The sequence below is a fragment of the Methylocapsa sp. S129 genome (genome assembly GCF_009765995.1).
GTDB lineage: Bacteria > Pseudomonadota > Alphaproteobacteria > Rhizobiales > Beijerinckiaceae > Roseiarcus.
In genome coordinates this window covers 87,053-144,723 of the sequence record NZ_LMUI01000042.1, presented here as the reverse complement: position 1 = coordinate 144,723, position 57,671 = coordinate 87,053, and the positions used below count along the sequence as shown (strand labels likewise).

General features: G+C 61.0%; 47 protein-coding genes, 1 tRNA gene and 3 pseudogenes (1 of these 51 cut by a window edge). 25 read left to right on the top strand and 26 right to left on the bottom strand.

Features of this window, described 5'->3' with window-relative positions; all coding sequences use genetic code 11:
* From GSQ90_RS21265 to GSQ90_RS21230, 9 genes and pseudogenes are all read right to left on the bottom strand, one after another.
* On the bottom strand, positions 1–1,146 hold the 5' portion of the coding sequence (locus tag GSQ90_RS21265; RefSeq protein ID WP_210254939.1) for an MFS transporter. 225 nt of this gene lie to the left of the window's left edge; only the first 1,146 of its 1,371 coding nucleotides appear in the window; it begins with the start codon at positions 1,144–1,146; the stop codon falls past the left edge of the window.
* A gap of 27 nt (positions 1,147–1,173) precedes the next feature.
* Positions 1,174–2,250 carry a mandelate racemase/muconate lactonizing enzyme family protein gene (locus GSQ90_RS21260; protein ID WP_158816896.1) on the bottom strand — a complete coding sequence of 359 codons (1,077 nt, stop codon included), beginning with the start codon at positions 2,248–2,250 and terminating at the stop codon, positions 1,174–1,176.
* A gap of 650 nt (positions 2,251–2,900) precedes the next feature.
* A complete protein-coding gene (locus GSQ90_RS21255) occupies positions 2,901–3,371 on the bottom strand; it encodes a GntR family transcriptional regulator (RefSeq protein WP_246731701.1) in 471 nt (156 codons plus the stop codon).
* A gap of 36 nt (positions 3,372–3,407) precedes the next feature.
* Positions 3,408–3,623: pseudogene (locus GSQ90_RS32905) on the bottom strand (GntR family transcriptional regulator); the annotation flags it as partial.
* Positions 3,624–3,632: 9 nt separating this feature from the next.
* Positions 3,633–4,676, bottom strand: a complete 1,044-nt coding sequence (locus GSQ90_RS21250; protein WP_158816894.1) for a CaiB/BaiF CoA-transferase family protein — start codon at positions 4,674–4,676, stop codon at positions 3,633–3,635.
* On the bottom strand, positions 4,666–5,565 hold the full coding sequence (locus tag GSQ90_RS21245) for a CoA transferase (protein WP_158816893.1): 900 nt from the start codon (positions 5,563–5,565) through the stop codon (positions 4,666–4,668). Before GSQ90_RS21245 ends, GSQ90_RS21250 begins: the two co-directional genes overlap by 11 nt.
* Positions 5,566–5,649: 84 nt before the next feature.
* Entirely contained in the window at positions 5,650–6,429 is a 780-nt protein-coding gene (locus GSQ90_RS21240) for an enoyl-CoA hydratase/isomerase family protein (protein ID WP_158816892.1), read from the bottom strand.
* 2 nt (positions 6,430–6,431) lie between these two features.
* Positions 6,432–6,845: a Zn-ribbon domain-containing OB-fold protein gene (locus GSQ90_RS21235; protein ID WP_158816891.1), complete on the bottom strand. Its 414-nt coding sequence runs from the start codon at positions 6,843–6,845 to the stop codon at positions 6,432–6,434.
* The gene (locus GSQ90_RS21230; RefSeq protein WP_210254938.1) at positions 6,842–7,948 is read right to left on the bottom strand and encodes a thiolase family protein; all 1,107 of its coding nucleotides are present in this window, start codon (positions 7,946–7,948) and stop codon (positions 6,842–6,844) included. The genes GSQ90_RS21235 and GSQ90_RS21230 overlap by 4 nt, the downstream gene beginning before the upstream one ends.
* Before the next feature lie 762 nt (positions 7,949–8,710).
* Here GSQ90_RS21230 and GSQ90_RS21225 point away from each other — a divergent pair.
* From GSQ90_RS21225 to GSQ90_RS21190, 8 genes are all read left to right on the top strand, one after another.
* The gene (locus GSQ90_RS21225; protein ID WP_371418424.1) at positions 8,711–11,308 is read left to right on the top strand and encodes a CoA transferase; all 2,598 of its coding nucleotides are present in this window, start codon (positions 8,711–8,713) and stop codon (positions 11,306–11,308) included.
* A gap of 22 nt (positions 11,309–11,330) precedes the next feature.
* A complete protein-coding gene (locus GSQ90_RS21220) occupies positions 11,331–12,245 on the top strand; it encodes an SMP-30/gluconolactonase/LRE family protein (RefSeq protein WP_158816888.1) in 915 nt (304 codons plus the stop codon).
* Between the two features lie 142 nt (positions 12,246–12,387).
* Entirely contained in the window at positions 12,388–13,710 is a 1,323-nt protein-coding gene (locus tag GSQ90_RS21215; protein ID WP_158816887.1) for an MFS transporter, read from the top strand.
* Positions 13,711–13,768: 58 nt separating this feature from the next.
* The gene (locus tag GSQ90_RS21210) at positions 13,769–14,662 is read left to right on the top strand and encodes a branched-chain amino acid ABC transporter permease (RefSeq protein WP_158816886.1); all 894 of its coding nucleotides are present in this window, start codon (positions 13,769–13,771) and stop codon (positions 14,660–14,662) included.
* Between the two features lie 11 nt (positions 14,663–14,673).
* The gene (locus GSQ90_RS21205; RefSeq protein WP_158816885.1) at positions 14,674–16,590 is read left to right on the top strand and encodes an ATP-binding cassette domain-containing protein; all 1,917 of its coding nucleotides are present in this window, start codon (positions 14,674–14,676) and stop codon (positions 16,588–16,590) included.
* Positions 16,587–17,312: an ABC transporter ATP-binding protein gene (locus GSQ90_RS21200; protein WP_158816884.1), complete on the top strand. Its 726-nt coding sequence runs from the start codon at positions 16,587–16,589 to the stop codon at positions 17,310–17,312. The genes GSQ90_RS21205 and GSQ90_RS21200 overlap by 4 nt, the downstream gene beginning before the upstream one ends.
* Positions 17,313–17,347: 35 nt before the next feature.
* Positions 17,348–18,601 carry an ABC transporter substrate-binding protein gene (locus GSQ90_RS21195; protein ID WP_158816883.1) on the top strand — a complete coding sequence of 418 codons (1,254 nt, stop codon included), beginning with the start codon at positions 17,348–17,350 and terminating at the stop codon, positions 18,599–18,601.
* A 205-nt stretch (positions 18,602–18,806) separates the two neighbouring features.
* Positions 18,807–19,631 carry an SMP-30/gluconolactonase/LRE family protein gene (locus tag GSQ90_RS21190; RefSeq protein ID WP_246731700.1) on the top strand — a complete coding sequence of 275 codons (825 nt, stop codon included), beginning with the start codon at positions 18,807–18,809 and terminating at the stop codon, positions 19,629–19,631.
* Positions 19,632–19,654: 23 nt separating this feature from the next.
* On the opposite strand, the gene GSQ90_RS21185 is transcribed toward GSQ90_RS21190, so the two are convergent.
* Positions 19,655–20,524 (bottom strand): MBL fold metallo-hydrolase, encoded by an 870-nt coding sequence (locus tag GSQ90_RS21185; protein ID WP_174247516.1) that lies wholly within the window; start codon positions 20,522–20,524, stop codon positions 19,655–19,657.
* A gap of 230 nt (positions 20,525–20,754) precedes the next feature.
* Between GSQ90_RS21185 and GSQ90_RS21180 the strand changes: the two are divergent.
* Positions 20,755–21,045 (top strand): annotated as a pseudogene (locus GSQ90_RS21180) (DNA-binding protein); the annotation flags it as partial.
* A gap of 19 nt (positions 21,046–21,064) precedes the next feature.
* Here the strand turns inward: GSQ90_RS21180 and GSQ90_RS21175 are convergent.
* From GSQ90_RS21175 to GSQ90_RS21125, 11 genes are all read right to left on the bottom strand, one after another.
* Positions 21,065–21,817, bottom strand: coding sequence for an invasion associated locus B family protein (locus tag GSQ90_RS21175; protein ID WP_158816882.1), 753 nt, complete (start codon positions 21,815–21,817; stop codon positions 21,065–21,067).
* A gap of 57 nt (positions 21,818–21,874) precedes the next feature.
* Positions 21,875–22,705, bottom strand: coding sequence for an ATP-binding cassette domain-containing protein (locus GSQ90_RS21170; RefSeq protein WP_158817335.1), 831 nt, complete (start codon positions 22,703–22,705; stop codon positions 21,875–21,877).
* Positions 22,706–22,722: 17 nt separating this feature from the next.
* On the bottom strand, positions 22,723–23,679 hold the full coding sequence (locus GSQ90_RS21165; RefSeq protein ID WP_158816881.1) for an energy transducer TonB: 957 nt from the start codon (positions 23,677–23,679) through the stop codon (positions 22,723–22,725).
* Complete coding sequence (gene exbD / locus GSQ90_RS21160; RefSeq protein ID WP_158816880.1) at positions 23,676–24,182, bottom strand: TonB system transport protein ExbD; 507 nt, start codon at positions 24,180–24,182, stop codon at positions 23,676–23,678. Before exbD ends, GSQ90_RS21165 begins: the two co-directional genes overlap by 4 nt.
* 5 nt (positions 24,183–24,187) lie before the next feature.
* A complete protein-coding gene (gene exbB / locus GSQ90_RS21155; RefSeq protein WP_158816879.1) occupies positions 24,188–25,159 on the bottom strand; it encodes a tonB-system energizer ExbB in 972 nt (323 codons plus the stop codon).
* A 146-nt stretch (positions 25,160–25,305) separates the two neighbouring features.
* Positions 25,306–26,979 carry a cyclic peptide export ABC transporter gene (locus tag GSQ90_RS21150; RefSeq protein ID WP_158816878.1) on the bottom strand — a complete coding sequence of 558 codons (1,674 nt, stop codon included), beginning with the start codon at positions 26,977–26,979 and terminating at the stop codon, positions 25,306–25,308.
* On the bottom strand, positions 26,976–28,979 hold the full coding sequence (gene fhuB, locus GSQ90_RS21145; RefSeq protein WP_158816877.1) for a Fe(3+)-hydroxamate ABC transporter permease FhuB: 2,004 nt from the start codon (positions 28,977–28,979) through the stop codon (positions 26,976–26,978). The genes GSQ90_RS21150 and fhuB overlap by 4 nt, the downstream gene beginning before the upstream one ends.
* Complete coding sequence (locus GSQ90_RS21140; protein WP_158816876.1) at positions 28,976–29,887, bottom strand: ABC transporter substrate-binding protein; 912 nt, start codon at positions 29,885–29,887, stop codon at positions 28,976–28,978. Before GSQ90_RS21140 ends, fhuB begins: the two co-directional genes overlap by 4 nt.
* 47 nt (positions 29,888–29,934) lie before the next feature.
* Positions 29,935–32,292 (bottom strand): TonB-dependent siderophore receptor, encoded by a 2,358-nt coding sequence (locus GSQ90_RS21135; RefSeq protein ID WP_158816875.1) that lies wholly within the window; start codon positions 32,290–32,292, stop codon positions 29,935–29,937.
* A gap of 251 nt (positions 32,293–32,543) precedes the next feature.
* Positions 32,544–33,545 (bottom strand): FecR domain-containing protein, encoded by a 1,002-nt coding sequence (locus tag GSQ90_RS21130; protein ID WP_158816874.1) that lies wholly within the window; start codon positions 33,543–33,545, stop codon positions 32,544–32,546.
* Between the two features lie 107 nt (positions 33,546–33,652).
* On the bottom strand, positions 33,653–34,330 hold the full coding sequence (locus tag GSQ90_RS21125) for an RNA polymerase sigma factor (protein ID WP_158816873.1): 678 nt from the start codon (positions 34,328–34,330) through the stop codon (positions 33,653–33,655).
* Between the two features lie 1,348 nt (positions 34,331–35,678).
* On the opposite strand from GSQ90_RS21125, the gene GSQ90_RS21120 reads away from it, so the two are divergent.
* Positions 35,679–36,035, top strand: a complete 357-nt coding sequence (locus GSQ90_RS21120) for a hypothetical protein (RefSeq protein WP_158816872.1) — start codon at positions 35,679–35,681, stop codon at positions 36,033–36,035.
* A 556-nt stretch (positions 36,036–36,591) separates the two neighbouring features.
* Here the strand turns inward: GSQ90_RS21120 and GSQ90_RS21115 are convergent.
* A protein-coding gene (locus GSQ90_RS21115; RefSeq protein ID WP_158816871.1) for an IS5 family transposase occupies positions 36,592–37,424 on the bottom strand; the annotation gives its coding sequence in 2 pieces (ribosomal slippage) (positions 36,592–37,040 and positions 37,040–37,424; 834 coding nt in all).
* A 720-nt stretch (positions 37,425–38,144) separates the two neighbouring features.
* On the opposite strand from GSQ90_RS21115, the gene GSQ90_RS21110 reads away from it, so the two are divergent.
* The 10 genes from GSQ90_RS21110 (at position 38,145) to GSQ90_RS21065 (ending at position 47,368) form a co-directional block, all read left to right on the top strand.
* Positions 38,145–38,912: an SDR family NAD(P)-dependent oxidoreductase gene (locus tag GSQ90_RS21110; protein ID WP_158816870.1), complete on the top strand. Its 768-nt coding sequence runs from the start codon at positions 38,145–38,147 to the stop codon at positions 38,910–38,912.
* A gap of 75 nt (positions 38,913–38,987) precedes the next feature.
* Positions 38,988–40,073, top strand: a complete 1,086-nt coding sequence (locus GSQ90_RS21105) for an ABC transporter substrate-binding protein (protein ID WP_158816869.1) — start codon at positions 38,988–38,990, stop codon at positions 40,071–40,073.
* An 11-nt stretch (positions 40,074–40,084) separates the two neighbouring features.
* Positions 40,085–40,987 (top strand): ABC transporter permease, encoded by a 903-nt coding sequence (locus tag GSQ90_RS21100; protein WP_158816868.1) that lies wholly within the window; start codon positions 40,085–40,087, stop codon positions 40,985–40,987.
* Between the two features lie 155 nt (positions 40,988–41,142).
* Positions 41,143–41,805, top strand: coding sequence for an ABC transporter permease (locus GSQ90_RS21095; protein ID WP_158816867.1), 663 nt, complete (start codon positions 41,143–41,145; stop codon positions 41,803–41,805).
* Positions 41,802–42,932: an ABC transporter ATP-binding protein gene (locus GSQ90_RS21090; RefSeq protein WP_158816866.1), complete on the top strand. Its 1,131-nt coding sequence runs from the start codon at positions 41,802–41,804 to the stop codon at positions 42,930–42,932. Before GSQ90_RS21095 ends, GSQ90_RS21090 begins: the two co-directional genes overlap by 4 nt.
* Before the next feature lie 123 nt (positions 42,933–43,055).
* Entirely contained in the window at positions 43,056–43,808 is a 753-nt protein-coding gene (locus GSQ90_RS21085) for an SDR family NAD(P)-dependent oxidoreductase (RefSeq protein ID WP_158816865.1), read from the top strand.
* A gap of 148 nt (positions 43,809–43,956) precedes the next feature.
* Positions 43,957–45,024, top strand: coding sequence for an LLM class flavin-dependent oxidoreductase (locus tag GSQ90_RS21080; protein WP_158816864.1), 1,068 nt, complete (start codon positions 43,957–43,959; stop codon positions 45,022–45,024).
* The gene (locus GSQ90_RS21075; protein WP_158816863.1) at positions 45,024–45,602 is read left to right on the top strand and encodes a flavin reductase family protein; all 579 of its coding nucleotides are present in this window, start codon (positions 45,024–45,026) and stop codon (positions 45,600–45,602) included. The genes GSQ90_RS21080 and GSQ90_RS21075 overlap by 1 nt, the downstream gene beginning before the upstream one ends.
* A gap of 38 nt (positions 45,603–45,640) precedes the next feature.
* Positions 45,641–46,996, top strand: a complete 1,356-nt coding sequence (locus GSQ90_RS21070; RefSeq protein WP_158816862.1) for an aspartate aminotransferase family protein — start codon at positions 45,641–45,643, stop codon at positions 46,994–46,996.
* Between the two features lie 9 nt (positions 46,997–47,005).
* Entirely contained in the window at positions 47,006–47,368 is a 363-nt protein-coding gene (locus tag GSQ90_RS21065; protein ID WP_158816861.1) for a VOC family protein, read from the top strand.
* A gap of 73 nt (positions 47,369–47,441) precedes the next feature.
* Here the strand turns inward: GSQ90_RS21065 and GSQ90_RS21060 are convergent, their stop codons facing one another.
* Complete coding sequence (locus GSQ90_RS21060; protein WP_158816860.1) at positions 47,442–48,221, bottom strand: IclR family transcriptional regulator; 780 nt, start codon at positions 48,219–48,221, stop codon at positions 47,442–47,444.
* 1,667 nt (positions 48,222–49,888) lie between these two features.
* Here GSQ90_RS21060 and GSQ90_RS32500 point away from each other — a divergent pair.
* The 4 genes and pseudogenes from GSQ90_RS32500 (at position 49,889) to GSQ90_RS21045 (ending at position 52,242) form a co-directional block, all read left to right on the top strand.
* Positions 49,889–50,353 (top strand): TrbG/VirB9 family P-type conjugative transfer protein, encoded by a 465-nt coding sequence (locus GSQ90_RS32500; RefSeq protein ID WP_371418423.1) that lies wholly within the window; start codon positions 49,889–49,891, stop codon positions 50,351–50,353.
* Positions 50,354–50,643: 290 nt separating this feature from the next.
* A complete protein-coding gene (locus tag GSQ90_RS21050; RefSeq protein WP_158816859.1) occupies positions 50,644–51,579 on the top strand; it encodes a hypothetical protein in 936 nt (311 codons plus the stop codon).
* Between the two features lie 57 nt (positions 51,580–51,636).
* Positions 51,637–51,866: pseudogene (locus tag GSQ90_RS32495) on the top strand (quinolinate synthase NadA); the annotation flags it as partial.
* A 49-nt stretch (positions 51,867–51,915) separates the two neighbouring features.
* On the top strand, positions 51,916–52,242 hold the full coding sequence (locus GSQ90_RS21045; RefSeq protein WP_158816858.1) for an NIPSNAP family protein: 327 nt from the start codon (positions 51,916–51,918) through the stop codon (positions 52,240–52,242).
* A 629-nt stretch (positions 52,243–52,871) separates the two neighbouring features.
* Here GSQ90_RS21045 and GSQ90_RS21040 read toward each other — a convergent pair.
* Positions 52,872–52,947: transfer RNA gene (locus GSQ90_RS21040), tRNA-Asn, on the bottom strand.
* A 145-nt stretch (positions 52,948–53,092) separates the two neighbouring features.
* Between GSQ90_RS21040 and GSQ90_RS21035 the strand changes: the two genes are divergently transcribed.
* Positions 53,093–54,652: an NAD(P)H-hydrate dehydratase gene (locus tag GSQ90_RS21035; RefSeq protein WP_158817334.1), complete on the top strand. Its 1,560-nt coding sequence runs from the start codon at positions 53,093–53,095 to the stop codon at positions 54,650–54,652.
* Here GSQ90_RS21035 and GSQ90_RS21030 read toward each other — a convergent pair.
* The gene (locus tag GSQ90_RS21030; RefSeq protein WP_158816857.1) at positions 54,633–55,448 is read right to left on the bottom strand and encodes a M48 family metallopeptidase; all 816 of its coding nucleotides are present in this window, start codon (positions 55,446–55,448) and stop codon (positions 54,633–54,635) included. The two genes, GSQ90_RS21035 and GSQ90_RS21030, sit on opposite strands and share 20 nt — an antisense overlap.
* 199 nt (positions 55,449–55,647) lie before the next feature.
* A complete protein-coding gene (locus tag GSQ90_RS21025) occupies positions 55,648–57,432 on the bottom strand; it encodes a radical SAM protein (RefSeq protein ID WP_158816856.1) in 1,785 nt (594 codons plus the stop codon).
* Positions 57,433–57,671: the final 239 nt, after the last annotated feature.

Here is a 57,671-nt window from a genome sequence, read left to right as displayed (position 1 = left end):
ATAGCCAGTGAGCGCCGGGCCGACGATCCCTGAGATGTTCGACACCAGGTGCACATAGCCGCCGACGCTGCCGACGCGACTTGGCGGAACAAGATCCTGTAGGAGAGTCCAGCACCCGATTGGGATCATCGCTTCGACGAACATGACGATCGCCATCAGGCTGACCGCCTGCGTGGTGGTCGTGGCAAACAGCAGAGCCGCGAGGCAAACCGCGTCGACAAGCAACGCCATCACGATAATGACCTTCCGGGAGAAGACCGCCCGTCCGGTGCGCCGCAACAGGAAGTCGCTTGCCAATCCACCGCCGACGACGCCGATCATGCCGACCGCCCAGGGAATGGCGGTAACGATGCTCATTGTCTTGATGTCGAGCCCGCGAGCGGCGGTGAGATAGCTCGGCATCCAGAACAGCAGGAAATATTGGATATAATTCGCCGCGAAGAAGGCGACAGCTATTGCGATGATGAGAGGGGAGGCCAGATATCGGCCGAGCGGGGCGGCGCTCGACGCTCTGACAGTGGCGGTTTCGCGCCCGGCCTCGATCGTCTTAAGCTCGTCGCGGCTGACGCGCCGGTTCTCGCCGGGCGCGTCCGTCACCAGGAGAAGCCACGCCGCGAGCCAGACGAGACCCAGAAACATGATCGCGACGAATGCGCCGCGCCAGCCAAGAGCGAGCGCCATGAAGCCGACAAGCGGCCCGGCGACGACCGCTCCAAACAAATTGCCCCCTGAGATTGCAATGCCGACGGTCAAGCCGGATTCCTGTCGTGGGAACCAGTTTCGCACGGTCTTGTTGGTGACGGACCCCATCGGCCCCTCGCCGAGGCCGAATACGATGCGATAGAACAGCAGCTCCCAGAAACCCGTTGCAATCGCCGTCAGTCCGCAGAACACGGACCAGACGCCCATCGCCCAGCCATAGACGCGCTTTGGGCCATATCTGTCGGACAGGTAGCCCCCGACGAAATTGAACAGCGCATATCCAATGAAGAAGATGCTGAAGATCAGGCCGAGCTGCGCATCGTCAATGCGCAGGTCGGCCTTGACCATCGGCGCCACGATCGCCAGAGCCGAGCGGTCGATGTAGTTGATCATACTGGCCAGAAACAGAAGGCCCGCTACGATCCAGCGGAACTTGTTTTTCACCGCGGAATCCTCCCCGGAGGCGCGCCTTTATCCACGCGCGATCCATTCGGGAGCAGGATCGCAACCCAGCCCTGGTCCTTGTGGGACAGCGATGCTTCCCCCTTTCGCGGTCGAGAACGGCGCGAAGGGGCTCTCGGGCATATTCAGGAATAGGCGCTCGAACAGAATATCGCCCGGCATCGCGGCGACCACATGCAACGCCGCCAGATATCCGCTGCCAAAATATGCGCAGTGCGGAACGACGGTGACGCCGAACGCCTCCGCCAGCGCGATCACCTTCAGCGTATCGGTTATTCCGATCTTCGCGACGCTGGGCTGCGCGACGTCAAGCGCGCGCGCCTCAAAGAACGCACGGAATTCGAGCAGCCCGCTCATGTTCTCGCCGGCGGCGATTTTCGCGCCCGTTGCGCGCACCGCGGCGATACTCTCGAAATCTTCGGGCGGCCAAACCGGTTCCTCGAGCCAACGCAACTGACAATCGGCGAGCGAACGTGCGTTGTCCCGCGCCTCCTCCGCCGTCCAGGGGCAATTGGTATCCGCCATCAAGGTAAAGTGCGGGCCAACGGCGTCACGCGCCGCGCGGATGAGATCGAGTTCCACCTCGTGCAGCTTGATCGCGCGATACCCCTCATCCACCGCGCGCCGACAGGCGCCGACAAGAGCGTCGCGCGCGCCGTATCGCTCGAGGCTCGCATAGGCCAGAACGTTCTGCCGCGGCCGGCCGCCGAGTAATCGGTACAGTGGCAAACCCGCTTCTTTTCCCGCGAGATCCCAGAGTGCGATGTCAATGCCGGCGAGGGCGTAGCGCACAGGACCGGAGCGCCCAAAAAGATGAAACCGTCGCTGCAAACGCTGAGACAGGGCATTGACGTCACGCGCATCCTCGCCGATCAGCGCGGGCGCAACCAACGTCTCGATCGCTGATCGGGTCGCAGGGCAGCAGCCGTGGCCGAACGCCTCACCCCACCCGACGAGACCATCCCTCGTCGTCAGCCGCACCTGGAGCATCGCCATATCCGTGGCGGACGCGCTGTCAATCTGAGTTCGCCGCACGCCCGTGAAAGGCGCCTGCAGCAGGAAGGTTTCAACACGCGCGATGATCATCGGCTGAGCGCTTCCTCCTGCCTGTCTTGTCGTCGAATGAACTGGTCTTGGAACAGGCCCGGCTTGTTATCGACGTTTGCCCCAGCTAGTTGGGCCGAAAATAGCTACGTAAGAGATGATATGCAAGCGCTTTCATTATACTTTCTATTTTCCAACCTAACAATCAATAGTCACTTAATTTGTTGGAATGAGGCGGACAGAAAAAGTCCGTATGCGCATACATTCGGCGATGTGTAGTCAGTGGCGGAGAGATTCCAGGCCCGCGGGGCGGAGCAAAGGCGGGCTACTGGCGTGAGAGGCGCCGACATAAAAGGGGACCCGATCCGGCTGTCCGCCTCGCTCGCGCAACGGTGATCGGGAAGGCCGGCGCAGGGGCTCTGCCTGCGCCTGATGCGAGATGGGTCGATCTCGACGCGGCCGATTTCGCCTAGCAATGAGATTCGTATGCGGGATATCCTGATCGCCGCTGCATCGTCGCCGGCGATAACCGGTCAAAAAGTTCGGCTAAAATCGACGGACATCGCTGAAGATCGAGATAGCTCTGAATACTGTCGAGAAAGAACTCGAAACTCCGCCCGATAATTACGGCCGGAGCTGCGTATGAGATCGCATCACTCTTTTTCCGATGTCAGAAGTGCGCGATAGCGCCTTCAGTCCGTGCGGCCGGATGCCCGCTTTAGGGGCGTCACGGCGTCGGCGCCGGGCGCAACCTCAAACGTTCGCAGCGCATATTCCGCGGCCATCATCACGTGCTGCCAGCAGGCCTCCCATGCCTTTGCCGGATCGTTGCCGTTGAGCGTGCTGAAGATAGCCTTCATCTCGCCAAAAGAAACGATGCGCCGTCCTTTCACCGACATGCTGCGGGCGCGAAGGAGGTAGATGCGACCGCTTAGCGGCCGCAGCGTGGCTGCGATTGTGTCGTTTTGCGCGCCGGCGAAGATGGCGTCGTAGAAGCCCACGGTCTTTTCCAGCATCCCTGCCGGAATGGCTTTATGGTGGGCGACCGTGAGCGCTGCAAATTCCTTCGCGAGCCGTTCCCGATGCGCCTCGGTCGCACGTTCAACGAAAAGCTTGCCCGCGAGAGCCTCGAGCGCCGCCCTCACCTCGTAGATGCCGCGCACTGTGTTGCGGTCGAGGCTCGCGACTGTCGGACCCTGCCGGGGACCGGTAACGACAAAACCCTCGGCTTCGAGTTGACGCAGAGCTTCGCGAACCAGCGTACGGCTGACGCCCAGGAGCGCGCAAAGTTGTCGTTCGACAAGTCTCGAGCCCGCGGGAAAACGCTGTTCGCAGATCGCCCCGCGCAACCGCTCGACAACCTGATTGCGCAGGGTCTCAGGAACGCGGGTAATAAGGAGTGAGTCGTTAGCCATGGCTTCTTATCATACCGTATTTTTCCGTCGCGGAGCAGTCGCTATAACGCCTGATGCCTGCAGATCAGCGATGTCGCGTTCCGAATAACCGATTTCAGCCAATACCGCGGCGTTGTCAGCCCCCAACGGCCGGCACCCCTGCCGCACCGCGAGCCGTCGTTTGCCGAACCGGAAGGGGATGCCCTTGGCCGGGCGCCCGTCCAGCGTGACGCCGATGGCGGTTCCGTTCTTGAACTCCGGCGCCTCAATCAAGGCCGCCGCGTCGCGAACAGGCGTGCGCGTCGCGCCATTGACGACTAACCAGTCCGCACCATCGCGCACGATCTTTTCTTGGGGATGCAGCGGGTCGTGGTTGCCGCGACGGACCGTCGGCGCGCCAGCCGCCGCCGCGAGAACTTCCTCGCCAATCAGGAAGGTAGTGAGTTCTCGTTGGGACAGATCGAGGTGCGCGCCTCGACCGGTGCGTTCGCGCTCGAGCAACGCGGCGATGATAGCGCCGGGCGCGAAAAGACAGACGACCTGATCGGGATAATTGACATCCCGGCCTGTGATGACAGGCTTGTCGCCGGCGCCAGTCAAGGCCGCGAGGCCCGCTGTCGCTTCCAAGGTTGAGCCGTAAGAGACCATGTCTCGGTCAGGCCCGGTCTCTCCCTGGCTGGAAATGGCCGCGACCACCAGCCTTGGAAAACGCTCGCGCAACGTGGCTGGATCGAGACCAAAGGACGCCAGGACTCCGCGGCGAAAATTTTCGACGAGGACGTCGGCGCCTTCCAACAGCCGAAATAAGACAGCGCGACCCGGATCCGCCTTGAGGTCAAGGCAGAGGGATCGCTTGTCATGGTTGGTGCTGGCGAAAAACGGCGATCGGTTCCACCAGTCGGCGTCGTTGGCGGCGCTTTCCCATTCTCGAAACGGGTCCGGCGCCCCGGGTCCTTCGATTTTGATCACTTCGGCGCCGAGGTCGGCCAGCATCGTCGAAGTTCCCGCGCCCGCCGTAATCCAGCCGAGATCGATCACGCGAACGCCGGAAAGGGGACGGGCGTCAGGCGGCACGAAAAGCCTCCACGTCGATCCGCCGGCCGTCCCATACGAGCGGCAGTCGTGGCTTCGCATCGGGTCCCAGCGCGCCTCGCGCCTCATATTGGGCATTGGCGAGCAACTCGACCGGCGCCAGCACCGGCCCGATGGGGATGCGACGGCTCTGCGCGCCCCGCGTAATGTCCGCCCGTGATCGCGCGGCGAACCAGGGCTCAAGCAGATGCCTCAAGGCGACAAGGTTGGCGGCGCGCGCCTGCGTGGTGGCGAAGCGAGCGTCGCCGAGACGAGGGTCGTCTATCATTTCGCACAGCGCCGGCCAATCCTTCTCCTGGTAGACGAGCGCGACATATCCGTCCTTCGCACGCATCACCTGCCAGTAGTTACGAAGATTGCCACGTTTCAAAGGCATGCCTTCGATCAACATCCCGGTCGCGCCTTTCCAGTTGAGCCAAACCGCGACATCGAACAACGAGACGTCGACGATTTCTTCCCCGCCGGCCAGGAACGCGGCGAGCAGGCCAGTGCAGGCTGAGAGCCCCGCCGCATAGGCGAGTTGATGTCCGGCAAGCCGCGTCGGCGGATCGTCGGCTTCGCCGACAATGCCGAGCAGGCCGGACAATGCCGCCAGCGCGAGTTCGCTCGTTGGCGGATCCTCGCCGGGGCCGTAGACAGACAAGCGAACCTTGACCGTCGTTTCGCGCGCGTATTCGCCCAAGGCGGCGCTATCTCCGATCGCCGCATCGAACGGGACATGGCCATCCCGCGCCTTGCCGTGATTGAGGAATGCGTCGAGCGCTGAGCCGCCCTGAGGCAGCAATGGCGCCGCCGCCCTGAATGGCTCTCCGGACGGACCCAGCGGTCGAATGACTTCGGCCCCGTAAGCCATGCAGAGTTTCGAGGCCATGGACGCCGCGAGCCCATGCGCGGGCTGTCGGCACACTGCGCCCAAATCGAGAATTCTTTTGCCACGAAGCGGAGACGCCACGGATCAAATCCCCTGGCCAGGGTTTTTGCCCCCAGTTGCGAAATTTGCGCGACCGATCTCCTGGGCCCTGGTTTTCGAACGAATGACCTCATTAACCATCTGGCCGTGATCCATGGCTTCCTTCCAATCGGTGATGAAGGCTGGAATGCGGTCGATCGCCTTCTTGCTCTCCGCAAGCGCCACAGCGTCAAATCGTGAAATTCCCTCTGCAATCGCATGGGCGCGTGGAAGCAAATCCTCGGGCTCCACGCATTCGTTGACCATCCCCCAGCGCGCGGCGGTTTCACCACCGATCCGGGTCGCGGTTAGGATCATCCACGCGGCCTGCTTTCGGGTGACGCCCGAAAGCTGCAAAGCTGGTCCGGCCATTCCGGGATAGGTCGCAAAGCCCATTTCTGGGCAGCCGATCGAAGCCTTTATGCTCGCCACTGCGAGGTCGCAGACATTGATCATCGTCGACCCGCCTCCAAGCGCCAGCCCATTGACGGCTGCGATGAAAATCGCGGGATGGGCGCGAATCGCCAGGTTCACGCCGATCCATTCCTCGCTGGAGCTGTCGATCCCAGCCGCTCGGTCCTGCTCGACCTCCTTCAGATCGATGCCCGCACAGAAGCTGCCGCCGGTGCCCGTCAGCACGATCGCTTTCGCCTTACCCCGTAATTGCGCCAGGGCGTTGGCGAGGCCCTCGCGCGTCGCACGATTCATGGCGTTGCGCTTTTCCTCGCGGTTGATCCGCACCTCCGCCCAGCCATCGCGGGCGCTGACGACGATCGTCTCGGCCATCGTCAGAGCTCCGCGGGACCGAACTGCGGAAGTAGGAAGCCCTCCGGACCACCCGGAAATCGGACCTGCAGGGGCATTCCAATCTTCGCGTCCTCAGCGCGCATGCCATCGAGGTTGGTGAGCAGATACGGGCCTTCCTCGAGTTTCACCATCGCGACGGGATAGGGCAACTCATCCTTCATCCCCGGGAAATAGCTCTGATGAAACACCACGAAGCTCCACAGTTCGCCTCTCCCCGAGGCGTCCACCCACTCCCAGGCGGGCAGACCGGTGAAGGGCGATACGGGCGCCGGTGGAAAAAAGCACTTTCCCGTCGTCTTGCAGCGCTGCAGTTTGAGCTTCTTGCGCTTACAGGCCTCCCAGAACAGCTTGTTCCAATTGTCTACGACGGGTTTAAGGCGTGTCGCGAGGCTCATGAAGCCCTCCGAAGAATAGCGCTTTGCGCAATGTTGGTGGCGCAGATGTATTGCATGGCTTGCAAGTTCGGGATCTGACGAGCGCCGCAGTCGTCTCGAAGTTGGCGGACGCATTCGGCGATGATGTTCCAACCCTGCATGTAGCTGTCCGAGAGATGACCGCCCGAGGTGTTGGTCGGCCAGCGGCCCTTACCAAGTTGCAGCGTTCCGTCACGCACGAAATCGCCTGCCTCGCCTTGCTTGCAGAAACCCATCGCCTCCAGCGAGAACAGCACAGTGGGACTAAAGTTGTCGTAGATTCCCAGCCCTTGAATATCGTCGCGGCCGATGCCGGCGCGCTCATAGACCGAGCGGCAAGCCGACAGGTTCGGATACCAAAGGTCGTCCGCCGGCCCGCTGCCGTAGTGGAACGCATCCTGCCGCGCATAGCCGGACAAGAGCACCGGCGGCCGTTTCATGTCTTTCGCGCGCTCGGCAGTGGTCATGATCCAAGCCACCGCGCCGTCATTGACCAGGCAATAGTCCAGGAGTTGCAACGGCTCGCATATCGGCCGGGCGTTGGCGTGATCGTCGAGCGTGATTGGCCTGCCATGCATAACGGCGTCGGGGTTAAGACAGGCATGAGAGCGGAAAGCCACGGCGACAGGCCCGAGGTCGGCGTGGGTCGTGCCGAATTCATGCATATGCCGTCGCCACATCATGGCGTGGGTGGCGCCGGGACTTGTCATCCCCCAGGGCGCCCATTCGCTATCGCCTCCACCATAGGTCATCCGCACGGATCGCCCGTTATTGCCATAGACGAGCGCGACGACCTTCGCGGCGCCCGAAGCGATCGCCTGCGCCGCCAGCGCCAGCGACACGCCTGAGAATCGGCCTGGCGACTCCGTCAAAAGGCAGTATTGCGGGTTGATTCCCATCATCTCGGCAAATCGCTCGTATGTGGGAATGCGATTGACGATTAACCCATCGATGTCAGACGGCTTCAGACCCGCGTCATCCAGCGCGGCGTTGAGGGCCTCGCATCCGAGTCCGTAACTGTCCGTCTCCGGGAAATTTCCGTACCGGGTGGTTCCGATTCCAGCGAACGCGACCTTGTCGCGCATTGGCCAAGGACTGCTGATCGCGGGTTTGGATAAAGGATTATCAGGCATTAGCGGAGCTTTCTCTTCATTTAACGGTTCCGACGGTCGAGGCGCCGACGCAGGACGGGTTATCGCCAAGGACGGGGAGATGGCGGTTGAGATTCAAGGCGATAGGAAATCGCTCCGATGGTGGACGCCATCGGCCTCCGCCATCGCGGTCGCTGCGAAGCGAAGAAGTTGATTGGGAACATCGTTTGATGCGCGTCGCCTCGGCGTTTGAACGCCTGCTCGCCGCGCCGCGGGGTCGCCACTGCGATTCCTCCAATATCCGCTTCGACAACCACCAGCGATGTTGGTCAGCGTGGCCGCGAATAGCCGAGCGTTCATCAACGTTTCATCGTCATCTTAAACATGCCGTCGGTTGACATTCCATATGATGGTATGCCATAGACCATGATGTCAACGGCCTTCTGCAAAGAAGGTTGAAGCCGCTGCGAAACAGCGTGATCGTCTGAAGCAGGCGAAGAGACGGGGAGGACGTGTGAAGACGAATCAAAACAGAATCTTGTTTCTCGCTTCACGCCATCGCGGATCCGCGCGAGCGGATTTTCCTCCGGCCCTGTTTGGCGGGCCCATTCATTCAACGATGCGGCGTTTTTCGATCGCGCACCTGCGACGCGTTTGGCTCGGATCGCACATTCGCACTGACGAAGACGGCTGCTTTTTCTTCCCCTTCGAGGCGCTTTCTCGCATCGGCGGCAACAATCGGCGACAGTCACAACAATGACGACAAGTGAGACTCACGCGTCGCCGCTCGATGAGAAGCCCGGAATGCTCGAGGGCCTCCGCGTTGTGGAGTGGGCCGATGAGCGCGCGGAATATGTGGGGCTTCTGCTGGCCGGTTTAGGCGCGGAAGTTATCAAAATCGAGCCCCCGCAAGGCAATTCGACGCGCGATATAGGTCCCTTCTTGGACGACCTGCCTGGACGCGAGCGCTCCTTGTATTTTTGGACATACAATCGAAATAAAAAATCTGTGGTGATCGATATTCGCGGCCAGGAGGGACGCCGAGCGCTGCTCGATCAATTGTCGAACGCGGATGTCTTCTTGAACGGCTCCGCCGATACGCTCGACGACTATTCGGAGTTGCGTCCAAAATCGTTGAACGAAGCCTATCCCGGCCTCATCACCGCGCGCATGACGTCGTTCGGCGATGATGGTCCATGGAAGGACTTCGCCGCATCCGATCTCGTTCACTTGGCGCTCGGCGGCGTCATGATGAACTGCGGTTATGATCCGAACCCGTTGGGTGAATACGATCTCCCGCCGATTGCTCCTCAGATATGGCACGCGTATCACATTGCCGGCGAGCAACTCGCGATCGGTATCGCCGCGGCGCTGCTCTATCGGACGAAAACTGGCCTCGGGCAGGACGTGTCGGTTTCCATCCACGAGGCGGTCGCCAAGAATCCAGAGCTCGACGTCATGCAATGGGTCATGCGAAGGGCTCCGATCCGGCGACAGACCAATCGTCACGCCGTCGAGGTTACGGACCGCGCGCAAAGCATCGCGCTTACCAAGGATGGTCGCTGGTACATCACTCAGGCCGTTAGCGCACGCGACCTGCGGAATCTGACGCCGATGCTGGCCGAATATGGGATGCAGGCCGATCTGCAGCCGCCGCCCGAAGATGCCGACAAGGCGCGAAATGTTCCGGGCTCACAGACCGGAAGCGAGGCGCGCTCGCATATGTTTGACGTCGTTCAACGCTTCATACGGTCGTGGACGTACGAATCCATGCCCTGGCGTAAAGCGCAAGCGGCCGGCCTTCTATGGGCGCCGCTCCGCAAGCCTCACGAGAATGCGATCGATCGCCATTGGCTGACCCGAGGAAGCTTCTCGGAGGTCGAGCACCCCGAACTCGGGCGGCGTTTCGTATATCCCACCAGCAAATGGCGCGCGTCGGCGACGAGTTGGCGGGCTGGCCGGCGGGCGCCCTTGCTGGGGGAGGATACCGAGGCCGTGCTGACGAGAGCCGCGCGGCGGCCGCGCTCTGCAACGGCGAGGCCGTCCGATGAGTCGCGACCATTGAATTCCGCGCGGCATGGAAAACCGTTTCCGTTGCAGGGCGTAAAGATTCTCGACTTTGGTTGGTTTTTGGCTTCGGCGGGGGGAACCCGCTTTCTGGCGGGTTTGGGCGCCGAGAGTTATAAGGTCGAGTGGAAGGACAATCCGGATACCCGCCTCGCCGCTATGGCGCCTGTCGGCGGTCGGGCCGCCCGCGACGCCGCGACGGCGCCGCTGCCCGGGGTCGTCGACTCCGACATGGGCGGTCAGTTCAACAACAAGAACTCCGGAAAACGCGGCATTTCGCTCAACATCCGCCACCCCAAGGGATTGCGGATCGCGAAGGACCTCGTGCGTATCTGCGATATCGTCGCCGAAGGATTCTCTCCGGGCGTCCTCGAACGGCTCGGACTCGGGTACGACGTTCTCAAGTCAATCAGGCCGGACATCATCTACATCCAGCAGTCGGGAATGGGAGCTTACGGCGAATACGGCCGCATGCGGACGGTAGGGCCCGTCGCGGCGGCCTTTGCGGGTCAGGGCGATATGTCGGGCCTCCCCGATCCCGCCATGCCGGTTGGCTGGGGATATTCTTACCTCGATTGGATGGGCGCCTATGGCTACGCCCTCGCTCTTCTCGGCGCTCTACATCACAGGGACTGCACCGGGGAAGGTCAGTGGATCGACGCTTCTCAGTGCGAGGCCGGATTGTTTCTCACCGGCGCCACGGTGCTGGACTGGTCGGCGAACGGCCGAGAGTGGAAGAGATACGGCAATCGATCGCCGTATAAGCCAGCCGCGCCGCATGGCGCATATCGTTGCTTGGGAAAAGATCGTTGGATCGCCATCGCCTGCTTCTCCGATGTCCACTGGACCGCTCTCGCACGAGCCGCGGGTCATCTCGAATGGATCGACGATACAAGGTTTGCGAGTCTCGCCGATAGGTTGGCCAATCAAGACAACCTCGATCGCGCCGTCGAAGCCTGGACATCCAACCACGAGCGCTACCAATTGATGGAAGCATTGCAGGCGGTCGGGATCCCGGCGGGCGTTTGCCAGGACGCGGAGGATCGCTGCGATCGCGATCCGCAGCTCCGACATTTGCAATGGCTGACCGAAGTGACTGGGACCAAGATCGGAACCTGGCCGGTGTACGAACTTCCCACCAAGCTTAGTCGAACGCCTGCCTATATCGGCGGCCCGACTAATCGTGGAGCGCCCTGTTACGGCGAGGACAACGAATGGGTTTTGACCGAGCTGCTGGGAATGTCCTCTTCGGAGGTTCAAAGACTCGCCGAAGACGGCGTCATCTAACGGCAATGGAAGGAAGGCGGCGATGAACGATGGCTTGAAGATAGTGACCGAGGGCCTCGGCTTTCCGGAAGGACCGGTCGTCTGCCGAGACGGCTCGCTGATCGTCGCGGAAATTCCCAAGAACCAACTCACGAGAATACAGCTCGACGGGAGGCAGTCGCTGTTCTCGAAATGTGGCGGCGGCCCGAACGGTTTGGCCGTCGGTCCCGATGGAGCGCTCTATTGCTGCAACAACGGCGGAAACCGTTATGAGGCCGGCAATTCGATGGGAGTCGGGCCGCATCCCGATTATGAGTACGGGTATATCCAGCGCGTCGATCAAAAGACCGGCGACGCGAAGACCCTCTATGTCGAGGTGAACGGCCATAAGCTCTCGGCGCCGAACGACATTGTGTTTGATTCACACGGAGGGTTTTATTTCACCGACCTTGGCAAGCGTTTTCCCCGTTATCGCGACCACGGCGGCGTCTATTATGCGCTGCCGGATGGATCGCAGGTTGTCGAGATCGCTTATCCTTTCGTGACCGCAAATGGCTGTGGCCTGTCGCCCGACGAGAAGACGCTCTACGTCGCCCAGACCGAGGGCGCGCGGTTGTTTGCGTTCACTATCGAAGCGCCAGGGGTGGTCCAGAAGGCTCCGCGCTTCGCTGCGCACTCAGGACGGATCATCGCCGGCTTACCGGGGAGCGCGACATTCGACAGCATGGCGGTCCTCGCCAACGGCAATATAGCTGTGGCGACGCTCCATACTGGTTACATTTCCGAATTCTCGCCCGGAGGCGCCATTGTCCGTGAGGTCAAGACGCCCGACATCTATCCTACCAATCTCTGCTTCGGCGGCCCGGATATGAGGACGGCCTATGTCACCTTGTCCGATCATGGTCAGATCGGCGCCATGCAATGGCCGGCGCCGGGACTGAAGTTGAATTTCTGCTGAAGGGCTCCGCTCCGGAACGCGGCGCGCTACAGCGCCACGCCAACTGCCGCGGGACCAGAATCGCGGCGACGACAATACGAGAGCGCGCGTCGAGCGCTCCGAACCGTGGCCTTGGCCACACGCGCCTGGGAGGGAACGTCCAATGTCCTATCGCCGTGGTTGGGTAGCGCTGCTGCTGTTTACGGTGGTCGTCATCAACTACATTGATCGTGTGGCCCTGTCAGTGGCCGCCAAGCCGATCGCTTCGGAATTCGGTCTTTCGCCAGTAGAGATGGGCTATTTGTTCTCCTCGTTCCTCTGGTCTTATGTCCTATGTCTTTTGCCGATCGGCCTTGTCGTCGATCGATTTGGATCGAAGACGATTATCGCCGCCGGCCTCACAATATGGTCGCTTGCGACGGTCTTTACCGGTCTGACGTGGAATTTCGGGACGATCCTTCTGGCGCGCCTGGTCATGGGCGTTGGCGAAGCCACCACCTATCCGGCCGGCGCACGCGTCATTCGCGACTGGATTCCCGAACGCGAACGCGGTCAGATCACCATGATCTTCAACGGCGGTTCGGCCGCCGGGCCCGCTCTCGGCGCCTTACTAGCCGCGTGGCTCGCCAGCACGTTTGGTTGGCGGACCGGCTTCATCGTACTAGGGCTGTTGGGCTTCGTCTGGCTCGCGGCTTGGATGACCTGGTTCGGCGCGCCCGAGCGCGTATCGTGGTTGTCGCCGCGCGAGCGTGACAAGATTCTTGGCGAGCGCAACGGTCAGGGACTCGCCGCGGCGCAAGAGAGCGCGCCCCAATCCTCGCTCGGCTATTTGCTAACAAATCCGACGATTTGGGCGCTCATACTCAGTCAGGCCACGATCGTGTATGGCGGCTACTCGTTCCTTACCTGGCTGCCCACCTATCTTCAGCAGCGACTCACTCTCTCCGTGATGGGAACGGGGCTATTCACGTCCATACCCTATACGGCGACGCTGCTGGTGGGTCTTGCGATCGCCCGCATGAGCGACCGCCTGCCGTCCTCGAATTCGATTCGCTCGGGAGCGCGCCGATATTTCACGGCGGGAACGATGCTATTCGGGCTTCTCGCGCTTGCCGCCCCGATGATTGATAACGCCGTCTTGTTGACGGTGCTATTCACGTTGGTCGTGGCCTCATCGAACGTGTCGAGCGCCCTCAACATGGCGATTCTCAACGACCTCTCCGACAATCCTCGAGACGCCTCGCGGCTCATGAGCCTGGTGATTCTCGGCGGCAATTGCGGGGGCCTAATCGGGCCCATTGTCACGGGCTATGTCGTTCAGTCGACCGGCGAATTCATTTGGGCGTTCCGCATTGCTTCGGCTCTGCTGGTTATCGGAGCGATCCTGTTGCTGACGATGTGTCGGGGCAGAATTGCGGCGCAGCATGCCCCGCTTCGCACCCTGGCGTCTTCGGAGATACCCGTCGAGGCCGCCAGTTTTCGATGATGTGCGGCTCGAACCCATCCCGCGAACCAATAACGGAAGTCCTCGAAAGGGCGATCGGATGTTTCAGATGATGCTCAGCGGGCTCACGATCGGCGCAATCTACGGTCTTTTGGGAATGGCGCTATCCATCTCGTTCTACGTGACGCGCGTCATCAATTTCGCTCAAGGGCAGATGTTGATGATCGCGATCATCGTCGCGGCTTGTCTTTCGGAAGCCGGATTCAATCCCTGGCTCGGCGTCGCCTTGGGGCCGCTCGCCGCTTGCGTTCTGGGCGTTGCGTCGTATTTCATCGGCGTTCGCCCGATTCTAAAGGCCGATCGCTTCAGTTTCGGTTGGATGGTTAGCACTTTGGGGTTCGGACTGGTTGTCGAAAACGCGATCGCCTATGCCGTAGGCCCACGCTCGCGCGGCTTTCCCCCATTGCTCAACGACATCCCGATAAGACTGGGCGATGCGGTCATCACCGGGCAACAAATCTTGGCGTTGCTGGTCGCCGCCTTCGCTGTCGCGGCGTTGGAGTTTGTGCGAAAGCGGACGTTGTTTGGCAAAGTAGGGATGGCGACGGCGGCTGACCCCGAAATGGCCGAATCGATTGGGGCAAATACGATGATCGTGTCGGCGGTCACATTCGCCCTCTCCGGCCTCATAGCGGGGATCGCGGGCGTTCTGATCGCGCCTCGCACCTTCGCAAATCCCTACCTGGGAGGCACGTTCAACACTTTCGGCTTTGTCGCGATGATGATCGGCGGAGGCCCGGAGAATCCGGCCAATGCGATGTACGGCGGCCTGTTGTTGGGTGTGCTGGCGGAGGGGGCCAATTCCTACATAAATTCCCAAGCATCTGATTGGTTTCCGTTTCTCATATTGGTCCTCGTCCTAATTGTCACGCCGAGGGGCCTCTTCAGCACGAGCAATCCGCTATTTCGCCCCAGACCGGCGCGGCCGGCGTAACGAGGGACATCGTGGCGCCATCCAACATCGAGACCAGAACCGCTCGGCCGTCATCGGTCGTTTCGCCGGAGCGCGCGCACGCATTTACGAAGATCGCCGCCGCCGCGGCGATCGTGGCGCTCTATCTCATCGCCACGTACTATGTGGCGTGGGCTAATCTGCAGTTTCAAAGCCTCATTCTCGTCGCCGCCATCTACGCGATCCTTGCGCTATGCTTGGACGCGACAGCGGGATTGCTCGGCTTGTTCTCTCTCGGCGTCGGCGGCTTTTTCGCCATTGGAGCGTATTTTACAACCATTTTGTCCACGACATATGGATTTGATGTTTTCGCTTTGCTCCCACTCGTGATGCTGGCGACGGGGCTGATCGGCGCAATTCTCGGCGCAACGTCATTGCGAGTAAGCGGGCTTCATTTCACGATAACGACGTTCATATTTACGCTCGTCATCACCGTGCTCGCGACGGATCTTCAGATCACCAATGGCCAGCAGGGCCTTCTGGGGCCAAACTTTCCCGATGTTCCGGATTTTCTGGCGCCGATCGGTCAGCCGATAGCCTGGTGCGTGATGCTCGCGCTTTTCGCGGTCACCTTCGCGGTTTGGAGCATACGTCGCTCGCTTATCTACCCTGTGCTCCTCTCCATTAGAGACGCCGAGCCTTTCGCGGAGGCGTCCGGCGTTCGAGCGGCGCCCATCAAGATCATTGTGTTCGCACTTGCTTCCGCGGCGATCGGCGGCGCGGGCTGGCTGTTCTGTTTCCTGGGCGTTGTATCGCCAAGTCAGTTCAATTGGTCGGTCTCGTTAAACGTGCTGATCATGATCTTGATCGGCGGCATCAATACGACGCCTGGCCCAATCATCGGCGCTGCGTTCGTCAGCATGTTTCCGGTGCTTGTTCATATCAATCCTTGGCTGCAAGAAGTTCTTTACGGAATTCTCTCGATTCTGGCGGTCACTATCGTTCCCGACGGCGCCACGGGCGCTTTGAAGCGAATACGGGCGCGAGCGGTGAGACGAGGGCTACCTCAGGCTAGGCGCCCCGAATCGCCCGCCGACTCCTTCGACGCCAGTGTTTCGGTGGGCGCCGAACGTGCTTGGCTCGATCGCCTGTTGCCCGCAGTCCATTCATCCGCCCCTAAAGCGAACGCGCTCGGCGACGCCATGGCGCCGATAGTGGACTGTCGCGAGATCACGTTTCACTACGGAGTAGGGCCCCCGGTCCTGAACAGAGTGTCCGTAAAGGTGCTCAGGGGACATATTCACGGTCTGATTGGTCCGAACGGATCTGGCAAGAGCACCCTCGCGAACATTATTGCCGGGCGGCTCCGTCAATCGTCAGGATCGGTGTTCATCAAGGGCGAGCGGGTGGATGGTTTGCGCGCGGCGGGACGCGCCAGGCGAGGCCTTAGAAGGACCTTTCAGTCGGCACAGCTCACCAAGGAGCTGACCACGCGCGCGAACGTCTTGGTCGGCACGTACGGCTTAGTTCCCGGCGTCGGCCGACGGGCGGTCATCTGGCCGCTTTTACGGTCGGCGCATCGCGACATGCGGCTCATGACGCAGCGAGCCGGCGACGCTTTACGCTCGGTCGGAGCCGAACGATGGGCCGACCGGCGCGTTGGCGATGTCCCACACGGAATAGAACAACTTACGCAGTTGGCGACTGTATGGGTCCCAAACCCCGAAATCATTATCCTGGACGAGCCGGCGACGGGACTGACGTCTCGCGAGGTCGAGCATTTGGCCTGGATTCTGCGAGAGCTGAAAGGCCGCGGTTTGACGATCATCATCATTGAACATCAAACGCGCTTTCTCTTCCCGCTATGCGACCTGGTGACCGTTTTGAACGCCGGCGAAGTCGTTCTTACAGGGACTTCAGACGAGGTTCTCGGGCATCCGATCGTAAGAAGAGTGTATCTGGGCTCATGAGCAGCGCGAACAACATTCTGGAAGTATCTTCATTAGCTGGCGGTTACGGACGTTTCGATGTTGTGAGAAACATCACGCTGCGCCTTCGAGAGGGCGAGGCCGTCGGTCTGCTCGGGCCGAACGGCGCGGGCAAGACGACGATTCTGCGCGGCATCATGGGATTGCTGAAGCAGCGCGTCGGAACGATCCGAATCGGCGATACCGACGTGACGATGTTTCCTACTCATCGCATCGCGCGTGGATATGCCGCGATCGCTCCAGAAGGTCGACGACTTTTTGCGGATCAGACTGTCGAGGACAATCTCATCCTCGGCGCATGGCATCGCCGCCGTGAGCCGCAGCGCGTTCAGGCGCTCCTCGATTCGGTCTACGCCTTATTCCCTGTATTGCGCGAGTATCGGCACAGGCAATCCTCATTTCTGAGCGGCGGCGAGCAACAGATGGTCGCGATCGGCCGCATGCTGATGGCCGATCCGTTGATCTTGCTGCTGGACGAGCCGTCCATTGGCCTGTCTCCGGTGGCAGTCGACATCGTCGTGAAGGCGCTGATCGAGCTGCGCCGGAGGGGGGCTTCGCTTTTGCTGGTCGAGCAACGCGTCGACGTAGCGGCGCGTGTTTGCGATCGACTGTACGTCATCAGCGGGGGTGAAATCGTCGAGGAGACGACGCCGGAGGTCGTCGGGCGGGAAGGAGCTGAACTGATCAACAAATATCTTGGCTAACCGAGGACAGGGCGACTGAAAATGTCGCGGCGCCCTTGGAGACGAAACGCACTCGCCCGACGTCTTACGACCGTTGGGTCACCAAAAAGAACACAGAGGAAAAGCGAAAGGGAGATAAGGAAATGAGTGTAAAAGACGTGTTGCTGCTGTTGGCGATTTCGGCGGGTCTTTCAAGCCCGGTTATCGCCGCCTCACCCAACGGTTCGCCGATTCTGATAGGAGTCATGGGTGGAACCACCGGCGCTTATGGAAATGTCGGGACCCAAGCGCAGCAGGGGGCTTTCCTCGCTCAAGACAAGTTAATGTCGGAGGGCGGGATATTGGGACGTCCCGTCGACGTTCAAGCGGTAAACGACAACGGCGACGGAACGCTTGCGGGGCAGCAGTTTCAGAAATTCGTCAGCGATGGCGCCGTCGCCATTGTTGGGTCGCCGGACAATGGCCCGATCACCGCTCAGTTGGCCGACAAGTTCCACATTCTCGATATCGGCTTGGTGGATGGCGGCGGCCTGACGGTTTATCCAAATGGACCCGACAAGCCGCCTCATAAGTGGGTGTTTCAGTCGGGTGGCAACTCCTTCGCCTGGGGGGCCGGTTTTGCCGATTATGCGCTCAAGCACTGCCCAAAGGGCCTCGCTGTGTTGCACGACACCACGTCGTGGGGCATGGGCGGAATCGCCGCCATAAAGCTCGCTTACGAGAAGGCGGGCAAACAAATAGCGCTTGACCGTCCGATAACCGAAAACTGGGCGACGGGGGCGACGGCCCAATTGATGCCGGAGGTCGCGGCGGTAAAGAGGTCAGGCGCCGACTGCGTCGTAGGGTGGCTTTCGCCGCCCGATCAGGCGGCATTCGTACAGGATCTGCACACTTCGGGTGAAAATCTTCAGGTGATTGGCAGCCCGGACGCTTGCGCGGACAATACCTTCGCGGACCTCGCCGGACCGGGCGCGGATGGAGTCCTTTGCGCGTTCATAACGGCGGAGCTGCATCAAAATGATCTGTACAAGGAGTTCGCCGCGGCTTACCGCAAGAAATATAACGCCGAGCCGACCCAGTCCGCCGAGATGAACTATCAGGCCATCATCACATTGGCTCATCTAATCGAACAAACAAAGTCGACCGACCATGCCGTGCTTCGGGACGCTTTCGAGAAACTGTCAGGCTATCAGGGCATCGTGGGGGAGATCAGCTTCTCGCCGACGAAGCATGTGGCCCTGGCGGAGGAGGATTTGACCCTGGTCAAATACGATCTCGCGAATAAGAAGTGGGTCGAAATACACGAGTGAAACGTGCGCGCGCCCAAGGAGCTTAGTCGCCTCTGGAGCGCGCGTCACGCCTCGCGGCGGCGACTGGCGCTGAAGGTTCGGCGCCAGAATTGACCGAATTGAGGCTTGGAGAAAAGCCATGAATTGGCCGCCGGCCGCTGGCGAGGGGCTCTCGCAAATTGTCGGAGACGAGCCGCTTCTTAAGCGCGCGAGCGGTTTTTGATTCTTGGAAGGTCCTGTTTGGCGGGCGTCGGATGGCGTTCTCATTTTCAGCGACATACCCGGCGATTGCCTCTACCGCTTCGATCCGCGTCACGACCGGGTCGAGGTGTTCCGGTCGCCCAGCAACAAGACCAATGGAAATTGCCTCGACCACGAGGGGCGTCTTCTGAGCTGTGAACATGCGACCAGCTGCGTCGTACGTCAGGAGGCGAACGGCGCCATGTCGGTAGTTGCGAGCCATTATCGTCGGCTGGAACTCAACAGCCCCAACGATATCGTTGTCGACGGTTCGGGGCGTCTATATTTCACGGATCCCCCTTACGGACGCCGTCGCGGCGAGGGCGCGCTGCTTGGCGTGGGCGTTCCGCGTGCGGAGTCGCAACCAGTGCGAGGCGTTTACCGGGTCGATCCGCGCGATGGCGCGATAGAGCGGCTCATCGAGGATTTCGAAGGGCCAAATGGCCTGTGTTTTGCGGATCGCGGCGCGACATTGTTCGTCAATGATTCGGCGAGGGTGCACATCCGCCGTTTCGACGTGCGAGATGATGGACTACCTGGCGGCGAGGTCTGGGCCGAGCTCAAGGGGGATGAACCAGGCGTTCCGGACGGTATGAAAATCGACGGCGAAGGCAATCTTTTCTGCTGCGGGCCAGGCGGCATCCACGTTTTTGCGTCGGACGGTCAGCTTCGCGGCGTGATCGCAGTCCCCGAGGTTGCGGGAAATTTCAATTGGGGCGATCCCGATCGGCGGACCCTGTACATTTGCGCCACGTCTTCGCTCTATAGCCTGAGAACCCTCATTCCAGGGCCAACCGACGCGCTGGGTTGACCACAGGAATGACGAGAAGCCATCTACTCAATAAAATCACAGCGGAATCCGTCGCCCCATCGCCTTACAGCGCCCATCGACGGAGAGGGGAAGTGCGAAAAGCAACATATTGTGCCGGAGTCGCAGTAGCGCTCAAGGAAGCGTCGTCGAGTCTGGACCGCCTTCTGTTTATCGAGGTCCAGTAGCATGTGGAGATCAGGAAAGCGCGCCTGCAGCGGGGAATGAATGAGGTCCCCGGTAATAACCGCTTGATCGCCTCCTCGGCCGAGTTGAACGGCGAAATGGTCGATCGTATGACCCGGCGTGGGCATCAGTCTCACGTGCTCGGATATCTCATGATCGCTGGCGACCATATCCGCTTTCCCCGCCGCCACAATGGGCAGCACGCTATCTTGGATGTGAGGCGGCGGTTCAACGCCGCTTTCGGGCGTCCAGACAGCCATCTCCTTGCTTGAAAACATATAGCGCGCGTTGGGGAACGTCGGCTTCCATCGACCATTTTCGAGCCGCGTATTCCAACCTACGTGGTCGACGTGCAAGTGCGTGCAAAGGACGTAGTCGATATCTTCGACGCGCAACCCGACGCCCGAAAGCGCGTCCATGAAAACCGTGTCGGTCTTGTGGTGCCAGTAGGGGTGTCGTAACCGCTCCTTGTTATTCCCGAGACAGGAGTCAACCAGAATGGCGTGGTGAGGCGTGACCACCACATAGGATTGAAAGCAAAGGACGATCCAATCTTGTTCGTTCAATGCGGCGGGCTGTAGCCAGGAGCGGTTGGCTTCGAGCCTTTCCCACGTCAAGTTGGGTAGAAACTCGGTCGCGTGGCGCTCCGCGAGAGTCATCTCGATCAGCCGGTGTATCGTCATATCGCCAACGCGGAAACTGATGCTCACGAGCCATACATCCCAACTGCCTGGGCGCGGGCAAAGCCGCCGACGAGTTCTGCGAATTCGGCGTACGAAATCATGAGACGCGTTTCGCATTTCGTCTCAAGATCGCGCTTGATCGTGAGACCGTGTGACAGATACAGTCGAACGCGATGCGCAACAAGCCCTGCTCGGACACGATCGATTGGAGTTCGCACGGCCTCGCCGAGTGTAGCGGAGCGTAACACGCCCTCGCGCCGCTTCCGCTCTTTGCGGCCGCGTCGGCGCTAGAGGCCCAAACTGTGCCAGAACTTCATGAACCGATGGTGGCGCTTCGCCCGATGAGCGCCGGCGGCGAGGTAGTGGAAGACTATGGCCACGCCGGACTGACGCTGCGTGCCCACCCCGTGACTTTTCTTCGCGCCGACCTGCGGGGCCAGCGCATCGTCACCTGCGCCGAGGCGACGAAGGCCGACGACGGACGCTGGCTTCAGACCGCGGGCCTCGTTCTTGTTCGGCAAAAGCCGGGCACGGCGAAGGGGGAGGTTGCAGATGTCCGGGCGCCACTCAGCTTCCGAGATCGACGACGCGTTTGAGAGCGGCCGGGAAGCCATTGAGCGAGATTGAAAATGTCACCGCCTGGCCGGTGTTCAGATTGAAGCTGGATACGGCGAGCGTCGTTCCCTTCTTCATCGCGTCGGTAGCGACTGCGGGGAAGCTGACGGGCAGCAGGCATCCTTCAGGGACGCAGGTCGAAAAGCGCAGGCCCTGACCAAGGTCCCTTTCGTCCAGCTTGAGGACAGCGCCTGCGTCGAGTTTGAGTCCGAAGGGCATCAGGATCGCGCCATCGGTTTTGTCGTCCCTTGTTGTCAGAAGTTCGATAGCGAAGGTACGTTGACCGGTCCGCTTGTTTCCCTGCGCTTGGGACAACACGCAAGACTTCCGACCACCGTCGATGCGGCAATTTACGACCCAATCGCCAAAGCTTTCGGTGATAGACGAGGCCCCGTTGGGAAGCTGAGCGGCTGGCGTTGAGGGAGAAGGCGCGACGGTTGGCGCCGTGGGAATCGAAGGAGCGACCTCTTGCGCCTGTGTCGTAGGCTTGGGCGCTGTTGGTCTGGGGGCCGCCGCCTTGACGCGCAGCTTTGCCGGTGGTCGCGTCAGCGCGCCAGGTTGAGGAGCGGCAGGCCCGGCTTGATCGGGAGAGATGGTCTCAGTCCGTTTGGGCACAGCTTCGCCCTGCTGGGCGGCGGAGCCGACCGCCGCGATGCTGACGACGATTACGGAGGATAAAAAGATAATACGGGAACGCGATGTCATAGGAACCATGAGATGCTAGCGGTGACGGAATGGACGAGGGAGCGAGCTTGACTGAAGTCATCGAACGTAGCTGAGGGGTTGTCGGGTATCGGGATGGGGCATGACGCCCATTGGGATGCCGTAGATCGCTTCGAGCTCGACGGGCGTCATAATCGTATTCGGCGCGCCGCGCGCGATCAACTTGCCGGTGTGAAGGGCAAGAATCTCGTCGCAGAAGCGGGCGGCCATATTGACGTCGTGCAGAACCGTGACGACGCCGAGACCGCGATCCCTAGACAGCCGCTGTACAAGCGAAAGCACTTCGACCTGATGAGTGATGTCGAGGGCCGAGATCGGCTCGTCGAGCAGCAGGCACTCGGCATCTTGCGCGATGAGCATAGCGAGCCAGACGCGCTGGCGTTCGCCGCCGGAGAGCGTATCGACCAGCCGCGCGGCAAAGGATGTGACATCGGTCAGCGCCATCGCCTCGGCGACCTTGTCCTCGTCGGTTTGGCCGAAACGGCCAAGCGCGCCATGCCAGGGATAGCGGCCGAGGGCGACCAGTTCCTTGACCAACATGCCTGAGGCAGGGGGCGTCTGTTGCGGCAGATAAGCGACTTTGCGGGCGAAGGGACGGTCGCCCCATTCCTGCAGCGCTCTGCCCTCGAAACGGATCGTTCCGGCCGAGGCCGGCTGTTGGCGCGCCAGCAGCTTTACCAGCGTCGACTTGCCAGAACCGTTATGACCGATGAGGCCGACAACCCGCCGCGCCGGCAGGGTCAGAGTAAGCGGTCCGAGCAGCGCACGCTCGGGGATGACGAAGGTGACGGCGTCGAGTTCGAACAGCGGCTCACCGGCGGCAATGGCCGAAGGGGATGATGCGGGCGGTTTGGGAGCGAGCTTCAGCATGGGCCTCATGAAACGACTTAATGATTGAACCGGATCGGGACGGTGAGCGCGATGGAGCCGCCGCCAAAGTCTGGCGGCGGCGAGGGAACGGGGTTGGCGCGACGGACGAGCGCAACCGCTTCCTCGTCGAGGGCGCTGTCGCCCGATGAACCGATCAGGCGAGCGGACAGGACCTCGCCGGACCGGTTGATGGTGAAGGCGACGGAGGCCGTGCCGACGCCGGCACCGGGCGGATAGCGCTTGTAGCGGTTGAGATGGGCCATCAGCTCGCCCTTCCAGGAAGCGGGCGAGATCGAAGGCGCGGAGGAAGCGCCGGCCGAAGGGGCCGCTGCCGTATTGGAACGCTGGGCTTCCGATGTCGGCGGCGCCGTCGTCTGCCGAACCTTCTGCGTGTCGGGTCGAACCGGCTTCTTGCGCTCGACTTCATGCTTCTTTGGCGGCGGCGGCTTCGTCTGAACCTGTGGCGTAGCCGGTGGCGTCGGCGAAGGAGGCGGAGCGAGTATGGCGTCGGCGTGTTCTTGCCTGAGAAGGTCGGGAACCTTGACCTGCGGTTCCGGAACTGGAACCGGCGGCAAGTCGGGAGGGGCTGGTTCCGTGGGCGTTACTGGCGGCGTTGGATCGGGCTTCGCATCCTCCACTGTCTTTTCGGGCGGAGGCGGCGTTGGGTCCGGTTTAGCGTCCTCGGCGGGTTTCGGCGTATAGGGGGTAGGATCGGGTTGGGCCTCCGTCATTTGCGGGCCGGGCGCGACCTCCTGCGGCGGAGCTTCTGGCGCGACGGGGAGTGGGGCAAGTTCGATCATGACGGCGGGTGGCGGGTCTCCCGGCGCGGCTTCCGCAGGCTGCCAGTTTAGCGCGACCCACACGACCCCACCATGGACGGCGGTCACGACCGCGGCCGCCGCCGTCCAGCGCAGCGCGACGAGGCTTGCCCGAAATTTTCCGCAGCGCTTTGGAGGATCGCGCCAATCGCTCATGGCTTCGACGGACCTTCGGAGGGCGGAGAACCCGTGGGCGGGGCGACAGACGGCATAGACGGCGAGGCGCCCCCTGACGACTGTCCCGTGTCCTCCAAGCCAACGAGCGCGACCTTGAGATATCCCGCGTCGCGCAACAAGTTCATCACCTTCATCAGTTCGCCATATGGAACCGTCTGATCGGCGCGCAGGTAGACGCGCTGCTCGCGGTCGTTCTGCGTTTGCGCATCGAGGGTTGTCTGGAGCGTGTCGCGCGGAACCGCGTCGTTGCCGAGCGCCAACGTGAAATCACCCTTCACCGTCAGAAACACTGGCTTGTCCGGCCGCGGCTGCAGTTGGGCGTTCGAGACCGGAAGATCGACGGCGACGTCGACGGTAGAGAGGGGAGCCGCCACCATGAAGATGATCAGCAGCACCAAAATGACGTCGATGAAAGGCGTGACGTTGATGTCGGAGACTTCCGTCAGGTCGCCGTCCTGCGGCTCCTTGAGCGTGACCGCCATCGGCTCTACTCCGTCGTACGGAGCGCTGGCGCCACCGCCCGTGGGAGGGATCGCTCGGCCTGGGATGACCGTGCCGGCAAATCGGTCGAGACCGGACCGCCAACCTGCTGCTGCCGTTCGAGATCGCGGGAAAGATGCTGCAGGACCTCCCCCGAGGCATCGGACAGCAGCGCACGGAATCCGGCGATCGAGCGGGCGAAGATGTTGTAGATGATGACGGCGGGAATGGCGGCGACGAGGCCGATCGCAGTGGCGAGGAGCGCTTCGGCGATGCCAGGGGCCACGACGGCAAGGTTCGTTGTATGCGACTGGCTGATGCCGATGAACGCGTTCATGATTCCCCATACTGTGCCGAACAGCCCGACGAAGGGCGCCGTGGCGCCGATCGTGGCGAGGAGGCCAGTGCCCCTGGCCATGTTGCGGCCGGCGCGTGCTTCGATCCTGGACAGCGCGATCGATAGCCGTTCCTTGATTCCCTCCGCTGACAGCTCGGAGGAGCGCTTCGTTTCTCGCACGGCTGCCTGAACGAGATCGGCGACGGCGCCGCGGCGCGTCCAGCCGCCCTCGATCTCGCGTGTCGCAGCAGAGAGATTGTTGGCTCGCTCCAACTTGCGCGTGGCGCTTTTGGCTTTGCGCTTCGCTGCGACGAGCTCGAGGCCCTTGGCGAGCCAAACGGTCCAGGTGACCAGGGAGGCGAAGGCTAAACCCACCATCACTGCTTTCACAATGATGTCGGCGTTCATGAACATCGACCACGGCGACAGGTCATGCGGTAATGACGCGATCGCCGTCGCCGGTGACGGGGCCGCAGGCGATGGAGCGGCCGGATTGGTGGAGAGGTCGGGGGCGGCCGATGACCGCGCTGCAGCGTTGGCCGCGGGCGCCGTCGCGGGGGTCGGTGCGGCCTGCGTCGATGCAGTTGCGGCATTCTCCCCCAAGGCGGTCGAGCCAGAATCCAGCGCGACGCCGGCCAACATCGCGAGCGCTAAACTCCCATGCCTGATCGGGATGAACCATCCGCGGCCGAGCCGCTTTGCCTGTCCACGAACCATGTCGGTCTCACTCGTTTCGTTGTGCCAGAGCCACGCAAAGAAGGCTCAAAGTTCGTTCGTCCAATGGGCCGTCAGGACCGGACGGTTGCGTGGCGATCTTCGATTATCTTCCCCTCGGACAAACGGACGACGCGATCGGCGGCGCCGAAATACCGATCGTCATGGGAGATGACGATCAATGTCCTGCCCTGCGCCTTCAGGTCGGGCAGTAGTTCTTCATAAAAGATGCGTCGGAATTCCGGATCCTGATCGGCGGCCCATTCATCGGTGACAAGGATGGGGCGGCGTTCCAGATAGGCATGGACGAGCGCCAGACGTTTTCTCTGGCCCGTCGAAAGGTCCGTGGTGGAGAAGCGGTCGCCCTCGATCTTTACCCTCTGGGCAATGCCCAGCCGCTCGAGATAAGGCTGAGCGTCTTCGGACAGCGCACTATCGGCCAGATCGTCGAATAGATAATAATCGGAAAAGACGGTACTGAAGAGCTGCCGATAGTCGTCGCGGCTCTCGGGTGTGAGACGTTCGCCGTCAAAGAGGATCGCGCCGTCTTGCGGGACGTATAGCCCGAGCAAAAGCTTGACTAGCGTCGTCTTGCCCGAGCCGTTCTCGCCGATTATGAACAACATCTCGCCAGCGCGAATCGTTAGGTTGATTGGACCGAGTCTGAATGGCGATCGCCCATACCTCGTCGGGAAGGCGTAGGTAGCGCCTTGAAGCTCGATCAAACGGATCGTCCGCGGCGGTGGCGGCGCGTCGGTAACTAGCGCGATCGCATGGTTTGGCTCGTGCTGGTCGAGTTCCGTCGACAATTCCGCGATGCGCCTAAACGAGACGCGCGCCTGATCGAGGATTGGTAGGGCGCCGGCGATCCGCTCGACCGGCCCCTTGACATAGAGCAGCACGATCACAGCGCCGCTAACGACGCCGGCGTCGATTCCGAAAGCGTGCCGCCAGGCCAACAAAAGACCGATGACCGCGAAGAACACCGCCGACCCGGCGGCGTCCGCAACCCAGAACAGACGCATTGCCCGACTCTTGAGCGCCGCGATGCGATCGGCTGCGGCCGAGAGCAGAACGCCATGCACGCGCGCGCGTCGGGCTCGATTGATCTTCAATTCCTTGGCGCCATCGATGATGGCGCGGTACTGCTTGTGCAGATCGTCCTGGGCGACCCGCACGTCCTCATAGTCGCGAATCCAACCCCGCTTGGCGATGATGTTTATCGCGACACCCAGGCCAAGCGAAACAAGCGCCAGGAGAAACACGACAAGTGACAATGTGAGAAGATAGATGAAGCTGCCGACCGTGACCGCAAAGGCGATCGCATATCCTGAAAAATTGAAAGTGAATGCGGAGACGGTATCGACGTCGTTCGTCAGCACCGCCATGATGCGGTGGGAGCGAAAGGCCTCCAACGCGGCGATCGGGGCTCGCAGAATCCGCGCTGAAATGTCCTTTCTCAAGGCGGCGATCAGCCTTTGGCCGATGATGCTGTTGAGGGCGCCGGCGATCGCCGCGCCCCCGACGCTGAGCAGGCAAAGTCCCAAGAACTCCGCAAGGAGCGTCCATGTCGCCCCCTGCGGATCGTGCAAGCCCCGATTGATCGTCGCCAGCAGCCACGCGGTGGCCAAGCCGCTCAGCGCTCCGACCGCCGTGCCGAACAACGTAAGTATCCAAAACGGCCGCAGGAGACGGAACGCTTCGCTCATCAAGATTCGAAAATCGTGGTTGGACTTCTCGGTGCTCATGTGGCGCGGCTCCGCATGAGCCACAGGAAGTAGGGGCCACCGACGAAGGTCGCCAACAGGCCTGCCGGAATCTGATAGGGAAACAGCAAGTTGCGCCCGAGCCAGTCAGCCACCGCCATGATCAAAGCGCCGACGATGGCCGCACCCAGACATAGTGGGATCGGACGTTGGACGCCCGCCATTCGGAGAATATGCGGCGCCATGAGACCGACAAATGTCAGAGGACCAACAAGCAAGGTCGGGACCGCGGTCAGGATTGCGGTCAACGCAAAGAGTATGGAGCGCGCCTTGGCGACGTCGACGCCAACCGCGCGCGCGTTAGCCGCGCCGGTTGTGAGTATGGCAAGCCAGCGAGTTGGAAGCGGCGCCAGCGCCATCGCCGTCAGAGCGATGAAGGCGGCGATCGTCGCATCATCAGAAGTCACATGCGAGGTGGAGCCCGCCATCCATGATAGCAGCAGCTGCGTGCGTGGATCGCCGATCGTTATCAGAAACGAAACCAGTCCAGTGAATATGGAGCCAAGAGCAACCCCGGCGAGGAGCATCCGTTCTGGCGAAAAAGCAGACTTGCGGGCGAGCGCGAACGTCGCGGCGAGCGTCAGGGCGGCTCCGATGGCTGCCGCACAGATCTGCATCGGCCTGCCTGGTGCGGCAACTGCGAAGACAATGACGATGACCCCAAGCGCTGCGCCCGACGAAACTCCAAGAATCTCTGGCGACGCCATCGGATTGCCGGTCAGGCGTTGGAGGAGGGTCCCGGCGATCCCGAGCATGGCGCCAGCGGAGACCGCGGCTACGAACCGTGGCCAGCGCCAGGAGAGGACATTTTGAAGCTCAGTCCATTGAGTGAAATGCCAGCCTTCCGGACTCTGACCGACCGCGAACATTGGCCACGCAAGGAGGAGCAGAAGCGTCAGGAGGCATCCCAGGACCAGCCATTCCAGAGGGACTCGCTGCGCCGCGTCCGCCGCCATAGACGGAGGAATCGCCTGTTTCAATCGCGGCAGAAGCCAGAGCATCAGTGGCGCGCCCATGAGCGCCGTCACGCTGCCGGTCGGGATCTCGCTGAATCCCCGGCCGAGTAATTCAACGAACTGATCTGCCGACCACAGCAGCAAAGCTCCGAGGAGGGGCGCCCAAAAAAGCCTTTGGCGTGATGTCCGCGCCCCAGAGAGCTTCGCGAGCGCGGACGCCGCAAGGCCCACAAATCCGACCACTCCGACCGCGCTGACGACGACCGCGCTCAGTGCGATCGCCGTGCCGAGCGAGACCAAGCGAATCGAGCGAAGCGAAAGGCCGAGACTGCGGGCGCTCTCATCTTCGAGAGCCATCACGCTGAGAGGCCGAAGCAGGAGAGCGATGACAAACAACGCCATGACAAAGCGCGGTAGGAGATACCGGGTCGTGCTCCAATCGTTCTGGAGCAGCGATCCCGTTCCCCAAACGAAGACGCTCTGCAGGTGGTCGTAGTGGAACAGCGTCAAAATGGCTGCTAAAGCGCCGCAATACAGACTGACGATCAGCCCCGCGATCACAAGCCGGAGTGGCGAAAGACTTTGCCGCCACGACAGGCCAAAGACGACGAGCGCGGCGCCAGCCGACCCCGTCGCGGCGATGAACTCACGACCGATGGCCAGTAAACCCGGCACCCATAGTGTCGCCGCGGTCAAGGCCAGCGCAGCGCCGGCCGACATTCCCAAAGTCGTTGGTTCGGCAAGGGGGTTGCGCAAGACCGTCTGCATCACCGCGCCCGCCAAGCCAAGCGAGGCGCCCGCGATCAAAGAAACGGCGATGCGAGGCAAGGCGGCGTACCAGAGCACCGCCGCATGGGCGTCATGAGCGCCGCTATTTGCGAAAAGTTCGCGCCAGACGGAAACGGGAAATTCCGCGTGGAGATGCCACGCTGTCGCAGAGCCTCCGAAGAGCGCAAGAAGAAACGCAAGATGTCTGGGGCTGACGCCGCTCGAGGCGTCCCTATCTAAGGCGAGAGCCTCGGTCATGCGCCGCCATCCTCAACCAGGAGAGACGTGAGCAGACCACCGAAGCGTTCGGCTGTCGGCAAGCCCCCGAAACCCCACACCATTGGGAGGTGTCCAATCCGTCCGGCTCTGACCTGCGGAAGGCTTTGCCAAAGGGCGCTGCGGAAGAGGCCCTCTGAAGCTCCGTGATCGGGAGACGCAATCCAGATGATTCGCGCTTCCGGGTCGGTGGACAATGCATCGACGCCGATATGCGTGCTCCCCCAGAGGAGGTCGGGGGGCGCCGACCAGGCATTCGCGAGACCGAGCCGACGCATGACTTCGTCGAATAGGCTGCCGGTGGTGAAAACAACAAGGTTGGTCGGGGTCAACGCCTGCACGAGATAGATCGGCCGTCGATCGTATGCGGAGAGGCGCACGCGATAGCGCTCCAACCGGCGGTCTATGTGATCGATAAGATCGACGCCCATCGAAGGTCGTTCGGCAATCTCCGCGATCTGCAACGTCGCTTCGCGCGCCCGCGCGAATGGGTCGCCGCCCCTGGCATAAAGCGTAAAGGATTCAACCCGAGAAAAACGCTCGATGATCGACCGGAGGCCGGATTGCCACGACTGAATGAGGACGATGTTTGGCGCCAGACTTGACAACAGTTCGAGGTTGGGGTCGCTCTGAAAACCGACGTCGACTATCCCGCTCGGCGTCGGCGGATAGCCAACCATCTCGTCGTAGCCTGTGATTTCCGCGGCGCCAATCGGTCGCACCTGCATTGCATAAAGGGTCTCGCTGATCGCCCAGTTCAGGGATACAATACGGACATCGGGTCGAACGAGTGGCTCCGCCCACGCGCCGGAACTATGCGCTGCAACCAAGCCAGACAACCCAGTCACAATTGCGCGACGGGTCAGAGGCAGCCCGTCGCCGATCGTCACCTCAGTTCTCTTTGTGGGGAAGGCGCGCTTTTCAGCCACCGGCGCCATCACCACCGATATTTCAGGTTTGCAAGTACAACGCGGCCTGCGCCAAAGGCGCACAGGCCGTCATCGCAGTACGAGATATAGGATTTGTCGAACAGATTGCTCGCCGTCACCGCGAACGAGAATCCACGCAAGCTGGGGAGCGCTTTCCCGAGATCATAGTGGATCGCAAGATCGAACAGCGTTGCGGAGGGCACCTTAAATGTGTTGGCGTCATCTCCCCATGACGATCCGAGATACCGGATGCCGCCGCCGATCTGCAACCCCCGCGACCATTGCCATGGCGTGTCGTAAGTCAACCAGGCGGAGGCCATATTCGCCGGGATGCCTGGGGGAGCCTTGCCGAGGTCCGCACTATTGCTCTTCGTGTTGACAAGGTCGGTATAGGTGTAGCTGCCGATCAAACGCAGTTCGTCCGTCAGCGTAGCATGCGCCTCTAGTTCAACGCCGCGCGAACGCACCTCGCCGGTCTGCACCTGGAAGTCGACGTGATCCGGATCCGCCGTTAGAACGTTTTGCTCGGTCAGGTTGAAGACCGACGCGGTAACAAAACTGTTCGAGCCTGGCGGTTGATATTTGACGCCAGCCTCATACTGTTGGCCGGTCGTCGGCTGAAACGCCGTGCCGGAAAAGCCCGTTCCGATCGTCGGTTGGAATGAGGTGGAATAGCTCGCATAAGGGGCAAAGCCGCTGTCGAACAGATAGACCAAGCCTGTTCGCCAGGTAAACGCGGCGTCAGATTGGTCGGTTACATCGCCGGTCGTCAGGCCCTTCGAGCGCTCGTTGGCGAAGTCCTCGCGGATGCCGGCAAGAAACACCCAATGCCCGAAACGAATTTGGTCCTGGGCATATACGCCGGCTTGTTCAATATTCTGGTTCCCGGATGACCCGAACGTCGTGGTGGGCTTTGGTATCGCTTGGTAGTACTGCGGATTGGCGATGCTGAGATTGGGGGCGTCGTCACCCTGGAATATATGATCGTAGTCGGTGTTGTACAAGTCGACCCCGAACGTCGCAGTGTGCTGAAACGGTCCGGTTTGGAACTTCGCCTGCGCGTGGGTGTCCATCGTTTCCGCATTAACAGTCCCTTGATTGTGATACGCTTGGCGTATCAGAGCGCTTCCATCCGGGGTCAGCCCAACGGGCTCCAGCGTATCGATCGTCTGCTTGTTATAGAGGTAGCGGAAATCCTGGTAGATGGACCAGGTTTCGTCGAACTTGTGAGAAAACGAGTACCCGATCGATGCTTCCTCCTTAGAGAAGTGATCATATGAAGGGTCGCCTGCATTGAAGCTGCGGGAGATCGGAATGCCCGGCAGAACCGTGCCCTGGGGAGGGACGAAGTTGTAAAAACCCGCCTCCGGATCGTACTGATAATTTCCGAATATCGTGAGATTTGTATTTGCGTCCGGACGCCATGTGAGTGACGGCGCGATCGCGATCCGCTGCTCCCTGATGAAATTCGCTTGGGTACCCGTGTCGAACGAATCCCCGGTTATACGGCCAAGCAGGGTTCCATCGGCGTTAAGCTTGTCGCTTACATCAAAAGCGCCCTGGATTCTCCCATAACTTCCTGTCTGCAGCATTATTTCGTGCAGCGGGTCGTCTGTCGGACGCTTGCTGTCAAGGTTCAAAATGCCCCCGGGCGATGCCTGTCCATAGAGCACGGATGCGGGGCCTTTCAACAGTTCGACGCGGTCAAGAAGGTAAGGATCAAAGCTTGTGATATTGAAGCCCGCAACCGAACTGGGCAGTATCAGGCCGTTCTGATATTCGTCGATCTGGAAGCCACGGCTGTAGAGGTACTCAAGCGAGTCCGTATTTGCCCCTCGCTGCTCAGGAACGACGCCGGACGTGTAGCGGAGCGCCTGGGAGACGCTTTGCGCGTTCTGATCCTCCATCTGCTGCCTTGTAACGACGGAGATCGACTGGGGCGTCTCGATGATCGGCGTGTCGCTCTTGGTGGCGGTCGCACTGCGTGTCGCGACGTAACCGACGCCGGGACCGTGCGGCGATTGGTTGTCTCCTTGCACGTTGATCGTGTCGAGCGGAATGGCGCCCGCTGGCGCGACGCCATTAACCGCCGTTGCATTCGGTCGGGCGATGGTCACGGTGTTTTGCGCGGTCGCGCTGTAGGCGACGCCGGTGCCCAACAGCAGTCGCGAGAGGGCGGCCATGTCGCCTGCGCGACCCCGGAAGCCTGGGGAGTTGATCCCCTGCAGGTCGGCGGTGCGGTAGGCGAGTTGCACGCCAGACTGGTCCGCAAATTGCCGCAAGGCCGTCGACAGGGGTTGGGGCGCGATGTTGAACGAGTGGCTCTGAGGCGCCTGGGCGTTTGCCTCCGGGACGAGCAACAGCACGGGAGCGAGCCCAACAACGAGTGCGGTCGCGATAAGAAGGGACGACGCCAATCCGGCCCGAACGCTCGCCGAGCTTGCTAGTCCAACCTTACCCGACATCTGAACCCCCAGGTTCCCTTTGTTGCAAATCGCCGCTCGGACGCGACGAGAGGGGTCCAGTTATCCGGATCGTCCCCTCTGCATGGTTGACGCGCGAAGGGGCTCTTTACCTAAAGAGCTTCAGAAGATTCTTTTCAGAAGGTCGGCTTTTTTCAGCTTACAAGGATCATCACGCCGGGTATCCGGCGGACCGTGAGGCTCTGCGTCGACGCTAACGCCTCGATCGCTGCGTACGCTTGGCGAATCGAGAAGATCGCGCTAATCGGCTCCATCGCTTGGCTCTGGTTGCCAAGAATGATCCTTTCGGGAACGTAGCGGCCGAGCTCGGCGAGCGCGTTGGCGAAGGGACGACCCTCGAAGATCACGCGGCCCGACCGCCACGCAAGGATGGTCTCGGCATCGACGGTCGTCGCGGAGCCAGGCGACCCGCCTTCGACATAACGCGTCTGCTGGTTGGAATTGACGGTGACCGCGGACGGCGGTCCGTGTGGCGTCGGGCTCATCGGATCGGCTGGGCCGAATACCCGCACCTGGCCTTCTGTGACCGTGATGGTCGCTTGGTCGTCAAGAGCGCGAACCGCGAAGGCCGTGCCGGTGGCGTCGGTGTTTCCGCCGAAGGCCGCGACTCGAAAAGATGCGCGCGCGTCCGACTTTACTTCGAATAAGACCTCGCCTTCGAGAAGCTGGACAAGCCTCAGATTGGGCTGGTAGCGCAAGGCGATCGCGCTGTCTGTGTTAAGTGTCGCGATCGAGCCGTCCGGCAAGGCAACGCGCTTCTGTTCGCCAGCGGCCGTGCGATAGTCCGCTTCCAGCAACAATTTGAGGCAAGGCGCAGCGACGTAGGCCACCACGCTTGCCGCGACGGCGCCCCCTCCAACCAGGACGGCCCGCCGACCAATTGTCCGCTGGGCAGTTCCCTGACTGGACGCCTCGCCCTCCAGCGCGTCGGAGCGGCCGCCGGGCGGCTGCAACTGCTGCCAAAAGGAACGTTCGCGGGCGAAGGCCTGCGCGTGTTCTCTGGATTCGTATCGCCAAGCCTTGAACCGTGCGAGTTCAGCCTCCGTCACGGAGCCTGAACTCAGCCGCACGACCCAATCCCTGGCGTCCTTGACTGCGCGATCGCTGACTGCGTCCGGTCTATCGGTTTCGTCCATATGCTCGCACGACGTGGTTTCCGGCGGAGCCGCCCTTTAGAGCGGTTCTACCTTAAAGACGCGCGAGACGGCGCCTTACCCAAGGGACGTCGCCGAATTTTTTCTATTCAGTTCGCGAAGCGCTCGCGGACGGCCGCCAGATGTTCCAGGACCCGTCGCACATGATAATAGACGGCCGTCTCGGAAATTCTGAGTTGCGCCGCGATCTCGCGATGCGTCTGGCCGTCGAACCGGTTCATCAGGAATATGCGCCGGCTCTGTTCTGGCAGCGTCGCCAGTGCTCCTTCGACCTCTTTCAGCGCCTGCCGGCCCATCAGGATGCGTTCCGGCGTAAACTCCGTTTCCGTTTCCCAGAGCAGGCCGTGGACCTCGTGGTCGATCGTAGACCGTCGGCGTTCCTTGCGGACGTGATCCGTCGCCGCGTTTTGCGCCACTCTCCGCACGAAGCCTTCGGCGTTCTCGATCGTAGCCTCCTCACCGACCGCTTCAAGTTTGAGCCAAGTGTCCTGCATCACATCGGCGGTGGTCGCAGAGCAATGCACGCGCTGATAGACTGCAGCCTCAAGCTGGGGGCGGTCACTGACAAAGACCTTAAGGAGCCGTTTGAGGGGTAGGCTGGACATGATCGTGACGCCGGAAGCCGCAGCCAACACGCGGCGCCGCGTATGCGCGCCGAGCTGACTGCGCTTAGCTATAAGATTTAAAATTCTCTTGCAAAGACAATACATTAGAGCGGCTCTAAATTCACGCACGTTCAGTTTAGGATCGTTCAACACATGCCGCATAAGTTGCTGTTAGTCTGCATTTCGAAATAGAGGACGACTCGAAGCGTGGTTCGCGAGGCGCCGTGATTTCTTTGTGATAGTTGCGATTCGGCAACAGCGCCGGCCGACTGCCGTTCGGATTCCATATCTGCAGAAGCTTGCCGGTTGTTCGGAGTCCATGCGCTTTCTGCGCGGTGAAGAACGGAATGTCACATCTGGCTAGCGCGGCTGACATTCACGTCATCAACCTCGAAGCGGCATACGACTGCTCCCGCTCGGTCTTGGTGGGTCAGGACAAGAGCCGACGGTCGAGGCATTCTTGAAACGCGTCGGCAGCGAGTATCCTCAACCGCGGATCAAGGAAGGGAGGCGCCAGCTGTGGTTGCGAGACGATCTGGACCGAGCCATCGTTCCATATCTGACGCCGGGCGACCTCGCCGAGGATTTATGATGCTTGAATGCGCGCGCCCGCGCTTTGTAGAAGCGCGACGGGCCGCCAACGGTTTGGTTGCGTTCTAATTTTGCATTCCAAAATATTATCGCAAGCTCGGCTGCGAAATCGCCAATGAGCCACTGGGCGCGAGCGATGAAGCCGCCTGCGGCGAGAACGGCAAAGGCGGGCGGGCCGCCACGCTTGATGCTTTGTTCGATGAATGGAACGACCATCGGAGGGGCGAGCCGATCACGCAGGCAAAAATTGCGCGCTATGGCAGCATCGATTGGCTCTTCTCGCAGCACAAGACCGAGAAGGCCTACACGGAGAAGGTCTCCCCGCGCTCACGCCCCGACTACGAACGGATCATGCAAATGATCGGTGGCACCGTCGGCAAGAGCGGACGGCGGATCGGTGAGTGGCGGATCATTGAGGTTACGTCGCGGGCCGCAGACAATATCTATGAGAGGATTATCAACGAGCCTGAGAGGCTTAGGCTGCGGCAGGGCGAGAAGGTGGTCGGCCTCTGCCGCAGAGTCTGGCGCATCATGCGTCGGCTGCACCCGGAGCTGTCCGACAAGAAGCATCCAAACCCGTGGAACGATTCACGCTCAAGAGCCGCACCAAGAGTAAGAAGCACGCGGTCACACGCGAGGAGGTCTACAAATTCGCGTGGGGTTGCGTCAAGCAAAGTCGGCTCGAGCCTGCGGCAGTCGCGGTCATCTGTTTCGAGTGGCTGCAGCGGCCCGAGAACGTGGTGGCCCGGCTTTTGACCTAGCCGGACTATCGCAGCGATAAGTGGCCGCATGCCGTGCGCATTGAGCACCACAAGAACAGGGCGTTGGTCCGCTTGAGGAGACCGTCGATAGCGAGATCGTCAAGTTCTATGCCGAAGCCGAGGACATTCTGAGCCATCTGCTCAAGCTCGGCATTCCGATGATCATGCGCTGCATCGAGAAAGGCGAGCGCAAGAGCCACGCAAAGGCATGGTCCTATCCTGGCATGGAAAAGGCGGTGCAGCAGCTGCGCAAGAAAATTGACGGCGTGTCTTCGCTGTTCACGCTCGACGCCCGCCGGCACGGCGGCATGACCGAACTGGAAGAAGCCGAGCTGACCGACGGGCAGGGCCGGGCGCTCTCCGGACATAAGACGTCACAAGCCTATCGCGGCTATGCCAAGGAAACGATGAAACGGGCGCTGGCGGCGACCCGTAAACGTCGCGCGCACCTTTTGGCGCAAAAGCAGTTTGAAGAACAGAATGTTGATCAAACGCATCAGCTCGAAACCACGTAAAAACTAGCGCCGCAATGAGCGGGTCGCTTATGTCTGGCGGCTGCAATTCGTCCGAGCCGCACTCGGCTTTGAACTCGTCGGCCGGTTTCCGTCCCGGCATGAAAACGAAAGCGGCGCAGAAATTCAAAATGCGGCGAAATCGAATTTCCAAATACGTGCAAAGACTGCGGCGAGAACCAAACGGTTTCGCTAGAAAATTCAACTTCTTCGGGGGCGGGAGGATTCGAAGCTCCGTATGGCGGAATCAAAATCCGCTTGATTATCCAACGATTTCAGGGGCATTTGGAAAAAACAGCGAAAACACGCTCCAGCAGTTTCAATAGCCTGCGAACCGTTTCCAAATGAAAACAGCTTTCGTAACGCCATCATGCCTGGCAGCAGGCTAGGTTCGCCGCACAAGATGTAAGCGCCCACCGAAGAGGGCCCCTCGGAACCAAGAAACGGCAGACAATCGTCGTTCAGGCATGGCCAGTCATTCAGCCGTCGAGCGGGACTTTCCAGATCGCGAAATCTGGCCGCGTAAGAATCGTTAAGAGTCCGTCCCATAACTTCGCGATTAATTACATAGCTTTCGGAGCATGAGGCGGATCGAGGCGAGGCGGAGGAAAATGAAGGCGCTGAGGTTGAGATTTTCCCAATCCTTGGCCAGTCTGCGGCAGCGGTTCAGCCATCCGATCGATCTTTCTACAATCCATCGCTTGGGCAGGGCGACAAACCCCTTGGCGGCGTCCGAGCGTCTGACGATCTCCGTTTCGAGGTTCGGCAGGATCGTCGCCAGCGCCGTATGAAATACGGGTCCCTGATATGCGCTGTCGGCAAACAGTTTTTTGAGGAATGGGAACATTCCGAACAAAGTCGACAACAGCGCGATGCCGCCGTCGCGATCCTGAACATCGGCCGACGTTATCAGGCCCTGTAACAGCAGACCCTGCATATCGACGAGAACGTGGCGCTTCTTGCCCTTGATCAGCTTGCCCGCGTCAAAGCCGGGCGGATCGATGCGAGCCCCCCTTTTTCCGAACTCTTGACGCTTTGGCTATCGACGATGCACGCGGTCGGACTGGCTTCGAGGTCAAGCTTTTCGCGGCATTTGACGTAAAGTGCATGATGGATGCGATCCAGCGTCCCATCATGGCTCCAGTCGCAGAAATAGCGATACACCGTGCTCTTGGGCGGCAAATCCTTCGGAATATAGCGCCACTGGCAGCCCGTGCTCAGCACATACATCAGACCGTTCACCAGATCGCGATCAACAACCTCGCGCCTGCGCCCGCCGCGTCGGGCAGGAGGGATGAGCGGCGCGATCTGCGCCCACTCCGCATCGGTCACATCACTCGGGTATCGCAAATGATCGCGATTGTACTTCGCGCGATTTTCCGCCGTCCACATCGGCAGCTCCTCGAATCAGGCTGCCCCCAACAGGAATCATAACCGATTCATTCGAATCGAGAAGTTTCGAGACGGACACTTAGTATGCCTCCCTCGCAAAGGTGGAGCAGATATTGGCAGAGAAGAAGAAGAGAGGCGATCTGCGCCCACGCTGCAGGCGTGGCGCCATCCGTGGTTTCCGCTTGATTACGGCATGTCTCGCGGAAGAGGGGCGACAACTCTAACCTGAAATAGCCCTCGATAATGTTAGGCCGTGAACCCATAAATCTGTCGCGCAGACCGCATGCCTGAGTCCGCCATTCACCGATAGCGACCAAATTCTGTAGCGCAGCTAAATGACGCAATGTGCCAAAGGCGGTCATCCGGGCGCGCCAGCTTTTCGCAAGGCTTGGCCTAATTTCTCGGCATCTTTGAGTCGACGAAATGGCCTGCTTTTGATCCCGGAAATGCGCAAAGCGGCGTCGGTTTGCAGGACTGCGTCGCAAGTGTGACGGCCTTCGGCGATACGTCCGGCCATCGCTAGGTTCGCCATCAATATTCGCTGCGCGCCCGGAAAATTTGGCTCGCGCTGGATGGCGCCCGTGGCCGAGGGCAAGCCATTCCCCTTTACTCCCCACCAGACAGGAAGGAAAAATCAGCTTGCGTCGCAAACGATACCGTGTATCATTAATCGATAATAAAGTATCGGAAAATGATATACGAGAGGAATTGGGGTGCACCATGGTTGATGCAAGTCTGGATGTCAGAGACGCGGACGATGGGCTCCGGTCTCGAAGTGTCGTCATCACCGGTGGCGCGCGCGGCTTGGGTTTTGCACTTTCGAGGATGTTCCTTTCGCGGGGCGCTCATGTGGCGATCATCGATATCGATGAAGCAGGCCTTGATGCCGCCGTCGCCAAGGCCGGCGCCCATTGCTACGGTGTCGTGGGCGATATCCGACGGCGTCAGAACGCCCACAACTCTTTTGCTCAGGCCGTGGCTGCCCTCGGCGGCCGCGTCGATGTCCTAGTCAATAATGCCGGTGTCTATCCGCGCACGCCGATCCTGGAGATCGACGATGAGGCTTGGGATTTTACATTCGACGTCAATCTGCGCGGCATGTTCCACATGAGCGCTGCGGCTGCTTTGCATATGAGGAAGAACAAGGCCGGTCGCATCGTCTCCATAGCGTCAATAGATGCCCTGACCCCCTATGCTAAGAACGCCCATTACGCGGCTGCGAAAGCAGGAGTGGTCAGCTTTACCCGCTCGTTCGCGCAGGAGCTGGCGCCCGACGGCGTACTGGTGAACTCCGTTTCGCCGGGCCCCATCGACACGCCCAATCTCCGGCAGCTAGGCATTTACGACGACCTGTCGCGTTCCGTTCCGATCGGGCGCGTCGCTGACCCGACTGACATTGCAGAGGTCGTCTGCTTTCTCGCCGGCAGCCGCAATCGCTTCATGACGGGCGAGAACGTGGTCGTCAGTGGAGGGATCCTTATGGCGTAGGGTGTGAAGTTGATGATGCGGGCGGCTAGGATAGGCCCGCTGCCGAGAAGAAACGTCAAACACAGGGGAACTGAGATGACTGAGATCGACAGTGCGAAGACTTTTCCACGGTTCAAGCTCAACCGGCGCCAGTTGATGACCGGGATAGCTGGGGCAGGCGTCGCCGGTGCAGTGACCGGCTTTCCTTCCATTCTACGGGCGCAGCCCGCCCAAATGACCTTTCCCAATTCCGGCGGGGCGCTGGAGGAGGCGTTCAAGAAGGCGTATATTGAGCCCTATTCCGCCAAGTCGGGTATTCAGATCATGACCGCACCGTATATGGATATGGCGCGTGTGAAGGCTATGGTCGAGAACAATGCTGTCGACGTCGACGTGCTCGACATCGACGCCACAGAGGCCGCGACATTGGCTCGTGAAGGGCTACTCGAGCCTATCGACTACGACATGATCGACAAGTCCCATCTGCTGCCGGAGGCGACGCGCGAACACTATGTTCTGGTCGACGTCGCGGCCTATGTCATGGCGTGGAATACGAAATCCTTCAATCAGACGACGCGACCCAAGACTTGGGCTGAGTATTTTGACGCTGCTGGCAAGCCCGGCCAGCGCAGTCTTTGGAAGCTGGCGGCGCAGACGATGGAAGCGGCGGCGATGGGCGGCGGCCAAGCGCGCGGCAAGCTTTATCCGATCGACCTCGATCTCGCCTTCAAGTCTCTCGACCGCATCAAGCCGAATCTCACCTGGTGGTCGTCGGGCGCGCAGAGCGCGCAGCTTCTGATCGATGGCGAGGTGGATCTGGGCACATCCTGGAACGGCCGGCTATTCAAGGCCAAGGGAGACGGCGCCGCCATCGACTACACCTTCGACAATGCACTCTATGTCTGCGATGCCTTGGTTATCCCCAAGGGGGCCAAGAACAAGAAGCAAGCTATGGAGTTCATTGCCACCTTCCTGGACGCCCAGAACCAAGCGGTCTTCTCGAAAACGATCCCCTACGGCCCTGTCAACACGAAGGCCTTCGAACTCCTTACCACGGAAGAGCGCGGGAAACTGCCCAATTCTCCGGAGAACGGGAAGACCGCGGTCTTCCAGGACTTCGACTACTGGGCGTCCTCCGGGGCGGCTATCTTCGACCGCTTCAACAAGTGGCTGGTGGGTTGACGAGGACCAGCATGACACAGGTCGTGAATGAAGCAGGATTTGTACCAGGCGCCGCGCGTGCCTGGCGTAAGCCGTGGCGACCAGGGAGAGGCAACGGATTCCTCCTAATCGCGCCGCTGACCCTGCTCTGCGCCTTGTTCGTCGTGCCGCTGGCGCTTGTTGTGGTTCGCAGCTTCTCCGGTCCTCAGCCGGGATTGGCGCAGTATATTGAGATCGTTTCAAATCCGAGCACGGCCTGGGTAGTGCTCTACACCTTCTGGACGGCATTACTTGTGACTGCCGCAACCTTGCTGCTGAGCTACCCCGTGGCCTTTACCATCAGCCGCGCCAAGGGCAGATTGCTTACAGTTTGCCTTGCGATGGTGCTGATCCCGTTTTGGACGAGCACCGTCATCCGCACGTATGGCTGGATCGTCATCCTGCAACGGCGCGGCATCCTCAACGATATACTCGTTGGCAGCGGGCTGATCGATCAGCCCTTGCGGCTGATGAACGACGGGTCGGGGATGCAGATCGCCATGATCCACATAATGTTGCCTTTCATGATCCTGCCCCTGCTGAGCGCGATGCGCGGCATCGACGCCAACTTGATGCGGGCTGCGTCCGTTCTGGGCGCGAACCCACTGCGCCAGTTCGTGCATGTCTACCTGCCAATGTCCCTCCCCGGTGTGAGCGCGGGATGCGTGCTGGTGTTCATCTCATCGCTCGGCTTCTATATCACGCCCGCCCTGCTCGGCGGTCAGCGGACCATGATCGCCGTGCTCATCGAACAGCAGGCCTCGCGGCTTTTGAATTGGCCGCTGGCCTCGGCGCTTGCCACCATTCTCCTTGTCCTCACCAGCGCGCTCTTCATCATTTACGAACGCCTGATGGCCCGATTGGGCGGCGGCAAACCCGTCGGCGAGGTACAGTGATGCGTGCTACCGCGGGAACTTGGCCAGTTGCGCGATGGGGAGTCCTTGGGTTCACCGCGATCGTTCTTGTATATTTGGTCATCCCCACTCTTGTAATCATGCCGCTGTCGTTTAGCAGCGAGTCTTTTCTCCGCTTCCCGCCACCGGGCTTTTCGATGCGTTGGTACGAAGCATTCGCGGGCAGTGCTGATTATCGCGCTGCGATCCTGAATAGCATCAAGATCGGCGTGCCCGCCGCCTCGCTGGCAACTGTTCTAGGCACACTGGCTGCGCTGGCGGTTGTGCGGGGAAAACTGCCGGGGCGCCGTCTCGTTGGCGCGCTGATCATCGCCCCGCTCGTACTCCCCCAGATCATCCTCGCGATCGGCCTCTTTCCTGTGATGATCCGCCTCGGCCTCATTGGCACCTATCCAGCGATCCTGCTCGGCCATACGGTTGTGTGCATGCCGCTCGTGTTCATCACTGTGTCGTCATCATTGCGAAGCTACGCACCGACCTTCGAACTAGCGGCCATGACGTTAGGAGCCAATCCATGGAACACATTTCGTTTCGTCACCCTTCCGATGATTAAGCCCGGCGTGATCGTCGGCTTCATCTTCGCCTTCACCTTCTCGTTTGACGAGCTAATCCTGGCGATGTTCCTGACCAGCCCCGCGACGCGGACCGTGCCGCGCCTGCTCTGGGAGCAGCTCAACTTCCAAATGACGCCTGTAATCGCAGCCGCAACGGTGGTGTTGCTCGTTTTGACCATGGGGCTGCTGTTAGTTGCAGCGCTCACGGAACGACATACACGCGCGGGACGGAGAACAGAAGGATGAACCAACATCTCATGGCCGATATCAAGCGCACTGCAGCCTCGGCGGACAAGATAGGGGCGATCGTGGAGTTCGATCAAGTCGCCAAGTCTTATGGCGCAGTATGTGCTTTGCAGCCGACCACATTCCAAGTCGGGGCCGGCGAATTCTTCGCCGTTATCGGTCCTAGCGGCTCCGGCAAGTCGACATTGCTTGGAATCGTTGCCGGTTTCGTACCCCCGACAGCCGGCGCGATCCGCGTCAATGGCACGGATGTCGTGTCACTGGCGCCCTACAAGCGCAATTTCGGAATGGTATTCCAGAACTATGCTCTTTTTCCGCATATGACGGTGGCCGAGAACATCGCCTTTCCCCTCAGGATGCGTGGCGTCTCGAAAGCCGACACCGCTGAGCGGGTCAGGCGAATGTTGGGCATGGTGAGACTTGCGAACTACGGGGAACGCCGCCCAATGGAACTCTCCGGTGGCCAGCAACAGCGCGTCGCTCTTGCTCGGGCGGCTGTCTATGATCCGCTCCTGCTCCTTATGGACGAGCCGCTCGGAGCGCTCGACAAGAACCTGCGTGAGGAGATGCAAGAGGAGATCAAAAAGTTCCAGGCGGCGCTGGGCGCGACCGTGATTTATGTGACGCACGATCAGCACGAAGCCGCCTTCATGGCGGACCGCATCGCGATTATGCGCAATGGGCGCCTCGAGCAGGCGGCGGCGCCACGTGAACTTTATGAACGCCCGCTCACACCTTTCGTAGCGAGCTTCCTCGGTGAGGCGACCCTCCTGCCGGTGAAGGAAATCTTGTCGCAAAAAGGTGAAGAGGTGGTGGTCAAGACCGATAGTGGCCTGAAGATCTGCGCGACGGTGCGGTCCATTGCGCAGGCGGGATCATCTATCTGTATCCGACCGGAAAACGTCGTTCTGGGCGCAGCCAGCAAATGCGCCAACAGCTTTTCCGGCGTTATCGAAGAGGTGCTCTACACGACCGGGAGCATCCGCTACCGGGTGCGCTTGGCGGATACCCAAACACTGTTGACTGCGCGCATTCCTTCCCACCCCGACATCGCCCTCCTTGCGCACGGCGAGCGGGTGGAGGTTGGCTGGCGTCGCCAAGACGCGCTTCTCGTTTCGGGAGATTGAAGTGACAACCGCCTCAACGCCATAGGCGCTCACGCCTTATCGACAGTTTCAAGACATCGTGACGGAAGCAGGTCCTCTGCTCCCGACGATCCAGCTCTGCCAATTTCACAAGAGGATCCAGATATGAGCGAGTTCGACGGCAAAGTAGTCATCATCACCGGCGCCGGCGCAGGGATGGGGCGAGCGCACGCCGTGCTCTTTGGCGAGCGCGGTGCGACAGTTGTCGCCCAAGACATCAACCGTAACGCCGCGGACGAAACCGTAGCGATGGTCGAGCGCGCTGGCGGCAAGGCGGTCGCGCTTGCCTGCGATGTCGCCGACGCGCCGCGTCTCGTGGCCGCCCTCACGGGCGCCACCAATAAACTCGGCCGGGTCGATGTGCTCGTCAACAATGCAGGCATCGGCGGTGAGCCGATCATCGAGGACACCACCGAGGACGAATTCGACCGCACTTTCGCCGTCCACGTGAAAGGTACTTTCTTTGCCACCAAGGCCGTTGTGCCGTTCATGAAACAGCAAAAGAGCGGCAAGATTATCAATATCTCGTCGATCTGGGGCCTGATCGGCCACCACTATGGCTCGCCATACTGCTCGGCCAAAGCAGCGGTGCTTGGTCTGACGAAGGCCTGGGCCAAGGAACTAGCGCCCTGGAACATCCACGTTAACGCGGTCGCCCCAGGTGGCGTAATTACGGAAATGGTGCTCGCGCAGCCCGACATTGAGAAGAAGATGTCGGCCAAGGTGGCTCGTGTACCGCTCGGTCGTTACGCCGAGCCTCGGGAGCTGTCCTACACCGTAGCATACCTCGCATCGTCGCAGGCTGACTTCATCACCGGCCAGGTCATCAGTCCCAATGGCGGCGAGGTCATTACGTGATTGTCTAAGGAACGGGGCCGACAGAATGCCGGCTCCTTCGTTCCGGATTGGTTGTTCCGATTAGCAATCATCAGAGCAGCATAAAAAGTGGATTGACAAAATATCACATAGTGATATTTATTTAGCGAAATGCGATAGGGAGACGAGAATGCGCTTCGGTTTGTTCAATCTTATGAACCAGCTTCATATTGATCAGAAGGAGGTCTTTGGCGGGACGATCGACAGCGTCAAGCTGGCCGATCAGATGGGCTTCGACGTCGCGTGGTTCGCCGAACATCACTTCGCGAACTATAGTCTTTGTCCGTCACCTCTCATGATGGCTGGAGCGGTAGCCCGCGAGACGAAGAACATAAAGGTTGGTCCGGCAGTGATCGTGGCGCCCCTCTACAATCCCATTCGCGTTGCCGAGGAAGTCGCGCTCCTTGATCAGCTCAGCGAAGGAAGGGCCGTTCTCGGCATGGGCTGCGGCTATCAGCGCTTTGAATTCGAGGCCTTCGGAGCCGACCTTTCGGAACGCCAGGAGCGAATGCTCGAGATATGGCGGATCATTGACCAAGCGGTCCACCAGAACCGCTTTTCCTTCACCGGCGACAAGTACCAACTCCCGGATGTCACCCAGGCAATCAGGCTCTACCGTCCGCGCCGCCTTGATACTTTCTTCGTGGCATGGACGCCGGAGATCATCAAGCACGCTATCGCCGTAGACGCAGTGCCGTTCTGCTCGGTTGGCTGGGGCAATTCCGCCGCGCTCAAGGCACTCTATGATCGGGTCGCAGAAGAATACGCAACGGCGGGAGCCGATCTGCGAACGCGCCGCTTTGCTGCGCAGCGCTTTGTATATGTGACCGACGACCGCGACGAGCTGCGTAAGGCGGCGGAGGGAATCCGCTATGTCGGGCGCTGCGGCGGCCATATGCGGGTCGGCGCACAGGTAATGGAAGGTCACATCATCGCCGACCGCCCGCTCAACGGGGAGCCGACGCTGGAGGCCATAATCGAGGGCGTGCCGATTGGCAGCCCTGAGGTGGTGGCCGAACGCATCGTAGGCGAAATACGCTCGATTGGGATCACTGATTTCAGCTGTTTTATGTGGCCCGCCGGCATTCCGGCGCGCTCCGCCCTTCGTTCCATGGAACGGTTCGGTTCCGAGGTGTTGCCGTTGGTGAACAAGGCGCTCGCGGTGAGCGGGACCGAAGCAGCGAGGCACGTTGCGTGATGTGCCAGCTCGATACTGTATTCGGAGAGTTCCTTGAGGAAGCGGAGGGCGGAATCGATGATCAAACGTCGTTTTCCGATGCCGCCTATAAGGATGCGCTGGTCGAGGGTTTCAAGCGTGGCATGCGCGGCTTGGCCGGTGGCGTCTGTGCCGTAACCGTTAGGGACGGCGGTTCGATCGTGGGCGTCACGGCGACTTCGGTCACATCGCTGTCGATGGAACCTCCGTCTCTGCTGGTCTCGATCCGGAAGTCATCCAGTTTGCTGGCGTCGCTTCGTCGCGCACGGCGTTTTACAGTGCATATTCTGGCGGAAGGACAGACGCGAGAGGCGGACGCCTTTGCCGGAAGGCTGGGCACAGCACCGCGCGAAACCTTGGTGGAATGGGAGCCCTCAACAGGCGAATGCCAACGGCTGGCCCGGTCGACGTATCACATCGATTGCCGGGCGATGCGTTTCATCCCGTTGTTCTCCCACGCCATCGTCGTGGGGGTCGTCAGCGGCGTGGAAACCGGACCCGCCAAGGCGCCCCTCGTCTATTTCGATGGGCGCTATCATCAAATCGCCCGGGCGGACTGACAACGCGTTTTGCGCTGCCAAGCAATCGGAAACTCTTCATGACCAATATCTTCCATCGGATGCCCCGCCACGTCTATCCGACCGCCGTGCGCGGCGACGGCGCCTACATCATCGACGCCAGCGGCAAGCGCTATCTGGATGCATCCGGCGGTGCAGCAGTTTCCTGCCTCGGCCACAGCAACCGCAAAGTCATCGAAGCCATCAAGGCGCAGCTTGACGAATTGCCCTTTGCCCACACATCGTTCTTCACGACATCTGCCGCGGAAGAGTTGGCAGCTCTCATCGCAGAGCGAGCGCCGCCTGGGCTCGATCACGTCTACTTCCTTTCGGGCGGCTCGGAAGCGGTCGAGGCAGCGCTGAAAATGGCTCGCCAGTATTTCGTCGAAAAGGGAGAGCCCGAGCGTTGCCGTTTCATCGCCCGCAACCAAAGCTATCACGGCAATACCATTGGAGCGCTGTCGGTGGGCGGCAATCCCGGCCGGCGTGCGCTGTTCGAGCCAATCCTCATCGATGTCGAGCATGTATCGCCATGTTTTGCCTATCGTAACGCCCAGCCCGGCGAGACCGAGGACGAATACGGCCGCCGGCTGGCCGAGGAACTCGAATCAACGATCCGCCGGCTCGGTCCGGAGACAGTGATAGCATTCGTTGCCGAGACCGTGTCCGGCGCGACGCTCGGCGCCGTACCGCCGGTGACCGGATACTTCAAACGGATACGCGAGGTCTGCGACCGCTACGGCATCCTGCTCATCCTGGACGAAGTTATGTGTGGTATGGGTCGTACAGGCACGCTTTTTGCCTGCGAACAGGATGGCGTCATACCCGATATTGTTACCATCGCAAAGGGCCTGGGTGCCGGTTACCAGCCGATCGGGGCGACGGTCGCCTCGTCGAAAATCTTCGAGATGATCGTCGGCAAGTCGGGCTTCTTTCATCATGGGCATACCTATGTGGCACATGCAACCGCCTGCGCCGCCGCACTTGCCGTCCAGAAGGTGATCATCGAGGAGAACCTGCTGGACCAGGTTCAAGAGCGCGGCCGCAAGCTTTATGGCCGATTGAGAGAGGCGTTCGGGCAGCACCAGCACGTCGGCGACATTCGGGGGAGGGGTCTTTTCTGGGGTGTCGAGCTCGTCGAAGACCGTGATAACAAGGCTTCCTTCGATCCTTCCCACAAGCTTCATTCGCTCATCAAGCTGAATGCCATGGACGCCGGCCTCATGTGCTACCCTTCGGGCGGCACAATCGACGGTGTGCGCGGCGATCACGTCCTGCTGGCGCCGCCCTACATCATCAACGACAGCGGCGTGGACGAGATCGTCGACAAGCTTTCCTTTGCGATTCAGCGATCGATCGACCAGATTCGGTCTCGGCCTGCCGCCGCCCTTTCCTGAGGATAGCCGATGTCTGTACCGCGCCTGCAGAACGTTTATTACGTCGTTGGTGACACCGAACAGGCCCGCGACTTTTACGAGAACGCGCTTGGCCTATCATTGAAATTCTCGGATCCCGGTAGGTGGGTCCAGTTCAAGTCGGGAGACTCAAACTTCGCCCTGTGCATTGCGGACGAAGCGCCCGTAGGAGTGCGGGGCGCGACTGTCGTTTTCGAAGTCGAGGCCATCGATCCATTTCGCAAAAGGCTGACGGACGCGGGGGCAAAAATAATCGCCGAGCGTGACATGGGCGGCCATGGCACAACTTTGAGCTTCGTCGATCCCGCAGGCAACATCGTCCAATTGTTTGAACGCGCTCGCTGGCCAAGTTAGTGGTTAGACACTTTCACGCAAAGCTGGCTTGCCCGCTTGCCGGTTCCGATTCTGGAACAATCCCTCGCCAGGTTCAGGCGGCAAAAATGCGGCTGGCGGTCAGTGCCGGATTCGATAGGTTGCGAGCCGCCGTCTGAACTGGAATGGTGAAGCGGCGCAGCGCTGTCTCCAAATCGTATTCCGCCTTGTTCATCGATAAGGTGACTGCTGCTACAGGTATACCACCATCGCCGAGAACCGGTGCGGCGATGCCAATCTCGTTCTCGACCACTTCCTCGTCCTGCCAGGCGATGCCGTCTTCGCGCGCTCTCGTCAGAATGCGTCGAATTTGGTCAGGGTCCACGATGGTCTTGTTTGTCTGTGGGGTCATCGGCGAATGCGCCAGGATGCCGGTGATCTCGGCATCGGACATCCGTGATAGCATAGCCCGTCCTGCCGCCGTGGTGTAGGCCAACCGCCGCACAGGCAGTAGCGCGAGATCGAACGTCACAAGGTTCGAGACGCGGTGCATGTAGAAGACGTTGATGCCATCCATAATGGCAAGGCTGATCGCTGCCGTGGTTAGACGCGCCAAAGGCTCAAGATACTTCGGGGCCGAGAGCATCAGCGGGTCGGTCTGGGAGAAAGAGACGGCAAACGATACGATGCGCGGCGAGAGGCTATAGCGCTTCGTTTTCTGGTGCCGACGCAGCAAACCAAGGTTCTGCAGAGAGAACAGGAGGCGTTGTACCGATCCCTTCTCTAGGCCGGTCTTCACCACGATCTCTGAGAAGGTCAGAGCGTCGACCCTCTCATCGTAGAGATTTAGGATCTTCACCGCTTTTTCCAGCGTTCCAAGTTGGAGGTCACTCATTGTTGTCGGCTAACCTCCGTCGGAACAGATGAACAAAAGCTCGATTCGCAGGCGCGGGATCGATATGTGGACCTTGTTGATCATTAAGTGATATAGCATTCCGCCGCAAGGCTAGGCCGTGATCAAATTGGATCAGGTCCCTGTGCGCAGAATCCCCTCGCTGGCCGACATACTTGTCATCGCGCCGTACAACGCGCAGGTCCTCCAACTGCAGGCCGCACTGCTGGCTGGCGGTAAGCGAGAAGGGCACCCCATCTAGCGTCACTCTCAATCATTGCGCGACACTGACGGCACATGATCGAGCGTGGCAGACGGATCTGACGACGGATCGTTGTGCGCGAGGATTGCCACCGACCCGACACAGGCGGGAACATGACAACGCTGTTCTCACCAAGATCACGAATGTCGATTCCTCGCTACGGCCGCCCAAATTGCGCTCAAGAATGATCGTCCGACGAACCGCCAAATACGGCAACCGTAGTCAGGAGGGCTTTGGGCTGGGAGGACCCGACTCTGGCGCGCCATAGCGAAGCGCTGGCCCATCGGATACGATGACGGCCTACGATGCTTCTCTAACGTCGTCGGCGGCAGCCAGAAGCCGGCCGCTTCCGTAGACTAGTATGGAGGAAGCGCGGCGGAATACGTTGGACCTGCGACATGATGATCTCCTCATTTGTTCGCACGCCGGAATGGCGTGCAGAGGAGGGGTCGACGGGAAGAGCGCCTCGCGGAAAACATCCCGCCGGCGAATGAGACGGGAGTTAGGTAACCCCGTCGTTTGTGCGTCTCTTTACGACACGGCCGCCGAATCTACGAACGACGCTTGGTGGGTATTGGCCGGGGCAGGGGGTGTTGCTATTCTACGCCTGCATTCGATCGGCTTCCCATTGGCTGCCGGCCGCGCCAGCAGGATCGAGGCGGATCGTAACGAAGACAAAAATCGCAAGCTAGCGCGCAATATCGTATTCTGGCGTAGAAAGGACGGCGGCTCCCCGGGCTGAACGAAACTGCGAACTTCGTGTTGCCGATTCCCCTCAAAACTACGCCAGAGCCCTCCCTCAAGATTCGCAAGCGAGATCGCGACCGCGCCGAGCGAATTCGGCTGGCCGGCGGTCCGAAGCCGTCCCTCAGAGAACGCGCGGTCGCACTCGCCCTGGAGATGGGGGTAGTCCGGACGAAAGCGCTGACCGACATTGGCGTTCCTCGCTGCTATCTGGCCCGCATGTGCGACGAAGGCTTGCTGGCGAAGGTGAGCTATGGGCGCTACCGAGCAGGAGTTCCCAAAGCGGCTTGATGGCATGATACGAATGGCTTTTGAGGGCGCAAGATGGGGGCAAGAGCCGGAGTAGAATTAGGCAGGCTGGCGTAGCAAAGGTGGGCTTGAGCTCCGGAGGCCCGCGCACTTTCCGACAGCGCTTGCTTAGTCTCTTATGTTCGCCGTCAAGGAGTAAGGCGCGGTTGATCGCCCGCCTAGCGAGACGGCCGTGGGCGGGACAGGCCATAGCTGTGCAGGGCCGGGAGTGGAGCGAGAGACGACGGTTGATCAGACTCTTATTCGCGGGTTGGTTACCGCCTTCCGTGTCTTCGTCTCGGGGCTTTCCTCGGTCTGGAGGACGGGCGAGGGCCGTGCTCAGGCGACGTAAGCGGGATGCCTCAATGCCATCCAGGTGTATCCGTTTTCCAAGGGAGCGCTGCATAGGGGCTATGACGCGCCCGGCGAGATCCCCGATATCGCGCTCGAGCCGGGCGAACCGCGCGCTGGTTCCGGGCCCGTGGCTACCGGCGACACGCTGTACTGGATCGTCTGCGACATCGAAAGCGGGGCCAAGACGGCCAAGCGCGTCCGCTTCGTCGTCAAACCGACGCGGCCTGACCTGACGAGCAATCTCATCGTTAACACCGACCATTGCATCGGTGTCCTGGACCTATTCGCCGGATCGGCTATTCGCCCTGCAGCAACAGAATTCGGCGGAGTTCAGGCTCGGCGGCGGACATCAGAAGAATGTTCGAATCGTCCGGACCGACGGGAGGCCGCAGCAGGAGAGGACCCCTCGCGCGACGGCACGCCGCCGCCTGTCAGCAGTGAGTGGGCGCCGCAGGAGATCGCCTGCGGTCCCGCCGATCGCCAGTGAGCCGGCTGTCGCGACGGATTCTCATGGGCCTCGGCGAGGTAGCGGCTTCAATATCGGCGCCGCGATCGCGTCGCAGCGAAAACCTGTCGGATCCGAACTCTGTGGCAGACGAACACACAGGCGCTCCCGAAAGCGATGTCTACGCTGACTTTCTTGCAGCGTGGCTGCCTAAGATTTCGCCGTAGTATACGGACATGGTTATTCGTAGAATCGCGCTGATGCTGCTTGCCGCTCTACCTCGACGGGACTCTGGGCGCGGACACGGTGCGCATCATGGAAGATGCAATGCTATGACCAAAGGGCACACTGACTCAATCTCGCAATCTGTCTCTGTAGAACTGATAGCCGTCCTGGTCGCCGTCACAAATGGACAACCAAAGGTCATAACCGTCTCATCGGGCGACGCCCTCCCCGCTGGCCCGCTTGAGGAGAGCCACAAATCTCTTCAGGCGGGATTGCGGGCCTGGGTGGCCGATCAAACGGGACGCCGTCCAGGCTTCGTCGAACAGCTCTACACATTCGCTGATCGCGACCGCGGACACAGCGAGAAGTACACAAGGCAAATATCGATTAGCTATCTCGGTCTGACTGGTGAGGACGGGCCGCTCTTGGCGTCGACCTCGTGGCGCGGTTGGTACGGTTACCTCCCCTGGGAGGATCGAAGAGACACGGTGCCCGCGTTGCTAAAGGACATAGTCGAACCAGGGGTCCAACGCTGGGTTATTGCGACTAAGGATGCTTCCGCAAGGCAAGCTCGAAGGGAACGCGCCGCCATCGCGTTCGGCCTCGATGGGCGCAACTGGAACGAGGATCTCGTACTCCAGCGATACGAGTTGTTATTTGAAGCGGGCTTGCTGCCGGAAGCGGGCCCCGCCGGGCGGCGATCGTTGCGGTTGGGATCTCCCATGGAGGCTGACCATCGACGAATCCTTGCTACAGGCATCGCCAGATTGCGCGCGAAGATCAAATACAATCCCGTGGTCTTCGAGTTGATGCCGCCCATTTTCACGCTTCAGCAACTGCAGCAGTGCGTCGAGGCTATCGCTGGAGCAAACCTTCACACGCCGAATTTCCGACGTCTAATCGAGCAACAGCAGCTCGTGGAGGCGACCGGCGCGATGGTCGCCGACACAGGGGGACGACCGGCGAGAGCCTATCGGTTCCGGGCCGAGGTCAAAGAGGAGAGAGCGGCCGTGGGAGCGAGGCTTCCGATCGCACGCGCTTGACATTTGTTTTTCTCCGGATGAGTATATGCCAGATTTTCTCACTATGAGATTAACAAGATGCGCCCACGGAATGACGAACTACCTCTCGCCTTATCCGCACTATATCAAAGGGTAAGCCAGCACGTTCCCGCTATCGAATGGCCGGTGTTCGAACGCGACATCGAAACAATTTCGCGCCTCAAGCGCGAGCGCAATGCGGTCATCCTCGCGCACACATGACCCCAGAAATCTTCCACTGCGTCGCTGATGTCGTCGGCGACAGCGCTGCAGGAGGGCGCCGGGCTCTGATTGGGATTTCAAGCCATTACGACTTCAAACGAGAAAAGGAAATCTCTCATGATCTACGAACTGCGCATTTACCGCAGCATGCCCGGCCGCTTGCCAGCCCTGCTCAATCGCTTCAAGAATCACACGCTGCGCATCTGGGAGAAACACGGCATTCGGCAGGCGGGATTCTGGACGACGGTGATCGGCGAGAGCCACCGCGACCTCACCTACTTTCTGGCCTGGGAAAGCCTGGCGGAACGCGAGCAGCGCTGGCCGGCTTTCGTGGCTGATCCCGAATGGATCTCCGTCGTGGCGGAGTCGGAGAAGGACGGCCAACTCATTGAGAACATCGCGAGCCAGTTGCTGGCCCCGACGTCGTTTTCAGCTGTGAAGTGAGGGGCTCGTCGCCTCAGAACAACCCCAGCGCCTCGATCGCCGCGGCCCATTCGAGCACGCCGTTATCCGCGCCGCGGAGGCCGATTGCCTGTAGACCGACCGGCCGTCCGTCGTCGGTGAGGCCTCAGGGCGGCACGCAAGCCGGCTGCTGGCCGAGGTTGACGGGGAGGTTGAACCCCGCCCATTCCGTCCAGAGGGGTCGGCTGAACGACTATGTTGGGCGCAAATTCGCCGAAAGGCAAACAGTCTTCGACCCTCCTTCAGGAATATTCGGATTTTGTCGTTGAGTTGCTCCTTCGCGGCATTGCTTTTCCATCGCAACACTAGCGGCGCGTACCAACCTCTTAACGTGGAAGAAGGCGTCGGCCGCGGCGCCGCTTGAAAGTGGCGCATCGCCTGGGGAGATGCGGGCGTCGTGTGTGCGCCTCTATACGACACGACGCGGCCGCCGAATCTACGATCGAGGCTTGATGGGTATTGGCCGGGGCATGGGGCGTTGCTATTCTACGCCTACCTTCGATCGGCTTCCCATTGCCTGCCGGCCCTGCCAGCAGGAGCGAAGCAGATCGTAGCGTAGGGAAACATCGCACGCTGGCGCGCAATATCGCGCCCTCGCGTAGAAAGGGCGGTGGCTCCCCGAGCAGGACTCGAACCTGCGACCATTCGATTAACAGTCGAATGCTCTACCAGCTGAGCTATCGGGGATCATGCCGGGCGTGCGCGCATATAGCACGAAAACTCGCGTTGAAAAGCGCGAAATTCATTGGGGTCCCCATGGGTTTTGCCGATGGCGTTGCGCCCCGGCGCGCGCGTCCTTGCGTCCGCCCATCCGCGGCGCCACCATCGCGCCATGCTTGATCTCCTCTCTTGCCCGGAATTGCTGACCCCCGACCAGATGGGCGCGGCCGATCGCCTGACGATTGCGGCGGGCACGCCGGGCTTCGTCCTGATGCAGCGGGCAGGCGCGGCGGTGGCGGACGAGACGGCGCGGCTGGCGCGATCGGCCGGGCGCATCGCTGTCTTTTGCGGTCCTGGCGCCAATGGCGGCGACGGCTTTGTCGCGGCGCGGCTGCTGCGGGAGCGCGGCTATCGCGTGGAAGTCGCGCTTCTGGGGCGTCTGGCCGATTTGCGCGGCGATGCGTCGCAGGCGGCGGCCGGCTGGGACGGAAAAATCGCGCCCGCCGCCGGCTTCGAGCCTGGCGAGGCCGATCTGGTCATTGATGCGTTGTTTGGCGCGGGGCTCGCCCGCGATCTCACGGGCGAGGCGCGGGCTTGCGTCGAAGGGATCATTCGATTTGGGCAGTCAGGGCGCCCGGTTCTGGCGGTCGATCTGCCCTCCGGCGTCGATGGCGCAACGGGCGCCGAACGCGGCGCGGCGGTGCGGGCGACCGCCAGCGTCACCTTCTTTCGCCTCAAACCCGGCCATTTGCTGCTGCCAGGGCGCGCGCGATGCGGGCGGATCGTCCTAGCCGATATCGGCATTGGCGCGGCGACGCTTGGCTCCATCGGCCCCATGGCGTTCGCCAATAGCCCCGCCGTATGGCGCGCCGCCTTTCCCGATTTACGGATCGATTCGAACAAATATGCGCGGGGTTCCGCGCTGGTTCTGTCGGGCGGCGCCAGCCAGACCGGCGCCGCGCGGCTGGCGGCGCGGGCGGCGCTGCGGGTCGGCGCCGGCCTTGTGACCCTCGCCAGTCCGTTGGAAGCCGTTGCGATCAACGCGGCCCATTCGACCGCCGTCATGGTCGCGCCTTTCGACGGGCCGGCGGGCTTCGCCGAACTCCTCGCCGACGCCAGGCGCAACGCCATCGTCATCGGCCCGGCGGCGGGCGTCGGCGCGGCGACCAAGGCGCTTGTGGCGACGGCGCTCGCGCGAAGGGAGGGCGGCGCATCGCCCCGCTCCTTCGTCCTCGACGCCGACGCCTTAACCAGTTTCGCCGGCGAGGCGGGCGCGCTTGCGGCGCTGACCAGGGGAGGGCGGGTCGATACGGCGATCACGCCGCATGACGGCGAATTCGCCCGATTGTTCAGGGCCAATCCCGAAATTGCCGAACTGCCGTCCAAACTGGCGCGCGCCCGTGCGGCGGCGGCGTTTTTGGGGGCGATCGTCGTCTCTAAAGGGGCGGATACGGTCGTCGCCGAACCCGGCGGTCGCGCCACCATCGGCGTCGATCTGCCGCCGACGCTGGCGACGGCGGGTTCGGGCGACGTGCTTGCCGGATTGATCGGCGGCCTTCTGGCGCAAGGCATGCCGATTTTCGAGGCGGCGAGCTGCGCCGTCTGGCTGCACGGCGCCGCCGCTCAAGCGTTCGGTCCTGGCTTGATCGCCGAAGACTTGCCTGAGACGCTGCCGCAGGTTTTGCGCGGGCTGGCGGAGCGGCGCGCCGACTTTAAGAAGTCGCGGGATTAGCCGGCTGGAAATAGCGCGTGACCTCCTCCACGCGCCGCGACAGGCGCGGATAGAACGAGAAGATATGGACGATGAAGCCGGCGATCGGCGGCACCATCGCCTCCTGCTCTTCGAAGGCTTGCGGGTTCATCGCGCTGTTCAGGCGCGCGCTGCCGCAGGCCAGCACCTGCAGCCCGGAGCGCGCCGCATCGAGATCCTGGGCGAGATAGGCGCCGACCCGGTCGCAGGTCAGTTCGCGGCTGCGCGAATAGGCCGCGCCAAGAAACGGCACGATCCAGCCAGGCAATTTCAGCAGGTTCTGGCGCCAGTCGAGATGGCCCGCCGCGTGATGCCCAAGCTCGTGTCCGATGACGAAGCGCACCTGCGCGTCGGTGTCGGCGTCGATCAGCGCCGAAGTCAGCCAGATATAGCGCCCGCCGATCAGGCGCAGGGCGAAAGCATTGATGAGGCCGCCTGAATTGTAGACGAAGGCCTTGGGCGCCTCCGGCAATTTAACCGCCGCCGCGCCCTCGACAACCATCTGATGGAGATAGGGAAATTGCTGCGGGCCGATCAGGACGTAATGGCCGTAGATATAGGCCCTGGTCAGAAACTTGCCGATGATGATCGCCAGCCAGATCAGCAGGCCATAAACGATATAGACGGCCAGAACGGCGACGACGGAATAGGCGCCGGTGACCGCCGCCAAAACAAGGCCCACGGCGAAGAGACCCCAAATGGCGGCCCCGAAGATCATCATCAACCGCCCGTAAAGACGCTCTTTACTGTGGCGCATGTGATCGACAACGTTTTCCATAGGCATGCTTCCTTGATCTCAAATCCCGCCTGAAACAGGGATGAGTAATTGCAATTTGTGACGATTCCCCAGCCTTGCGCGACCCCGGGGCGCTCAATCATGCGGCCGGCCGAAGTGACGCAGCGTCAGTATGGGCGGGCGGGGCGGCGCGACGCAAGCCGTTTGAAGCGGATTTGACTTCGCCGCGGAGGCCGCGCGCCTATTTCGCCGTCGCGCGCTGGCGCGCCTTTGCCGCGACGGTGCGCGCGGCCTCAGTCACCTGGAACATTTCGAGCAGGTCGAGATCGCTGCCCGCGACCGGCGCCAGCGCCGTGTCCATATAATCGCGCGCGTGGGGATCGCGTTTGATCGAACGGGACAGCTTGTACATCTTCCAGTACATGCGGGCGAATTTGACATGTTTTGCAATGAGTTCGCCGACATATTTGGGATAGAAGGTCAGCGGCGATTCGATCGCAAATCCCGGGCGCCGGTCGCGTCGCACCTTGCGTCGGACGAGGCCGCTTTCCAAGGGATGAACGCCCTCAAGCGCCATGCTGCCGCTGAACCACATCAAGAGATACATCATCGTGCTCATGCTGACGCGGGTCGCCTGAGCGCGCCGCAACACGGTCGCCACATGTTCGGGCGTGTAATACGTGTCCCAGGCAAGCTTGTAGACACGCTCCCATTCCGCTTTCGACATCAGGGGATGGCCGGTGGTGACGTGCAGCAGGTCGTATTTGTTCATGTCGGGGTCCATCGGAACCCCGCTGAGCAGCAGTTTCTTGTGATCCTCCGAGCCGGGCAGCGGCGTCAGGCAGAAGAATTCGAGGATATCGAGCGGCAGTTCGCGCTGAATGATCTTGATGTCGCGAACGATGCTTTCGGGCGTGTCGGTGGGAAAGCCCAGGATATAGCCGGCGTAAGTGAAGCAGCGCGCCTTCTTCCAGGCCAGCAGCATTTCGCGGTAATCGGCGATCCGGTTCTGCTTCTTCTTGGCGCCGACCAGGCTTTCGGGATTGATATTCTCCAGGCCGATGAAGACGCGCTTGACGCCGGCGCGCGCCGCCTTCTCGACGAAATTCGCAATCTTGTGACACATGGTGTCGACCTGGATGACGAATTTGAACGACAGGCGCTCCACTTCTCTGAGGTGGATCAGCCGGTCGAAAATCGACTCCCAGTTCTTGTTGCGCGCCAGATTGTCATCGGTGATGAAGAAATGCCTGATGCCCTGCGCCGTATAGGCGCGAATGAGGACTTCGACGTCGTCAGCCGTGCGGTAGCGCGACTTGCGGCCCTGGACGTTGATGATCGTGCAGAACGAACATTGGAACGGGCAGCCTCGTCCGGCGTCGAAACTGGCGACAAAGCCGATCGTGCGGCTGACGCGCGCGGCCGGCAGAAGGGGCAATGGCGCGCCTTCGATGCCAGGCAGGTCTTTCATGAAGTCATAGAGCGGCTGCAAGGCGCCGCGCGCGGCGTCCTGCAGCACGATATCGAGCCGGCCCTCGGCTTCGCCCGCAAACAGGGAAATGCCGAGTTGCTGCGCTTCCTTCATATCGTCGGGCATTTCAGGCAGCATCGCCAGACAGCCCGAGACATGGAAACCGCCGATGCCGACTTGAACGCCCGCCGCCCGCAGCGGACGCGCGATGTCGAGCGCGCGGGGAAACTGATTGGACTGCACGCCGACGAGGCCGACCATGCCGAACCCGCCGTTGCGTTCGATCGCGCGGATGATCTGGTGCGGCCGAACCCGCGAATTGGTTTCGTCGATAGCGATCGCCTCGATGTCGACGTCATCGCCAAGAACGCGTCTCGCGTTGCAATCGGCGGCGATTCCGTAGAGCACCGCGAGGGAATTGGAGGGAATGGCCGAGCGCAGCCATTGGATGACATAGCCGTCGTCGTCGTAATGCGACGGCTTGACGAGGTAGAGAAGGAACTTCTTACGCGCCGGCTTGATCGCCGCCGCGTCGCTCGGCAAGAACGATAACATCGCGCCGACCCTCCGTTTGTTCGCGCCCACGAACGAGAGGACTAGTACCGTGCGAGTGTAGCGCTGCGCCGAATGGATTTGCAAATTTGCCGCAATGCCGCCACAAAACGGCGTCGCGAGCGCTCTCCGAATGGGTCAACGTCGATGACGCATTTTCATCGGCGCCAGAGCTTGACGACTTTTGCTCGGACTGGCGTCATCGCGATCTCGGGCGACAATTGCGATGGGGCTCGTTCCGC

What these genes read in the sequence shown, in the direction of transcription:
- GSQ90_RS21260 (WP_158816896.1), bottom strand. Translation starts at nt 2,250, where the DNA reads ATGATCATCGCGCGTGTTGAAACCTTCCTGCTGCAGGCGCCTTTCACG.
- GSQ90_RS21245 (WP_158816893.1), bottom strand. Translation starts at nt 5,565, where the DNA reads ATGGCCTCGAAACTCTGCATGGCTTACGGGGCCGAAGTCATTCGACCG.
- GSQ90_RS21240 (WP_158816892.1), bottom strand. Translation starts at nt 6,429, where the DNA reads ATGGCCGAGACGATCGTCGTCAGCGCCCGCGATGGCTGGGCGGAGGTG.
- GSQ90_RS21235 (WP_158816891.1), bottom strand. Translation starts at nt 6,845, where the DNA reads ATGAGCCTCGCGACACGCCTTAAACCCGTCGTAGACAATTGGAACAAG.
- GSQ90_RS21230 (WP_210254938.1), bottom strand. Translation starts at nt 7,948, where the DNA reads ATGCGCGACAAGGTCGCGTTCGCTGGAATCGGAACCACCCGGTACGGA.
- GSQ90_RS21225 (WP_371418424.1), top strand. Translation starts at nt 8,711, where the DNA reads ATGACGACAAGTGAGACTCACGCGTCGCCGCTCGATGAGAAGCCCGGA.
- GSQ90_RS21220 (WP_158816888.1), top strand. Translation starts at nt 11,331, where the DNA reads ATGAACGATGGCTTGAAGATAGTGACCGAGGGCCTCGGCTTTCCGGAA.
- GSQ90_RS21215 (WP_158816887.1), top strand. Translation starts at nt 12,388, where the DNA reads ATGTCCTATCGCCGTGGTTGGGTAGCGCTGCTGCTGTTTACGGTGGTC.
- GSQ90_RS21210 (WP_158816886.1), top strand. Translation starts at nt 13,769, where the DNA reads ATGTTTCAGATGATGCTCAGCGGGCTCACGATCGGCGCAATCTACGGT.
- GSQ90_RS21200 (WP_158816884.1), top strand. Translation starts at nt 16,587, where the DNA reads ATGAGCAGCGCGAACAACATTCTGGAAGTATCTTCATTAGCTGGCGGT.
- GSQ90_RS21175 (WP_158816882.1), bottom strand. Translation starts at nt 21,817, where the DNA reads ATGACATCGCGTTCCCGTATTATCTTTTTATCCTCCGTAATCGTCGTC.
- GSQ90_RS21170 (WP_158817335.1), bottom strand. Translation starts at nt 22,705, where the DNA reads ATGCTGAAGCTCGCTCCCAAACCGCCCGCATCATCCCCTTCGGCCATT.
- GSQ90_RS21165 (WP_158816881.1), bottom strand. Translation starts at nt 23,679, where the DNA reads ATGAGCGATTGGCGCGATCCTCCAAAGCGCTGCGGAAAATTTCGGGCA.
- exbD (WP_158816880.1), bottom strand. Translation starts at nt 24,182, where the DNA reads ATGGCGGTCACGCTCAAGGAGCCGCAGGACGGCGACCTGACGGAAGTC.
- exbB (WP_158816879.1), bottom strand. Translation starts at nt 25,159, where the DNA reads ATGTTGGCCGGCGTCGCGCTGGATTCTGGCTCGACCGCCTTGGGGGAG.
- GSQ90_RS21150 (WP_158816878.1), bottom strand. Translation starts at nt 26,979, where the DNA reads ATGAGCACCGAGAAGTCCAACCACGATTTTCGAATCTTGATGAGCGAA.
- fhuB (WP_158816877.1), bottom strand. Translation starts at nt 28,979, where the DNA reads ATGACCGAGGCTCTCGCCTTAGATAGGGACGCCTCGAGCGGCGTCAGC.
- GSQ90_RS21130 (WP_158816874.1), bottom strand. Translation starts at nt 33,545, where the DNA reads ATGGACGAAACCGATAGACCGGACGCAGTCAGCGATCGCGCAGTCAAG.
- GSQ90_RS21125 (WP_158816873.1), bottom strand. Translation starts at nt 34,330, where the DNA reads ATGCGGCATGTGTTGAACGATCCTAAACTGAACGTGCGTGAATTTAGA.
- GSQ90_RS21120 (WP_158816872.1), top strand. Translation starts at nt 35,679, where the DNA reads ATGATCATGCGCTGCATCGAGAAAGGCGAGCGCAAGAGCCACGCAAAG.
- GSQ90_RS21110 (WP_158816870.1), top strand. Translation starts at nt 38,145, where the DNA reads ATGGTTGATGCAAGTCTGGATGTCAGAGACGCGGACGATGGGCTCCGG.
- GSQ90_RS21105 (WP_158816869.1), top strand. Translation starts at nt 38,988, where the DNA reads ATGACTGAGATCGACAGTGCGAAGACTTTTCCACGGTTCAAGCTCAAC.
- GSQ90_RS21100 (WP_158816868.1), top strand. Translation starts at nt 40,085, where the DNA reads ATGACACAGGTCGTGAATGAAGCAGGATTTGTACCAGGCGCCGCGCGT.
- GSQ90_RS21095 (WP_158816867.1), top strand. Translation starts at nt 41,143, where the DNA reads ATGCGTTGGTACGAAGCATTCGCGGGCAGTGCTGATTATCGCGCTGCG.
- GSQ90_RS21090 (WP_158816866.1), top strand. Translation starts at nt 41,802, where the DNA reads ATGAACCAACATCTCATGGCCGATATCAAGCGCACTGCAGCCTCGGCG.
- GSQ90_RS21085 (WP_158816865.1), top strand. Translation starts at nt 43,056, where the DNA reads ATGAGCGAGTTCGACGGCAAAGTAGTCATCATCACCGGCGCCGGCGCA.
- GSQ90_RS21080 (WP_158816864.1), top strand. Translation starts at nt 43,957, where the DNA reads ATGCGCTTCGGTTTGTTCAATCTTATGAACCAGCTTCATATTGATCAG.
- GSQ90_RS21075 (WP_158816863.1), top strand. Translation starts at nt 45,024, where the DNA reads ATGTGCCAGCTCGATACTGTATTCGGAGAGTTCCTTGAGGAAGCGGAG.
- GSQ90_RS21070 (WP_158816862.1), top strand. Translation starts at nt 45,641, where the DNA reads ATGACCAATATCTTCCATCGGATGCCCCGCCACGTCTATCCGACCGCC.
- GSQ90_RS21065 (WP_158816861.1), top strand. Translation starts at nt 47,006, where the DNA reads ATGTCTGTACCGCGCCTGCAGAACGTTTATTACGTCGTTGGTGACACC.
- GSQ90_RS21060 (WP_158816860.1), bottom strand. Translation starts at nt 48,221, where the DNA reads ATGAGTGACCTCCAACTTGGAACGCTGGAAAAAGCGGTGAAGATCCTA.
- GSQ90_RS21050 (WP_158816859.1), top strand. Translation starts at nt 50,644, where the DNA reads ATGACCAAAGGGCACACTGACTCAATCTCGCAATCTGTCTCTGTAGAA.
- GSQ90_RS21045 (WP_158816858.1), top strand. Translation starts at nt 51,916, where the DNA reads ATGATCTACGAACTGCGCATTTACCGCAGCATGCCCGGCCGCTTGCCA.
- GSQ90_RS21035 (WP_158817334.1), top strand. Translation starts at nt 53,093, where the DNA reads ATGCTTGATCTCCTCTCTTGCCCGGAATTGCTGACCCCCGACCAGATG.
- GSQ90_RS21030 (WP_158816857.1), bottom strand. Translation starts at nt 55,448, where the DNA reads ATGGAAAACGTTGTCGATCACATGCGCCACAGTAAAGAGCGTCTTTAC.
- GSQ90_RS21025 (WP_158816856.1), bottom strand. Translation starts at nt 57,432, where the DNA reads ATGTTATCGTTCTTGCCGAGCGACGCGGCGGCGATCAAGCCGGCGCGT.